Annotated in this window: 59 protein-coding genes and 1 tRNA gene (2 of these 60 only partly in view); 20 read left to right on the top strand and 40 right to left on the bottom strand. The window is 50.7% G+C overall.

Annotated elements, in window-relative coordinates:
- The 5 genes from ACSSVF_RS00820 to ACSSVF_RS00840 form a co-directional block, all read right to left on the bottom strand.
- Positions 1-403 carry the 5' portion of a sulfite exporter TauE/SafE family protein gene (locus ACSSVF_RS00820; RefSeq protein WP_492404728.1) on the bottom strand. Its footprint begins 359 nt before the window's first position, so the window shows 403 of its 762 coding nt (coding positions 1-403); it begins with the start codon at positions 401-403; the stop codon falls past the left edge of the window.
- A gap of 12 nt (positions 404-415) precedes the next feature.
- Positions 416-1,252, bottom strand: coding sequence for a symmetrical bis(5'-nucleosyl)-tetraphosphatase (locus tag ACSSVF_RS00825; RefSeq protein WP_492404729.1), 837 nt, complete (start codon positions 1,250-1,252; stop codon positions 416-418).
- Between the two features lie 130 nt (positions 1,253-1,382).
- Positions 1,383-1,886 carry a c-type cytochrome gene (locus ACSSVF_RS00830; protein WP_492404731.1) on the bottom strand — a complete coding sequence of 168 codons (504 nt, stop codon included), beginning with the start codon at positions 1,884-1,886 and terminating at the stop codon, positions 1,383-1,385.
- A gap of 165 nt (positions 1,887-2,051) precedes the next feature.
- Positions 2,052-3,536 (bottom strand): choice-of-anchor I family protein, encoded by a 1,485-nt coding sequence (locus ACSSVF_RS00835; protein WP_492404732.1) that lies wholly within the window; start codon positions 3,534-3,536, stop codon positions 2,052-2,054.
- Positions 3,537-3,695: 159 nt separating this feature from the next.
- Entirely contained in the window at positions 3,696-4,835 is a 1,140-nt protein-coding gene (locus ACSSVF_RS00840; protein ID WP_492406283.1) for a nucleotidyltransferase family protein, read from the bottom strand.
- Between the two features lie 155 nt (positions 4,836-4,990).
- Between ACSSVF_RS00840 and ACSSVF_RS00845 the strand changes: the two genes are divergently transcribed.
- From ACSSVF_RS00845 to ACSSVF_RS00855, 3 genes are all read left to right on the top strand, one after another.
- A tRNA-Arg gene (locus ACSSVF_RS00845) sits at positions 4,991-5,067 on the top strand.
- Positions 5,068-5,397: 330 nt separating this feature from the next.
- Complete coding sequence (locus tag ACSSVF_RS00850) at positions 5,398-5,793, top strand: YccF domain-containing protein (RefSeq protein WP_492404734.1); 396 nt, start codon at positions 5,398-5,400, stop codon at positions 5,791-5,793.
- A gap of 24 nt (positions 5,794-5,817) precedes the next feature.
- A complete protein-coding gene (locus ACSSVF_RS00855) occupies positions 5,818-6,393 on the top strand; it encodes an MOSC domain-containing protein (protein ID WP_492404735.1) in 576 nt (191 codons plus the stop codon).
- Between the two features lie 112 nt (positions 6,394-6,505).
- Here the strand turns inward: ACSSVF_RS00855 and ACSSVF_RS00860 are convergent, their stop codons facing one another.
- Genes ACSSVF_RS00860 through ACSSVF_RS00870 form a run of 3 tightly spaced genes read right to left on the bottom strand, consistent with a single transcriptional unit; the run spans position 6,506 to position 8,971 of the window.
- Complete coding sequence (locus ACSSVF_RS00860) at positions 6,506-7,156, bottom strand: phosphatase PAP2 family protein (RefSeq protein ID WP_492404737.1); 651 nt, start codon at positions 7,154-7,156, stop codon at positions 6,506-6,508.
- A gap of 4 nt (positions 7,157-7,160) precedes the next feature.
- A complete protein-coding gene (locus ACSSVF_RS00865; RefSeq protein WP_492404738.1) occupies positions 7,161-7,961 on the bottom strand; it encodes a metallophosphoesterase family protein in 801 nt (266 codons plus the stop codon).
- Complete coding sequence (locus tag ACSSVF_RS00870) at positions 7,958-8,971, bottom strand: diacylglycerol/lipid kinase family protein (protein ID WP_492404740.1); 1,014 nt, start codon at positions 8,969-8,971, stop codon at positions 7,958-7,960. Before ACSSVF_RS00870 ends, ACSSVF_RS00865 begins: the two co-directional genes overlap by 4 nt.
- A 357-nt stretch (positions 8,972-9,328) precedes the next feature.
- On the opposite strand from ACSSVF_RS00870, the gene ACSSVF_RS00875 reads away from it, so the two are divergent.
- The 10 genes from ACSSVF_RS00875 (at position 9,329) to ACSSVF_RS00920 (ending at position 19,538) form a co-directional block, all read left to right on the top strand.
- Complete coding sequence (locus tag ACSSVF_RS00875; RefSeq protein WP_492404742.1) at positions 9,329-9,568, top strand: hypothetical protein; 240 nt, start codon at positions 9,329-9,331, stop codon at positions 9,566-9,568.
- A gap of 46 nt (positions 9,569-9,614) precedes the next feature.
- A complete protein-coding gene (locus ACSSVF_RS00880; RefSeq protein ID WP_492404743.1) occupies positions 9,615-9,851 on the top strand; it encodes a hypothetical protein in 237 nt (78 codons plus the stop codon).
- 87 nt (positions 9,852-9,938) lie between these two features.
- Positions 9,939-10,373: a GlcG/HbpS family heme-binding protein gene (locus tag ACSSVF_RS00885; protein WP_442585668.1), complete on the top strand. Its 435-nt coding sequence runs from the start codon at positions 9,939-9,941 to the stop codon at positions 10,371-10,373.
- Positions 10,374-10,627: 254 nt separating this feature from the next.
- Positions 10,628-11,734, top strand: coding sequence for a ligase-associated DNA damage response exonuclease (locus ACSSVF_RS00890; RefSeq protein WP_492404745.1), 1,107 nt, complete (start codon positions 10,628-10,630; stop codon positions 11,732-11,734).
- The gene (locus ACSSVF_RS00895) at positions 11,731-13,485 is read left to right on the top strand and encodes an ATP-dependent DNA ligase (protein WP_492404747.1); all 1,755 of its coding nucleotides are present in this window, start codon (positions 11,731-11,733) and stop codon (positions 13,483-13,485) included. Before ACSSVF_RS00890 ends, ACSSVF_RS00895 begins: the two co-directional genes overlap by 4 nt.
- Before the next feature lie 2 nt (positions 13,486-13,487).
- A complete protein-coding gene (locus ACSSVF_RS00900; RefSeq protein ID WP_492404749.1) occupies positions 13,488-16,244 on the top strand; it encodes a ligase-associated DNA damage response DEXH box helicase in 2,757 nt (918 codons plus the stop codon).
- A 278-nt stretch (positions 16,245-16,522) separates the two neighbouring features.
- Entirely contained in the window at positions 16,523-17,215 is a 693-nt protein-coding gene (gene pdeM / locus ACSSVF_RS00905) for a ligase-associated DNA damage response endonuclease PdeM (RefSeq protein WP_492404751.1), read from the top strand.
- A 185-nt stretch (positions 17,216-17,400) separates the two neighbouring features.
- Positions 17,401-18,048: a pyridoxamine 5'-phosphate oxidase family protein gene (locus ACSSVF_RS00910; protein ID WP_492404753.1), complete on the top strand. Its 648-nt coding sequence runs from the start codon at positions 17,401-17,403 to the stop codon at positions 18,046-18,048.
- Between the two features lie 279 nt (positions 18,049-18,327).
- The gene (locus ACSSVF_RS00915) at positions 18,328-18,870 is read left to right on the top strand and encodes a hypothetical protein (protein WP_492404755.1); all 543 of its coding nucleotides are present in this window, start codon (positions 18,328-18,330) and stop codon (positions 18,868-18,870) included.
- Positions 18,871-18,902: 32 nt separating this feature from the next.
- On the top strand, positions 18,903-19,538 hold the full coding sequence (locus ACSSVF_RS00920) for a hypothetical protein (protein WP_492404756.1): 636 nt from the start codon (positions 18,903-18,905) through the stop codon (positions 19,536-19,538).
- A 57-nt stretch (positions 19,539-19,595) separates the two neighbouring features.
- On the opposite strand, the gene ACSSVF_RS00925 is transcribed toward ACSSVF_RS00920, so the two are convergent.
- The 5 genes from ACSSVF_RS00925 to ACSSVF_RS00945 form a co-directional block, all read right to left on the bottom strand.
- Entirely contained in the window at positions 19,596-21,602 is a 2,007-nt protein-coding gene (locus ACSSVF_RS00925) for a hybrid sensor histidine kinase/response regulator (protein WP_492404758.1), read from the bottom strand.
- Between the two features lie 220 nt (positions 21,603-21,822).
- A complete protein-coding gene (locus ACSSVF_RS00930) occupies positions 21,823-22,254 on the bottom strand; it encodes an RDD family protein (RefSeq protein WP_492404759.1) in 432 nt (143 codons plus the stop codon).
- A 208-nt stretch (positions 22,255-22,462) separates the two neighbouring features.
- Positions 22,463-23,608 carry a tetratricopeptide repeat protein gene (locus ACSSVF_RS00935; RefSeq protein ID WP_492404761.1) on the bottom strand — a complete coding sequence of 382 codons (1,146 nt, stop codon included), beginning with the start codon at positions 23,606-23,608 and terminating at the stop codon, positions 22,463-22,465.
- Positions 23,609-23,772: 164 nt separating this feature from the next.
- Positions 23,773-24,141: a DUF6232 family protein gene (locus ACSSVF_RS00940; protein WP_492404763.1), complete on the bottom strand. Its 369-nt coding sequence runs from the start codon at positions 24,139-24,141 to the stop codon at positions 23,773-23,775.
- A gap of 183 nt (positions 24,142-24,324) precedes the next feature.
- Positions 24,325-24,708, bottom strand: a complete 384-nt coding sequence (locus ACSSVF_RS00945; RefSeq protein ID WP_492404764.1) for a DUF6232 family protein — start codon at positions 24,706-24,708, stop codon at positions 24,325-24,327.
- A 269-nt stretch (positions 24,709-24,977) separates the two neighbouring features.
- On the opposite strand from ACSSVF_RS00945, the gene ACSSVF_RS00950 reads away from it, so the two are divergent.
- The 3 genes from ACSSVF_RS00950 to ACSSVF_RS00960 all read left to right on the top strand — a co-directional run bounded on the left by ACSSVF_RS00950 (position 24,978) and on the right by ACSSVF_RS00960 (position 26,318).
- A complete protein-coding gene (locus ACSSVF_RS00950) occupies positions 24,978-25,367 on the top strand; it encodes a hypothetical protein (RefSeq protein ID WP_492404765.1) in 390 nt (129 codons plus the stop codon).
- Between the two features lie 302 nt (positions 25,368-25,669).
- Entirely contained in the window at positions 25,670-25,843 is a 174-nt protein-coding gene (locus ACSSVF_RS00955) for a DUF1328 domain-containing protein (protein WP_442585654.1), read from the top strand.
- 103 nt (positions 25,844-25,946) lie between these two features.
- The gene (locus ACSSVF_RS00960; protein ID WP_492404767.1) at positions 25,947-26,318 is read left to right on the top strand and encodes a YidH family protein; all 372 of its coding nucleotides are present in this window, start codon (positions 25,947-25,949) and stop codon (positions 26,316-26,318) included.
- A 30-nt stretch (positions 26,319-26,348) separates the two neighbouring features.
- Here ACSSVF_RS00960 and ACSSVF_RS00965 read toward each other — a convergent pair whose 3' ends face one another.
- The 6 genes from ACSSVF_RS00965 to ACSSVF_RS00990 all read right to left on the bottom strand — a co-directional run bounded on the left by ACSSVF_RS00965 (position 26,349) and on the right by ACSSVF_RS00990 (position 35,294).
- The gene (locus ACSSVF_RS00965; protein ID WP_492404769.1) at positions 26,349-27,521 is read right to left on the bottom strand and encodes an efflux RND transporter periplasmic adaptor subunit; all 1,173 of its coding nucleotides are present in this window, start codon (positions 27,519-27,521) and stop codon (positions 26,349-26,351) included.
- A complete protein-coding gene (locus tag ACSSVF_RS00970; protein ID WP_492404770.1) occupies positions 27,511-30,687 on the bottom strand; it encodes an efflux RND transporter permease subunit in 3,177 nt (1,058 codons plus the stop codon). Before ACSSVF_RS00970 ends, ACSSVF_RS00965 begins: the two co-directional genes overlap by 11 nt.
- Complete coding sequence (locus tag ACSSVF_RS00975) at positions 30,680-31,648, bottom strand: VTT domain-containing protein (protein WP_492404771.1); 969 nt, start codon at positions 31,646-31,648, stop codon at positions 30,680-30,682. The genes ACSSVF_RS00970 and ACSSVF_RS00975 overlap by 8 nt, the downstream gene beginning before the upstream one ends.
- Before the next feature lie 101 nt (positions 31,649-31,749).
- Positions 31,750-32,844 (bottom strand): calcium:cation antiporter, encoded by a 1,095-nt coding sequence (locus tag ACSSVF_RS00980; protein WP_492404772.1) that lies wholly within the window; start codon positions 32,842-32,844, stop codon positions 31,750-31,752.
- Positions 32,845-33,075: 231 nt separating this feature from the next.
- Complete coding sequence (locus ACSSVF_RS00985) at positions 33,076-34,143, bottom strand: NAD(P)-dependent alcohol dehydrogenase (protein ID WP_492404774.1); 1,068 nt, start codon at positions 34,141-34,143, stop codon at positions 33,076-33,078.
- Positions 34,144-34,340: 197 nt separating this feature from the next.
- Entirely contained in the window at positions 34,341-35,294 is a 954-nt protein-coding gene (locus ACSSVF_RS00990; RefSeq protein WP_492404775.1) for an AraC family transcriptional regulator, read from the bottom strand.
- A 185-nt stretch (positions 35,295-35,479) separates the two neighbouring features.
- Here ACSSVF_RS00990 and ACSSVF_RS00995 point away from each other — a divergent pair, with 185 nt between their 5' ends.
- The 3 genes from ACSSVF_RS00995 (at position 35,480) to ACSSVF_RS01005 (ending at position 39,729) form a co-directional block, all read left to right on the top strand.
- Entirely contained in the window at positions 35,480-37,426 is a 1,947-nt protein-coding gene (locus ACSSVF_RS00995) for an SMP-30/gluconolactonase/LRE family protein (protein ID WP_492404776.1), read from the top strand.
- A gap of 175 nt (positions 37,427-37,601) precedes the next feature.
- Entirely contained in the window at positions 37,602-37,889 is a 288-nt protein-coding gene (locus tag ACSSVF_RS01000; protein ID WP_492404777.1) for a PsiF family protein, read from the top strand.
- Between the two features lie 226 nt (positions 37,890-38,115).
- A complete protein-coding gene (locus ACSSVF_RS01005; protein ID WP_492404778.1) occupies positions 38,116-39,729 on the top strand; it encodes a putative bifunctional diguanylate cyclase/phosphodiesterase in 1,614 nt (537 codons plus the stop codon).
- 13 nt (positions 39,730-39,742) lie between these two features.
- On the opposite strand, the gene cyoE is transcribed toward ACSSVF_RS01005, so the two are convergent.
- The 4 genes from cyoE to ACSSVF_RS01025 are packed head-to-tail and all read right to left on the bottom strand — an operon-like array spanning position 39,743 to position 42,916.
- On the bottom strand, positions 39,743-40,639 hold the full coding sequence (cyoE, locus tag ACSSVF_RS01010; RefSeq protein WP_492404780.1) for a heme o synthase: 897 nt from the start codon (positions 40,637-40,639) through the stop codon (positions 39,743-39,745).
- Between the two features lie 19 nt (positions 40,640-40,658).
- Positions 40,659-41,633: a COX15/CtaA family protein gene (locus ACSSVF_RS01015; RefSeq protein WP_492404781.1), complete on the bottom strand. Its 975-nt coding sequence runs from the start codon at positions 41,631-41,633 to the stop codon at positions 40,659-40,661.
- Between the two features lie 2 nt (positions 41,634-41,635).
- Positions 41,636-42,253, bottom strand: a complete 618-nt coding sequence (locus ACSSVF_RS01020) for an SCO family protein (RefSeq protein WP_492404783.1) — start codon at positions 42,251-42,253, stop codon at positions 41,636-41,638.
- A 12-nt stretch (positions 42,254-42,265) separates the two neighbouring features.
- Positions 42,266-42,916 (bottom strand): SURF1 family protein, encoded by a 651-nt coding sequence (locus ACSSVF_RS01025; RefSeq protein ID WP_492404784.1) that lies wholly within the window; start codon positions 42,914-42,916, stop codon positions 42,266-42,268.
- A gap of 156 nt (positions 42,917-43,072) precedes the next feature.
- On the opposite strand from ACSSVF_RS01025, the gene ACSSVF_RS01030 reads away from it, so the two are divergent.
- A complete protein-coding gene (locus tag ACSSVF_RS01030) occupies positions 43,073-43,273 on the top strand; it encodes a twin transmembrane helix small protein (RefSeq protein ID WP_379034886.1) in 201 nt (66 codons plus the stop codon).
- A gap of 138 nt (positions 43,274-43,411) precedes the next feature.
- Here ACSSVF_RS01030 and ACSSVF_RS01035 read toward each other — a convergent pair whose 3' ends face one another.
- The 17 genes from ACSSVF_RS01035 to ACSSVF_RS01115 all read right to left on the bottom strand — a co-directional run.
- Positions 43,412-44,344 carry a cytochrome c oxidase subunit 3 gene (locus tag ACSSVF_RS01035; RefSeq protein ID WP_492404786.1) on the bottom strand — a complete coding sequence of 311 codons (933 nt, stop codon included), beginning with the start codon at positions 44,342-44,344 and terminating at the stop codon, positions 43,412-43,414.
- Between the two features lie 183 nt (positions 44,345-44,527).
- On the bottom strand, positions 44,528-45,067 hold the full coding sequence (locus tag ACSSVF_RS01040; RefSeq protein WP_492404787.1) for a cytochrome c oxidase assembly protein: 540 nt from the start codon (positions 45,065-45,067) through the stop codon (positions 44,528-44,530).
- Positions 45,068-45,275: 208 nt separating this feature from the next.
- Entirely contained in the window at positions 45,276-46,868 is a 1,593-nt protein-coding gene (ctaD, locus tag ACSSVF_RS01045; protein WP_442585639.1) for a cytochrome c oxidase subunit I, read from the bottom strand.
- 29 nt (positions 46,869-46,897) lie between these two features.
- A complete protein-coding gene (gene coxB, locus ACSSVF_RS01050; protein WP_492404788.1) occupies positions 46,898-48,064 on the bottom strand; it encodes a cytochrome c oxidase subunit II in 1,167 nt (388 codons plus the stop codon).
- 21 nt (positions 48,065-48,085) lie between these two features.
- On the bottom strand, positions 48,086-48,547 hold the full coding sequence (locus ACSSVF_RS01055) for a DUF2244 domain-containing protein (RefSeq protein WP_492404789.1): 462 nt from the start codon (positions 48,545-48,547) through the stop codon (positions 48,086-48,088).
- A 459-nt stretch (positions 48,548-49,006) separates the two neighbouring features.
- Positions 49,007-49,816, bottom strand: a complete 810-nt coding sequence (locus ACSSVF_RS01060; RefSeq protein ID WP_492404790.1) for an energy transducer TonB — start codon at positions 49,814-49,816, stop codon at positions 49,007-49,009.
- Between the two features lie 28 nt (positions 49,817-49,844).
- Complete coding sequence (locus ACSSVF_RS01065) at positions 49,845-50,258, bottom strand: ExbD/TolR family protein (protein ID WP_492402505.1); 414 nt, start codon at positions 50,256-50,258, stop codon at positions 49,845-49,847.
- A 10-nt stretch (positions 50,259-50,268) separates the two neighbouring features.
- Positions 50,269-50,907 (bottom strand): MotA/TolQ/ExbB proton channel family protein, encoded by a 639-nt coding sequence (locus ACSSVF_RS01070; protein ID WP_492404792.1) that lies wholly within the window; start codon positions 50,905-50,907, stop codon positions 50,269-50,271.
- Between the two features lie 273 nt (positions 50,908-51,180).
- Positions 51,181-51,672: a type II secretion system protein gene (locus tag ACSSVF_RS01075; protein ID WP_492404794.1), complete on the bottom strand. Its 492-nt coding sequence runs from the start codon at positions 51,670-51,672 to the stop codon at positions 51,181-51,183.
- Positions 51,659-52,030, bottom strand: coding sequence for a type II secretion system protein (locus tag ACSSVF_RS01080; RefSeq protein ID WP_492404795.1), 372 nt, complete (start codon positions 52,028-52,030; stop codon positions 51,659-51,661). The genes ACSSVF_RS01075 and ACSSVF_RS01080 overlap by 14 nt, the downstream gene beginning before the upstream one ends.
- 4 nt (positions 52,031-52,034) lie before the next feature.
- On the bottom strand, positions 52,035-52,514 hold the full coding sequence (locus tag ACSSVF_RS01085) for a prepilin-type N-terminal cleavage/methylation domain-containing protein (RefSeq protein ID WP_492406284.1): 480 nt from the start codon (positions 52,512-52,514) through the stop codon (positions 52,035-52,037).
- A 16-nt stretch (positions 52,515-52,530) separates the two neighbouring features.
- Positions 52,531-54,444, bottom strand: coding sequence for a secretin GspD/PilQ domain-containing protein (locus ACSSVF_RS01090; protein ID WP_492404796.1), 1,914 nt, complete (start codon positions 54,442-54,444; stop codon positions 52,531-52,533).
- Positions 54,445-54,527: 83 nt separating this feature from the next.
- Positions 54,528-55,025 (bottom strand): hypothetical protein, encoded by a 498-nt coding sequence (locus tag ACSSVF_RS01095; RefSeq protein WP_492404797.1) that lies wholly within the window; start codon positions 55,023-55,025, stop codon positions 54,528-54,530.
- A complete protein-coding gene (locus tag ACSSVF_RS01100; protein ID WP_492404798.1) occupies positions 55,022-55,573 on the bottom strand; it encodes a hypothetical protein in 552 nt (183 codons plus the stop codon). The genes ACSSVF_RS01095 and ACSSVF_RS01100 overlap by 4 nt, the downstream gene beginning before the upstream one ends.
- Positions 55,561-56,082: a hypothetical protein gene (locus ACSSVF_RS01105; RefSeq protein WP_492404799.1), complete on the bottom strand. Its 522-nt coding sequence runs from the start codon at positions 56,080-56,082 to the stop codon at positions 55,561-55,563. The genes ACSSVF_RS01100 and ACSSVF_RS01105 overlap by 13 nt, the downstream gene beginning before the upstream one ends.
- Entirely contained in the window at positions 56,082-56,984 is a 903-nt protein-coding gene (locus ACSSVF_RS01110) for a hypothetical protein (RefSeq protein WP_492404801.1), read from the bottom strand. The genes ACSSVF_RS01105 and ACSSVF_RS01110 overlap by 1 nt, the downstream gene beginning before the upstream one ends.
- Positions 56,965-57,459, bottom strand: partial view of a GspE/PulE family protein gene (locus ACSSVF_RS01115; protein ID WP_492404802.1) — the 3' portion only. The gene runs 1,206 nt beyond the window's last position; the window shows 495 of its 1,701 coding nt (coding positions 1,207-1,701); its start codon lies off the right edge, out of view; its stop codon occupies positions 56,965-56,967. The genes ACSSVF_RS01110 and ACSSVF_RS01115 overlap by 20 nt, the downstream gene beginning before the upstream one ends.

Genomic DNA, 57,459 nt, shown 5'->3' on the forward strand with positions numbered 1-57,459 from the left:
GTCGGGTACGCTGCGTGCGTAACGGGCTATGCAGCATGCCAAATTGGCGATGCAGCAAGGTATACAGCAACACACCCAGCAAAATCAGCGGCAACAGTTTGCGCAGAAAATCAGGATCAGTTTTAGTGAGGGTCGATGCGCCCAGCCACGACCCGGCAAAAGCCACTAGCGCCGCCGGCAGCAACCAGGCCCAATCCAGTTTGACACGTTGGGCATAGCGCATCGCAGCCACTGTTGTGCCGAATACGCTGGAACACTTATTGGTGCCCAGAAGCAACGAAGGCGGCAATGAAGGATAAGTGGATAACAGCGCTGGCACCGTGACCAGGCCACCGCCACCGACCATGGCATCCATGATGCCGGCCAGAAACGAAGCGACAACGACCAGCCAGAGATCAATCATGCGAACAACCCGCTAGTCACCACCACCCGCCGCTGGCCTGTCGCGTTCATCGAGGCCCACTTGCACCACTTGCTGGCTATCAAGATTGTAAGCCGTGAGCTGGCGCCCCCATAAACAACCAGTATCCAGCGCTACAACGCCGTCGCCCTGGTGCAGACCCAGCGCCGACCAGTGGCCGAACAAAATCGTCTGTGCTCCGGCAAACTGTCGGTCGGGGATTTGAAACCACGGGTAATAGCCCGCAGGCATATCCGGCACTTCGCCTTTAAACGCGAATTCCATTTCGCCCTGCGCGCTGCACAAGCGTATGCGGGTGAAGGCGTTGACGATGGCGCGTAACCTATCCATGCCCACCAGCGCATCATGCCATTGCGCTGGGGTATTGCCATACATGGCGAATAAAAAAGTGGCGTAATCTGCATCGCTCAACACGGCCTCCACCTCTTCGGCCAACTGTTTGGCTTTGGTGAGCGTCCATTGCGGATACAAGCCCGCATGTATCATGGCGTAATCGTCTTCCAGCACCATCAATGGCTGCTGGCGCAACCAATGCAGGAGCTCACCACCATCGGGCGCAGAAAAAATCTCGGCCAGCGTGTCGAAGCGATGCGGTGGACGCACGCCATGCGCCACGGCGATCGCATGCAGTTCATGATTACCCAGCACCAGCTTGATTTGGTCTTTATGTGCATAAGCCCAGCGTAATACATCGAGCGAGCCAGTGCCACGATTGATAATATCGCCCACCAGCCATAGCTGGTCATGCGCTGGCTGAAAGTTTATTTCTGCCAGTAATTGCATCAGCGAGTGATAACAACCTTGTATATCACCAATTGCAAATCTTGCCATGCGTGTCACCTATGCCTGTCTCTTTGTCAGCCACGTTGAATACCTTAGCCTCTATTCTGCCCGATAAACACAGCGCCGCCGGGAAATAAAAAAGCCGCTTGTCACAAGCGGCTTTTACTTCTGGCTGCGTTTACTCTTTCAAGCTGGCAGCATCAAACTTTGCCCCGGCCTGGTTCGCCATATAAGCCACCGCATCGGCGACCTCGTGATCGGTCAGGTCAGCGCCGCCTCCACGTGGTGGCATGCTGCGTATGCCTTCAACCGCATGTTTAACCAGTGTTGCGTAGCCTTGTGAAATACGCGGGCCCCAATCACCGGCATTACCGATTTTTGGTGCGCCCAAAGCACCGGTACCATGACAAGCTGCACAGGTGACTTTTACAATCTCTTCACCACTTTTTTCTACGTGCTCACCCGCCTCTGCAGCGACCTCAACCGTGGCTACCGGCTGGATATTAGCGGCTATTTTTTGTTCAGCTGCTTCAGTCACCTCTTTGGCTGGCGCAGGCTTTTCACTGCCAATCACACCAAAAAGATAAGCTAACAGTGACACTAACAGAGTGAATCCAATAATTGTGCCTGGTATCACAATGATTAACTCTTTGATGCTTGAACCTTCCTTGTACCCCGACATATCTGTGCCCCATTGATTTTGAAATTACCTGCGCGATTATAACGCAGAACCCAATGTCATGAAACGTAACATGGCTTCAGGCAGGCCGCATCCATTCACGCCGCCGTAAAAACAAAACAGCCAGGCACTGCAATGCCTGGCTGTTTGTACTGCTGTTGTCAGTGATTACTTCTGACGGCGACGCATGACGCTCAATGCAAGTACGCCCAAGCCCAACATGGCTGCTGAGGTTGGCTCTGGCACTGCGCTGATGCTGTAAAGTGAAGTAGTGTTAGAACCTTCGTTGGCAAATGCCAGGTAAGATTTTCCGCCAAATGTAAACGCGGTCAATCCTTCCGGTGCCAAATCACTCGTAGACACGATCATGTCGATAAAGCTGACTTTGGTCGGGTCAGTGATATCAAACAAAGCAATGGCGCCAGCCAATGTTCTTTCCAGGCCTACTGCTGCAATGGTACGGCCAGCCAGTGTGAACAACTCCACACCTTCAGGCTCTACGCCTTTGTCACGGCTACGGACATCATCGTAGATGCCACGCGCGGCTGCTTCTTTATCCAGGATGTCACCACTGTCGTAGACCAGCGCACCATTCGCATCACGGATGCTGAATGAACGTGCGCCTGCCGCATATAAATCACCAGGTGAAGAATCGGTATTTGAAACGCGGATATTCGCCAGCACGCCTGTGCCACCCAAAGAACTGGCCGCAGAACGGTCAGCATCATCCTCACGGAAATCGCCTTCATTGGCTGTGACCAGGTAAGTCTGGCCGCCTGCAGAATAAGCAGCAATACCATCAGGCATATACAAGCCTTTGACGTTGGCACTGATAAAGTTAACATTGCCATCATTCAATGGATCGATTGTATTGCCTGGCTTGCTGAAATCTTTTGCGCCCAGGCCAACCACATTGGTAAATGTATTGGTGTGCAAATCCAGGATACCAATCGCATTCGCCTCTTGCAGCGTGACATAGGCCTTGCTGCCATCCGGGCTCACTGCGATGTATTCCGGCTCAAAATTCATGCCGGTATTGGTGCGGATATGGGTGCCGGATGTAGGCACGCCGTTGAATGTTGCTGTTGCTGCCACTGAGCGTGTCGCCACATCGATCACAGTCACACTACCGATAGGGTCATTCACTGCCGGGTTGTAATTGCGTGGGGTAGTTGTGCCATCACGTGTGCCATAGGTGCTTGGTGTACCTTCGTTGGCCACCAGGATTTTTGAACCATCAGGTGTAAACGTGATCATGTCTGGCAAAGCACCCACGGTAAAGCTGTTAGTGCCTGCGGCCAGGCTTCTGCTCGAAGTATCATACAGTTTGACAACACCCGCGTTAGTACGCGTGTTATTTTCAATGGCGAATGCGGCCAGGCCATTGCTGATACTCACACTGTTGATGCTGCCGAAAGCGCTGGTATCGATACGTTGCACCAGGCTACCGGTACTGGCGTTCAATACGTCAACGCCTTTAACACCGGCCACCCAGATGGTGTTGGTGATCGCATCATAAGCAGGAATTTCTGCCAGGTAGCCACTGCCACTATGGGCAAATGTCCACTCCTTGCTAATTTGGTAATTGCTTGCGGCTTGTGCAGCACTGATAGAACTCAGCGCTAATGCCAGCATTAATGTCATTTTTTTCATTTGGTATCCTCTCTCAAAGACCTTAGAGGATACGTATCGAATATGACAAAACCTTTAAACTGGCATGTCAAACAGAAGTCAGCGGACTATATGAAAACCGCTTTCAATCACACTTCACAAGCCTAAAAAACAACAGAATTGTGAGCGCACACTTTCACATCACAGCCGCGCATAAGCGTAATTCTGCGGATAAACCACTTTTTCACGCGCATCGGTCCAGATAATGTCGCAGTTCTCGTCATCGATATGTATCATGCGGCCATCGCGGTCCACGCAATACTCACCGCAGACGATGCGTTCTTCCACTTTGTAACCCTGGGCAATGCGAGTGTAATCAAACAGGATAGAACGAATCACCGTACTGTCACGCTGGATATGGCAACCGTTGCTGATCCAGGTCGGCCCGATAATCCGTGCGTTTTTATCAACGCGCGAGCCGGAGCCGATATACACCGGCCCTTCAATGTGCGTATGTTCCCAGTCGATATGCACATTCAACCCTACCCAAACACCCGGTTTGATCTGCTTGCCGGGTATCGGCATCGAAGGAAAAAAACCCTGCATCATCTGTTGCATCACCAGCCAGTAATCCGCTACCACGCCAATGTCTATCCAGTTAAACGGATGCTGGATCGCATAAAAAGGCAGCCCACGCTGCACCAGCAACGGGAACAAATCAGAACCAATATCAAACTCGCTACCGATAGGGATCAGGTCCAGCACTTCCGGCTCAAAAATATAAATGCCGGTACTCGCCCAGTTGGAACGCGCCTCCAGTTGGCTAGGTTTTTCCTGGAACGAAATAATGCGTCCCTCCTGGTTGGTCACCACCACACCATAGCCAGAAACCTTATCCATAGGTACCTGCATGGTCACCAGGCTCGCCATCGCACCTTTTTCTTTATGTTCCTTTACTGCCCGCGTGATATCCAGATCAATCACCGCATCACCACACAACACAATGGTCGTCTCATCAAAAAAGCCACTGAAATCCTGGATCTTGCGCATGCCGCCCGCAGAACCAACCGCATGCGGCACCACCTGCCCATCCACAATATCGCCCTCAAACGAATAACCGATATTCACGCCAAAGCGATGCCCATCCTCAAAATAATCCTGGATTTTTTTGTGCAGGTAACTGACGTTGATCATGATATCTGCCACCCCATGCAAGGCCAGATGCTCAATCAGGTAAGCCATCACCGGCTTTCCCAATACGGGGATCATAGGCTTGGGTAACTCATAAGTGAGCGGTCTAACACGTGTGCCTTTACCAGCAGCCAGAATCATGGCTTTCATCATGCAATATCCTTAAATAACTTTAACGTTCTTGAAGAACAAGCATAGTCAGGCACTATGACAAGATTATTTCAGGCGACTTATGCCGCCACAGGCATAGAAAAAGACACTGGCGCGCCAAGGCTGCGCGACTTATTTGCTATAATGGCCGGATTGCGCCCGTAGCTCAGCTGGATAGAGTATTGGTTTCCGAAGCCAAGGGTCGTGAGTTCGAATCTCGCCGGGCGCACCAGTCAGAAAAGCAAAGCCAAGATAGTGATTACTAACTTGGCTTTTTTTGTGCCCGCTATGTGCCTAAGTCGTGCCCACCATTTACCACTTCATTGGTGGGGTGTATCAATGGATGTGCAGTTATTTTTACTCTGACCCCGATGTTTTCCGAACATTTGCATAGCACACGAATTCCTTCACTACACATTTCAACTTAAGTCACAAGTTATCCTGAGACCTCATTAAAAATAGAAACTTTGTTCCTACATTCAGAATCGCACCGCGTATCATGGCAAGATACCGCGTAGTGATATTTAGCTGTCAAATCTAAAAACAAAAGGGGAAATAAAAAATGCGTTCAATCGGTAATTTTCTTTGGTTCATCTTTGGCGGCTTTTTCATGGGCCTGGCCTGGTGGTTTTTCGGTATTCTGGCCTTCATAACCATCATCGGCATCCCTTGGGGTAAGGCCTGTTTTGTCATAGGCCAATTCACGTTCTTACCATTTGGTCGGGAAGCAGTGAGTCGAAGAGATTTACATCAGAAGGATGATATTGGTACCGGTGTGCTTGGGTTTGTTGGCAACGTCATCTGGTTTATCTTTGCCGGCGCATGGTTGGCCATTGGTCATATTGTTTCTGCTCTTGCTTGCTTCGTCACTATCATCGGCATTCCTTTTGGCATCCAGCATCTAAAACTTGCTGGCATTTCACTCGCCCCAATTGGTAAAACAATAGTGAGTAAATAGCTTTAACGATCCGCACTAGCATTCATGCAATCCGCCACCCTGCGTCAATTGACCCAACAGTTTAGCCAGCACGGACGTCTGGATGCCATTTACCTGCGTCCGGCTCGTGGTCAGCCTTGTTTGCAACAAGATCAAGTGCATGCCATTGCCAACCTTGGATTACAGGGAGATCGCGCCAGTTTGCGCCAGTCGTCGGCTGCGGATGGAAATAAACGGCAAGTGACACTACTGCAAGCAGAGCATTTACCAGTCATAGCAGCGCTCACTGGTCATTCACAGATTGATCCGGCTTTGCTCAGGCGTAATCTGATTGTTTCCGGCATAAATCTGCTGGCGACAAAATCGCTATTTAAAGATCAGCCCTTGCATCTATTGATTGGTAATGTGCTGCTGGAGGTCACTGACCCCTGTGAGCCCTGCTCAAAAATGGAACAAGTGCTCGGGCCAGGTGGCTACAACGCTATGCGCGGCCATGGCGGTATAACAGCACGCATTGTGCGCGGTGGTCTGTTAAGCACCGGGGATACTGTGCAGGTGATTGCAGGGACTGACCATGCTAACCCAGCCACACCATCTCTCCCCCTTTTCGACAACGACTAGCAAACTGGGCGATCGCTGCAGAGAATCCGCCAGCAATGACTGATAGCTGTTGCACAGGTTTACGGAAAAATTTGGCTTTAACGCACAAATCAAAGCGGGATAATTAGACCCTCTATTTCTTTCCATGATGAACACGATAGCTTTGAATCGCAGTTAAACACAGCGCAAGCCATGCAGTGGCTTCTAAAAAGGCTGCCAGCACATCGCTCAAATAATGAGCGCCTAGATACATACGGCTAAACGCAACCAGCATTACCATCGCCAAAGCTGTCAGCATAATGCAGAAAGCGCGACTCCATGAACGGGCTTGTGAAACCAACAGAGCTGCCAATACGCCATAAAAAACTGTACTGGCGACGACATGCCCACTGGGAAAACTATAGGTAGTCAGTGTGACAAGCGGGTTCTCGAAAGATGGGCGCGTCCGTTGGAACGTTTGCTTGGCCAGCAAATTGAGCAGCATGCCACCTTGCACTACCAGAAAGACGGTCAATGCTGCGTACCACCGCTTTTTCCAGATCAGATACGCCGTTATCAGCATGGCTACAGGGCTAATCACTAAAGGGTCATGCAAGTGAGTGATAACCAGCAAGCATGGTGTGAGAAGTGGCGTGCTACGCTCATGCAACCATTGGGCAAGCTGGGTATCGATGATTGTCAATGCGCCACCGCTTACGACATTCCCTGCTATCAAGGCGAATAATAATCCCGCGACAGCCAGCACTAAAATGCCAACCGTTAAATGCAATCGCAACGATTGCATATACCTACGACAGCTCCAATATTTTGGTTTCTGCTACGATAAATCGTGAGGATGCGGCATCAAAATCCCACCGTTCAACCTGGCAGCTACGCGACTGTGCTGCGTCATAGCGGATAAGATTCACTGAGTTCGGTTTGCCTTCGCGTATGCGACTAGATACGGCAGTACCAGCGGAAATTGTCCATAGCGAACGCATCAAATCCAATTCAGTACCCAGATTACGCACGTAAGCCAGATGAATATGCCCGCTTAAAATCAGGTCTGCCCCTGCGGCAGCCCAGGCTTTGATGGCTTGCTGGTGCCCATGTAGCAAATTTTCTTTATCGCTTTCCCGTTCGACGAAAACTGGCTGGTGGACAGCCACGATGCGTAATTGACCTGGTGAGGCGCGCTGCACTTGCTGGGAAATACGTTCTATCTGTTTCACAGAAACTTCACCATCGGCGTGGCGCCAAGGCCGGGTAGCATTGACGCCTATCACCAGTACATCCTGACCAGAAAACTGCGGTTCAAGGTCGCGTCCGAAAACGCGGTGGTAGTTGCCATAAGGACTAAACACACGCGCAAAAAGATTAAACAGGGGAATATCATGATTACCGGGGATCACCAGCTTGACTGGCGCAGCCAGCGCATCGAGAAAACCTTTGGCGGCTGCAAACTGGTCGCGGCGTGCGCGTTGAGTGACATCGCCGGACAGGATGGCGATGTCAGGGCGCACTTCTTGCGCGAGCTGCAATAGCGCAGCTACCACCTCTGGTTTCTCAGTACCGAAGTGGGTGTCGGAAAGATGGAGGATCGCACTCAAGTTTCAACCCCTGATGCAACAGGCACGATCAGCCGCAAACAGCTTGGCCCGACGCAGAATGTCAAAGGCGGCTGCATATGAGAAACCTCCCCATCCATCGCGACTTTGACTGAACGTTTTTTGTGGCGAGAAAGCGGTTCAACTATCAGCTGGCGGCAGGCAAAGTGCGTGACTTCCGGTGCTTTGCTCAGCACCCCCAGCATGCCATGAAATGCCACGCCTACACGTTGGCTCGCGTGCATGGGCGGCAGCGCAATAATGGCAAGCTGCCCATTTCTAACGCTTTCAGATTCAGCAGCCAAACCTATATCCGCCAACTGGAGTGCATTGTTGCCCACAAAAATGGTGGAAGCAGGAATGACGTTCTCGCCATTCTCCTGCTGCCCGCCGCTATGTTCAATACGCAGCAGCATCTTGATATCGCGCTTTAACAGGGTGAGGAACGCCGCGAATTTTGCAACGATGCGGCTACGTCCATGTTGTTTTTTTAGTGCTTCGCGGTCGGAGAGCAATTGCGGGTAAAGACCCAGGCTGGCATTCACCAGAAAAACCTCGCCGTTCAACTCCCCCACCTGTATCTTCCGTTCACTGCCTGCGCGTATACCAGCAAGCAGTGCTTTTGCTGCTAAATCCACCTCCAGTGGCACATCATTATCACGCGCAAAATAATTGAAGGTGCCTAACGGCACGACGCCAAACGGCAAATCGGCAGCGACCACTTCCTGTGCGACAAAGCGGATGGTGCCATCGCCACCCGCTGCGGCGACTACCCCATGATGCTGGCTGGCTTGCTGGATGGCCTGCCTGGTCATTTCAGGCAAATCACCTGATTGACGGCAAAAAAACAGTTCGTAGGGTTGCGCTGCTTTGGCAAATGCCTGTTTCAGCTGATTTGCGACTGCCTCTGCATTCTGATCACCCGAACCTGCATTGAGGATGACGAACAATGGCGGCAGCTGACTGGCTGGATGCTCAGCAGAGTGAGCTTGTGGCGCGAGAGATTTGTTCATGATATTGAATATACAGAAATTCCTGCATGAAGTTGCATTTGGCCTGAAACTAATCTCACGACAGTTTTTCTCTCACGGCAGACCCTCAAAAAACTAATTCTGTGCGCCTCACTATCAATGATGGGTTTCACAGGCATGCACTATCATTTGTTAGCCTATCTAAGCACGTTTTTTTACTCATCCTCAAAGGCTCAAATCCTTACGGCTGCCAGTACGATTTTTCCTACAGTCATTTCAGCTTTATCGGTCTGTCGCAAAAAATACATTCAGGCGAAGATTCAATCCATGTCGTTTAAAAACTTTGCGGGCTAACGATGGCACGCACAGTATTGAATTTGAGATTATTTGGAGAGTGATATGGCTTTAAATAAAGACACCAATGTACATAGCGTACATCACATCGATGAAAGTCGCCTTGACCCCTTGAATCCGGATTCGATTGATCCGGCCAATACTGATCCGGCAGATGATTCGCGTGGCTATGAGAGAAGTAGATCAAAACTTGGTCATGTAGATAAGTCATTGAATAAGCAAAATATTGATGATAGAAACAAGCAGTTTCCCAACGATATCAGTAATCCCGATGCAGGCATTTAAGTGCTAACAGCCTTTGACTAACGTTGTGCTCACTGGGGAGCCATAGATGACGAATAAAAAATTCAATCGGATAGCAACTGTTGCTTTTTATGTGATTGGCATGGTGGTTGCCGGTTTGATACTGATCAGCTGGAATGGGTCAAACATACCTCTGGCTGCAGAGCCGATAAGTGAAACGGTAGAGTCATTATCAAAAGCAGAAGCGGCGAATCCACTGCCTATCAATGACAGGGAACCGCAAAACTTTGCTCAGCCGACGACACAATCTGCATCAGGAAAATAAACCGTGTTTTACCGACTCACTGCAAATGACAATGAATTTTAATTTGCTGCCAATGTCGTATGTGTTCCATTCAATTTAGGAAACACTATGCACGTAAGCTTTGAAGTCGCACAAGAAATCATAGAAAAAGCAGTTGAGAAGTCCAAGCAAATAGGTGTCAAGATGTGTATCGCCGTGCTGGACTCAGGCGGCAATCTGAAAAGCTTTACCAGAATGGATGATGCATGGGTGGGCAGTATCGATATTGCTATCAAAAAAGCAAAAACAGCCTGTTATTTCGCTATGCCATCTGGCGAAATCGGCAAGCTTTCTATCCCTGGCTCCCCGCTGTATGGCATTGAACACTCCAATGATGGGCTGATTACTTTTCCAGGTGGTTTGCCTATCGTTGATGAAGAAGGCATTCTGATCGGCGCGATTGGGGTTAGTGGTGACACTGTGGAGAATGATCATTTGGTGGCACAAGCCGGTGTCAATGTTGCCGGTGTCTGTGATGTGCCTAAGCACCCATGGCGTACATAATTTACAAGCCGTAAACATCACTTGGTAAGTGTGTATTCAGCGTCACTTACCAGGTGCCACAAAAACAATCCTCCCTCAATCTCCCCGTCATTCTTAGTAATCCGTCAGGCCTTGTCTGACCTGCTTGTAGGCAGGTATTTACCTTTCCCTTTTTTATTCAAACACGCGGAATCGAATCGCATTCCTGCTGTCACACATTGCATGTTTAATCATCAGCATCACGCAGGTATTTAGCGCATGGAACTCTTTAATAGATGGACTTAGTGATTGCACGTCCGGAAGGTTTGTATTGCCCGCCGGGCGATTTTTATATCGACCCCTGGCGGCAGGTGGAGCGCGCGGTGATTACGCACGGGCATGGCGACCACGCTCGCACTGGTCACCAGCACTACCTGGCAGCGGCGGCTGGTGAAGGCATTTTGCGCAAACGTTTGGGGGCGGATATCAATCTGCTGACGCTGGAATATGGCGAAACCATCAACCATCATGGCGTCAAGCTGAGCCTGCATCCTGCAGGTCATGTGTTGGGCTCGGCCCAGGTGCGTCTGGAATATAAAGGCGAAGTGTGGGTGGCTTCCGGTGATTACAAAGTGGAAGCTGACGGCACCTGCGCGCCGTTTGAGAGCGTGCGTTGCCATACCTTTATTACCGAATCTACCTTTGGCCTGCCGATTTACAAGTGGCAGCCACAGAGTGAAATCTTTGCTGACATCAACCAGTGGTGGCAGGGCAATGCCGATAACAATCGCGCCAGTGTGCTGTTTTGCTACGCCTTTGGCAAAGCGCAGCGCTTGCTGTCAGGGCTTGATCCGCAGATTGGCCCGATACTGGTGCACGGGGCGGTAGAACCATTAAACAAGGTCTATCGTGAAGCGGGCGTGCATCTGCCTGCTACCCAGTATGTCGGCGACATGCAGGATAAGTCACAGATAGGTAAAAGCATCGTACTGGCGCCGCCTTCGGCACAGGGCACGCCGTGGGTCAAACGCTTTGACGATTACTCAGATGCATTTGCCAGTGGCTGGATGCAGTTACGCGGTACGCGCAGGCGGCGTGGCGTAGATCGCGGCTTTATCATGTCCGACCATGCCGATTGGCCAGGCTTGCAGACTGCCATACAGGCCAGCGGTGCCCAACGCGTATTTGTCACGCACGGGCAGGTGCACCCTATGGTGCGCTGGCTGTGCGAGCAAGGCCTGGATGCGCAGGCATTTGTCACCGAATATGGTGAAGAGGCTGCCGAAGCAGAAACGGATTTATCACCTGACGCCGATGCGGCAACAAGTTTACCTCCAGAAGCCGAATTGCCCGCAGAGACTGAAGGCAGCCCGCATATGAACATGTCAAAGGCGACCGTTTGAAAGCGTTTGCCGATCTCTATAGCCGGCTGGATGCCACCACCAGCAGCAATGCCAAACTGGCGGCATTGCGCGATTACTTTTTTGCCGCCTCGCCTGAAGACGCCGCCTGGGCAGTGTATTTTCTGGCCGGTGGCCGGCCGCGCCAGTTAGTCCCCACCAAACTGTTACGCGAACTGACACTGACAGTAGCCAGCCTGCCGGAATGGTTGTTTGAAGAGAGCTACCATGCCGTGGGCGACTTGGCGGAAACCATGGCTTTACTGTTGCCTGAATCCCCGCACACGTCAGAAGAAGGGCTGGCGGCCTGGGTAGAAGATAAACTATTACCCTTGCGCGGCCTGGCGCCTGAAGTGTTAACGCTGCAATTAGCGCCGCTATTACAGCAGCTGGATCAACGCAGCAAGCTAGTGTGCATCAAACTGATTACCGGCAGTTTCCGCGTCGGCGTTTCCAAGCTACTGGTCACGCGCGCCTTGTCTGCCGTGGCCGGCATAGACGCCAAACGCATTGCCCAGCGCCTGGTCGGCTCTACCGATTTATCTGCCCGTCCGAGTGCTGCGCATTACCTGAAACTGATTGCCCCGGTGAATGAACAAGGTGACGAGCGTAGCGAAGGCCAGCCCTACCCGTTCTTTCTGGCACACCCGTTACAGTTAGCTACTGACGAATTTACAGCTGCGATCGGCAACCCCGAGCAATGGCAGGTGGAATGGAAATGGGATGGCATCCGTGCACAACTGGTCAAACGCGACGGCCAGTTATGGGTGTGGTCACGCGGTGAGGAACTGGTGACTGACCGCTTCCCTGAATTACAGGTGCTGGCAGACAAATTGCCGGATGGTACGGTGATTGATGGCGAACTGGTGGTGTGGAAACATGCGCCTGCGCCTGACATGGCCGTCGATCCTGAGCAAATAAAAGATCAAATCAATGGCCCAGAAAATCTCCCGATCAATCAGGGCCAGGTGCAACCGTTTGCCCTGCTGCAACAACGCATAGGCCGCAAAACCTTAACGACCAAAATCCTGGAAAACCTGCCCGTGGTGATACTGGCTTATGACCTGCTCGAATGGCAGGGGCAAGACTTGCGCGAACAACCGCAATCTGCCAGGCGCGAGCAGCTGGAAAAAGTCGTTGTTGGGTGCAATCAGCCGCAACTGCAACTATCGCCGTTGATCACCGGGGACAGCTGGCAAGACCTGGAGCGCCAGCGCGAAGCCTCTCGTAGCCTGGGCGTGGAAGGTTTTATGCTCAAGCGCAAGGACGCACAGTATGGCGTGGGCCGCACGAAAGATGTCGGGGTATGGTGGAAGTGGAAGATAGAGCCTTATACCGCGGATGCGGTACTGATTTACGCACAAACCGGCCACGGCCGCCGCGCCAGCCTGTATACCGATTACACGTTTGCGGTGTGGGATAAGCCTGAAAATGATCTCGAGCGCAAACTGGTGCCATTTGCCAAGGCTTACTCGGGGCTGACCGATGCTGAAATGCGTGAAGTGGATGCGATTATCCGTAAAACCACCGTCGAGAAATTCGGCCCGGTGCGCAGCGTGACGCCAACCATGGTCTTTGAATTGGGGTTTGAAGGCATCGCTTTGAGTAGTCGCCACAAAAGCGGGATCGCCGTACGCTTCCCGCGTATGCTGCGCTGGCGCCAGGATAAACCGGTGGCCGAAGCCGATACGCTACAGACTTTGCAGGCGTTGTTACCGCAGGCCTCGCGCCCTGATAGTCAGGATGTGGCTTAACTATGACATTGCACACTGTTCCAGGGTTAATCTTGCCACCTGCCGATGCAGCTGAAACACCTAAGCGCAATGCTTTCAAGTTAAGCCACCAATGGTTTGCGAAACATCACTGGCACCCGTTTCCGTTTCAAAAGGAAGTATGGCAGGCGGTGGCAAGCGGCCAATCCGGCATGCTGCACGCAACCACAGGCGCCGGTAAAACCTATGCGGTGTGGATGGCAGCCATTGAGCGTTTTGCCTTAAACAAACCGACAGCGGCATCTAATAAAAAATCAGTGGATGCCATGGCTGAAAAACCAGCAAAGCGAAAAGTCGTGACGCAGCCGCTGACAGTATTATGGATCACCCCCATGCGCGCACTGGCTGCGGATACCGAACGCGCATTGATGGCCCCGGTCGAGCAATTAAACCTGGACTGGAGCATAGGTTTACGTACTGGCGATACCAATAGTGCCGAGCGTTCGCGGCAATCGAAACGGCTGCCGACTACACTCATCACCACGCCGGAAAGCCTGACGTTGTTACTGACGCGGCCGGATGCCGCCGACACCTTTGCCAGCCTGAAAATGGTCGTCGTCGATGAATGGCATGAGCTGATCGGCAACAAGCGTGGCGTGCAACTGCAACTGGCCCTGGCACGACTGCGCCGCTGGCAGCCGCAACTGATTACCTGGGGCTTATCGGCAACGCTGGGTAATTTGCAGCATGCGATGGAGGTGCTAATCCCAGCACCTGCTCACTCGACACTGGTGCAAGGCCAGCTGGCAAAAGATTTATTGATAGACACCCTGCTGCCGCCAGGTATCGAGCGTTTCCCCTGGGCCGGTCATCTCGGGTTACGTATGCTGCCGCAGGTGGTGCAAGAGATAGCGTCCAGCCCCAATAGCCTGATTTTCACTAACACCCGCTCGCAATGCGAGATCTGGTACCAGGCTTTGCTCGAAGCGAGGCCTGACTGGGCAGGCTTGATTGCGCTGCATCACGGTTCATTAGACAGGCATGTGCGCGAATGGGTAGAAGCCGGCCTCAAACAAGGCACTCTCAAAGCGGTAGTGTGTACATCCAGCCTGGATCTGGGCGTGGATTTCCTGCCGGTGGAACGTGTATTGCAGATCGGTTCGCCTAAGGGCGTAGCGCGGCTAATGCAAAGAGCAGGTCGTTCTGGCCATGCACCCGGGCGCGCTTCGCGCCTGACTGTGGTGCCTACGCATAGCCTGGAGTTGATCGAATCGGTTGCCGCACAGGATGCGATTGCCGCCCGCAATGTCGAACCGCGCGAATCGCCGCAAAAGCAATTGGACGTATTGGTGCAGCATTTGGTGACGATCGCTTTGGGTGGCGGCTTTATTGCGGATGATTTACTCGCAGAAGTGCATAGCTGTTATGCCTATCGGCACTTAAGCGATGAAGAATGGCGCTGGGCGCTGGCGTTTGTGCAGCACGGCGGCGAATCGCTGACCGCCTACCCGGATTACCGCCGCGCCATTCCCGATAAAAACGGCGTCTGGCATGTGCCGGATGCACAGCTGGCACGGCGACACCGCATGAGCATAGGTACCATCGTCAGCGATTCCAGCATGGTGGTCAAATTCTGGAGTAAAGGTGCATCAGGTAAAAGCCTGGGTTCGGTAGAAGAAAACTTTATCGCCCGGCTGAAACCCGGCGACCATTTCCTGTTTGGCGGCCGCCTGCTGGAGCTGGTGCGTGTGCATGAAATGACGGCTTTTGTACGTAAAGCCAGCGGTAAAAAAGCCGCTGTGCCGCGCTGGAACGGCGGGCGCCTGCCACTTTCTACCGAACTTGCCAATGCGATGGTGGCACGCATGGATGCAGCAGCGCACGGCCATTTTGAAGGCCCGGAAATGCAGATGATCAAACCGTTATTGCAGGTGCAAAGCGACTGGTCTGCGCTACCGACGACTACCAATCTATTGGCCGAATCACTGCACTCGCGCGAAGGCTGGCACCTGTTCATCTACCCTTACGCCGGACGCAGCGTACACCTGGGCTTGGCCAGCCTGTTGGCCTGGCGCGCTGGCAAGCACCAGCCGAATACCTTCTCTATCGCGGTGAATGATTACGGCCTGGAATTACTTTCTGCCACGCCAGTGGATTGGGACACGGTGTTGACGCAAGAGATATTCACTACTGACAATCTGCTGCAGGACGTCATCGGCAGCCTGAACGCGGGCGAGCTGGCGCAGAGACGTTTTCGCGAGATCGCACGTATTTCAGGCCTGGTGTTTGCCGGCTTTCCCGGTGCACATAAAAGCGCCAGGCAAGTGCAGGCGTCATCCAGCCTGTTTTTTGATGTATTCCGCAAATACGACCCCGCTAATTTACTACTGACGCAAGCCCAGGAAGAAGTGCTGCAACAAGAGCTCGAAATCGCGCGCCTTTCCGCCACCTTGCAACATCTGCAAAGCAAGCAAATCCAATTAATGCAGATTAAACGGCCGACACCGTTTGCGTTTCCCCTGCTGGTAGAGCGTTTTCGCGAAAGCAGCAGTTCGGAAAAACTGGCTGACCGTATCGCCCGCATGGTGGCAGATCTGGAAAAAGCCGCCGGCGCGGGGGCTTATACACCTGAAGAAACCGTCAATGCACAGGCGAAATTCAATGTGCAGGAAAAAGTATATAAAAAACGGGAACGCGTACGCAAAACCGGCTTGCCCAGGCTGGAAGATAACGGAAATAAATCAACGGCTAAACGGCCGCGTAGCAGGATTATTCCGCATAAAGAAAGGCATGGTCTTTGAATAACTTTGTATTTTTTCCTGGATATTGGTGAAGACCAGTATCCAGGCAAAGTAAAATTTCAACAATAAAAGTAGCATGGCTGAGATGGCGGCTCGCCTGGATTCTGGCCTACGCCAGAATGACGGTGTCATTTAAGTGATTTAAAAGATTCCCATGCATTTAGCTGTTATCTATCGGCGAGCGCTGGATTGAAAACATTCATTTGATTTCTACTTTTGAAAGCTGCTGGACAACACACGCCGCATGCCCTGAAAGTTAAGTATCACGTAATCACTAAATGAAAAATGCATTCCCTTTAAACATCGGTGACAGCACCTTACTGTTACTCGCCGACAAAGCCATCTATTGGCCGCAGCAAAAAATCATGCTGATCGCAGATGCGCACTTCGGCAAGGCAGCGGCCTATCGGGCGCTGGGGCAGCCAGTGCCGCAGGGCACCACCAGCCACAACCTGCAACGGCTGAATGTGTTGTTATCCGCATACCCGACCGAGCAACTGATTTTTCTCGGCGATTTCCTGCATGCGCCCAAGTCCCATGCCCCAGCCACATTGGCTGCTTTACGCCTATGGCGTGCACAACATAGCAATATGCGCTGTATCCTGGTGCGCGGCAATCATGACAAAAATGCGGGTGACCCGCCGGCAGATTTAAATATTGAAACGGTAGATGAGCCTTACCTGGTCGGGGGTTTCGCCTTGCAGCATATACCCGCACCGCATGCCACGCATCATGTAATTGCCGGGCATATCCACCCTACTTTCCGCTTACTGGGCAAGGGTCGGCAACGCCTGGTTTTACCGTGCTTTCACCACAGTGCAGGCATTACACTGCTACCTTCTTTCGGTGATTTTACGGGTGGTTTTATGATGGAAAATACGCCAGGCACCCTGATTTTCGTCACTGATGGCCTATGTATCTGGCCGGTCGCCGCTTCCTCCTCTGCCCCTGATTCGCCTTCAGCAAGATAGCTAATACGCGCAAACAAGCCACTGGCTTTTAATGGCTTGATCTATGGGTTGATGCTTATGCTGCTGACTATGTCTGGGCGAGAGTATTTCTCCCCGTGAAATAATGTATTGCGGCTAGCCAGGTTTTTCTCACGCGTGTGATTGATTAACATGCAATTGTGGTTTCACACATCGAGGAGAAGATCATGAATGCACGCCCAACCTGGATTTCACCTTTAGTTTCACCTAGCGATATCGCGTTTACGCCGGCCGTCAAATCCCGGCAGGAAGAAATGGGGTCACGCGCTGGTTATGCGAAATTTGAAAGCACACGCGGCTGGGAATCCCGTGTGACGCCAGTACTGGCCGAGTTCATTTCCGCGCAAACCAGCATGTATATCGCGACGGCCAATGCGCAAGGACAACCTTATATGCAGCATAGGGGCGGCCCGCGTGGCTTCTTGCATGTGCTCGACGAGCAAACGGTGGCTTTTGCCGATTATGCGGGTAACAAGCAATACATCACGGCGGGTAATCTGGATGAAAATCCGAAAGCGCAGCTATTTTTGATGGATTATGCCAATGCGCAACGCGTCAAAGTCTGGGGCGAAGCCAAAATAGTCACGGGTGACGATGCACTTATCGCACGGCTCTCTTCACCGGACTATCCCGCCAGGATTGAGCGTGTGATTGTGTTTACCATCACAGCCTGGGATGCCAATTGCCCTAAACATATCCCCAGGTTACTCAACGCAGAGGACGTGATGCCAGCGATCGAGGCACGTGATCAGCAGATTGCAGTGCTGGAAGCGCGTTTGAAAGCACTGGAGGAAAAACTATCAGCGCAGGCCTAGACAATAGCAGCGCCTGCTTTGATTGTTTGCCATGACCTGTTTGCTTTTTTTATTCATTGCAGCACAGTTGAACTAATCAACTGTGCTGTTTTTTCTACTTGCGCATACTGATACAACATCGCCCTGTCTGCGGCCTGATAGATTCCCTCTTTACTGCAATACACCTGTCAATAGTGTGTACGTTGCCTCTGATCAATATATAGCGGTCAAATGGCTGATACTCAAAATTGTTAACTTAAGTAAAACAGAGTTATGATGTCGATAAAGCCCGGGGGATTTATGACTGACTATCTGAGCATGTTGAATGAACTTGCACGATCCAATAGCGATTCAATTATAAGTAGCGTAGATGAAAATCATGCCACCGTATTAATTGCCAAGCTGTTTGAAATCGCAGACCACACGGTGACTATCTTTTCAGGACCACAAGACGAGAAATTATATGCATCGCCTGAGGTTGTTGATGCAGCTACACGGTTTTTACAGCCAGCCTCTGCAAAACTGAATTTCATTGTTGAAGATTTGGAAAAATCACCAGTCACTCAAAAAATCAGCAATCCCTTTTTAGAACAGTTACATCACTCAATTGGCGCATCATTAATCAGTAAAGTGGGCATTTATCCAGCAGATATAAAAGCAAAAAACCTACCCTATCATTTTATTCTGGTCGATGACAAAGCATTCCGTTTTGAGCCCGACAAATTAACGCGCGAAGCGTTTGCAACGCTTAATAACAAGACTGCAGCGGCATGCATCAAGACTGTTGTTGACAGGATGTTACAAAGAATAGCGCCAATTGCGCATGCTGAACTTAAGCAATAACAAGGCTATCGAGACTTTTACGGGGAAAAATTATGGCTTCAGGGTTAGTCAGCCTCACCTATTTGGGCGAATTAGCGGTAGCATCCAATTTGGCATATATCGCACTCAATAAATCGCTTTATTTTGATTACATACGGAAAAACATCCGGCTGACGCTCCTCAAATTTCAAGCGTTTCCCAGGCAGGACTCTAAAGCGCTGCTGCAACAAGCACGTATCCTGCAACATCTCATAGACATGCTTTCCTCGCAAAGTGCCCAAAGAAAAAGGGCGTGGGTCAGGTATACATTCGAAAAAAATAAAACCGACTCACATTTGACGTACTTCACATTCACCGCTGGAAAGTTATATGACTTTTTTGAAACAGAATCAGATACATTCATCTCTCAATATATGTTGATCACAGCGGGCATATTCATATTACTGACCATCATGATGGGATTCAAACTGGTTCCGCATGGTTTCGCTCAAAATACAGCCATCTGGTATTGGTTTTTTGCAGTACTCTTGATCACAAATTTATATCCGCTGATTTGCATCCTGTTATGGAGATGGATGCGATCTTCTGCGGAAAGATGTACAAACTCATTTGAAGTTGTATTGACGGCTCAGTTTCTAAATCAGATAAAGGCTTTAACGATGGACATGCATAAACGGGTGCAAAAATAACAGGGCCATTTCACGCATCAGCTATACAAAGCATATTTATTTTGTTTTTGACATCATTCAAGCAGCGGCTTTATCCGCCGCGTCATTAATTAATTTCATTAACTGTTCAAAATCCACCGGCTTGACCAGATGGTGATCAAAGCCTGACTGCAATGCCATTTTCTTGTCATCTTCGCGTCCATAGCCGGTGACAGCAATCAGGGTGGCACTCGCCATGGAGGCATTGGCTTTGATACGTTTTGCAAGTTCGTAACCATCCATTTTTGGCAACCCGATATCCAGCACACACACCGCTGGCAGCACAGACTCGATCAATGCCAGCGCTTGCAGTGAGTCATGTTCAACCAATACTTCATGACCATATAATTCTATAAAGCTCGCTAGTGTGGTCGCAGCATCGACATTATCGTCCACAACCAGCACAGATATTTTTTCTTGTTGCTCTTCAACGGTATCAGCATTATTTTCTGCTGATGCATGCTCAGTCCATAACGGTAGCGTAATCGTAAATACGCTGCCTTTATCCAGGCCCTCACTGAAGCAACTGATGGTCCCATCATGCAGTTTCAACATGCTTTTCACCAATGCCAGGCCTATGCCTAGACCACCTTGAGAGCGGTCTGAGCTTCGCTTCGCCTGCGCAAACAATTCAAAGATGGATTCCTGATCTTCACGCAATATGCCTATGCCATTGTCAGCAACCGTAATGACGACAGTGCCATGTTCAACCTTCATAGCGAGCGTGATCTGGCCGCTGTTTTCTATGTATTTGGCTGAGTTATTGAGTATGTTGGAGACAACTTGTACCAGCCGCTTGTGATCACCCAGCACTTTTGCAGGTAGTGGAGTGAGGTCAACAATGAGCTCATGCTGCCGGGATTCGATTAAAGGACGCACCTGCTCCAGCGAGCTGGCAATGACTGCCGCCATATCCTGCGGCAATTTCTCGATATTGACTAACCCGCGGGTGACGCGAGAAACATCCAGCAAATCATCCACCAGTCCAACCATGTGTTTGACTTGCCGCTCTATGATCTGGCTGGATTTTTTAACCCGCGACTCTTCATAATTGCTCAGCACCATGATCTGGGTCGCAGCGCTGATCGGCGCTAAAGGGTTCCTCAATTCGTGCGCCAGCATGGCCAGGAATTCATCTTTTTTCAAGTCAGCCTCTTGCAAGGCTTCCTTATTTTTTTTGAGCATTTCCTGCGCATCATGGCTTTCTGTCACGTCGCGCGTGGTCCCTGCCACGGCCACCACTTCGCCATTGCTGCCAAAGACCGGGGCAAAAATATAGTCGTAAACCCTGCGGCCAAAAGTGCCGGTAAAAGCAACTTCGCCGCGTATCGGCTTTTTGGTGGTGCGTACTATGTTTATTTCTTTATGATGCATTTCGGCATGCCAGTCTTCATAGCCCAACTCACGCAGCGTCTTGCCAACGATTTCGTCAAACGGCCTGCCAAGCATTTGTACCAAGCCGGCATTGGCATACGAAAAGCGCGGTTCAGGCTCGGAAAAATCAAAGTTGTAAATCAGATCCGGGGTTGCAGAAAGAATCGTTTCGTATAACTGGGTGAGGGTTTCAGATTTGCTTGAAATGGCATTGTTTTGCTGTTGCAGTTGCTGCAGCGTTGCGGATTGTTGCGCAAACCTGGCTTCAAGGTCTTTGCGCTCCTGAATCACTACGCAACTGCCAACAAACCCGTTGAACACTCCTTGCTCGGTATAGGTAGGCACGCCGTCTTCGGCAACCCAGTGAAATGTGCCATCATGGCGTTTTAACCGGTATTCCCTGGTGAATGATTGTTGTGCATCCAGCGCCTGCGCATAAATATTCCGGCAGCGTTCAAGATCCTCGTCATGCACGCTTTCTGCCCAATAATTATCCGCGGCATGCGCCAATCCACAACCAGTAAAATCACGCCATTGTTTGTTAAACCAGCCAAAAAGAGTGCCCGTTCCTGACATCCACATCATCACTGGCGCATACTCGGCAATGGCGCGGAAGTTAACTTCAGGATGATCTGGTTTAAAGGGATTCGCTTCGGATGTTGTCGTTGGCATGGCAACTCTTGTTAACAATGATGGCTGAGTTGATCGGGTAACTTACATAGCCGCTGACCGTGTGAGTTAATTTCAAGTGATTACTATAGCACTGAAGCGGCAGGATAATTGTTCAGCCATGGCTAAAAACATCGTGCCTTGACACTCGCGCCATGACACGTATTTTGCTGGCATCCCGCAAGCCATAAGCAGCCGCCAACGGCCCCGCTGACCATAAGCATCAGTTCTTTTTATGCCGTATCACCACGGTGCCTGCCAGCTTGTCATGCCAGCCCTGCTTGCGTTTATCGAAGGCAGCCCAGATAAAGCCCAGCCCGAATGGAATCACTGCAAGGTAATAAGCCAGATATCGGCCTATGGCTTGGCCTTTGGTCAACGTATGACCAGTTTCAGCATCTACCACTTTTGCTGAGATCAGCATCTTGCCGGGAGTGGCTTCTTTGGTGACCCAAAAGACAATCACAGCCACGGGGAAAAGCAGCCAGGAAATGACATCCCCGATGGGCCCAAGTACAAATCCATTGGTCCAGAACGCGCTGCCATAAAACACCTGGATAAAAGGGGATACGACGATTATCGCTAAAATCGTGTCGACCACTGAAGCCACGAAGCGTGCCCAAAATCCTACATACTCTATTTCGTCTGTTTGCATTTATCGCCCCTTATATGTTGTTTACTTATGTGTTTAAAAACTCAAAGCATGCGCATATTAATTATCAACTTGGTCTGAAACATGTGCCAAACCTGTGACTGACACACTTATCAGCCTTTAATAGATTTTCATTAGAACAGGTGCAAATACCATCATAACCGGGCCTGACCGCTTAAGGGTTTTCCCGTGTTAACAGGATCATAGTGGCTTATTCACATTGCGCATAGTTGCTTGATTTACATAGTGCAATCAATGTTTCAACCTGCGTTTTTTGTTTCGCAGTCATCTCGTGTAAAAAGCTATCTCTCAGCCCGGCTTCAACGCCGTTTTCAAAGCTGAGGTTTTCCCAGACCTGTGCTTTCACCAGATCCATTTTCCTGCCTTGCCCTTTGCTGTAGATTGCCTTTAAATAATATTGGGCAGTGGGCTCTTTTTGTTTCGCTGCTTTTAAAAACCAAAGATAAGCCTGCTGATAATCGACAGCCACTCCTATCCCTTTGTAATACACCACGCCCACATTCAATTGTGCATGTGCATGGTCGAGTTCGGCAGCGCGTTGCAGATACCAAAGTGATTTCTCAGTATCTTTAAACGCATTGTCATCCATGCCATATATCACGCCTATATTTTCCAGAGCGAGGGGGTTGCCTTCCATTTCAGGCTTGGATAACCAGACGATGGCTTCCTGATAGTCTTTAGGAGCGGTTGTAAAATAAAACTGCGCCAATGCCATCATCAATGCCGGATCGCCCTTGTCTGCCCCTTTCCGATACATGCGGATGACTTCATACCTGTTTTTTGCCACGCCCTGCCCTAATCTGTACATATCCGCCACATGGCGGAAAGCAGGCGAATAATCCTGGTTTACGGCCAGTTCAAACCACTTTAATGCTTCCTCATAATTCCGGTTCACGCCCAGCGCATCGCGGTACATGATACCCAGATTATTCTGCGCCGCAGCATCTCCCTGGTTAGCGGCTTTGAGCATCCAGTCAACGGCTTTCCATGCATTCTGCTCAGTACCTTCGCCGTACAAATACATGATGGCCAGATTGGTTTGCGCCATGGGAAGTCCTTGTTCGGCCGCTTTCGAGAACCAGAATACTGCTTTGGGTAAATCCCTGAGTACGCTGTCATCGGTGTTGTAAATCTGGGCCAGATTCACTTGGGCCTCGCTATTTCCCGCCTCGGCCAACGGCAGATACAAGTCTTTGGCCAAGGTGTGATTGCCACTGGCAAATGCCCTGTTAGCGTCGTCTAACGGGGCTGCCAACGATAAATGTGCCGAGAAAACAAAGAGTGCAAGAAAGGTGACTACGTGGAGGGTGAATGTATTGAGCTGATACTGACGCATTGCTTATTGCCTTATTTTTATTTGTGTTCGCTTTACTGGAGACTACCACTCACTATCTTGACACAAGCTTGCTGCGTTCGCCGTTGTCAACAATAGAAAGCCCCTTGATTAAAGGGGCTGATTGCCATCGTCACTCATGCCTGCGCCTACAGGATAACCGCGGCTTATCCCCTGTGGATAATCGCCGTATTCAGCGCCCGGATCACCCTATCAATATCGTGGCTGTTTTCGCTGGTTAATGCCTGGTGTTCTCCGCTGGGCGTATGGATCACAACGGAATACTGCGTTTTTGCGGTAAACCAGGCCACCATGCCAAGCGCGATGGCAAAGCCACCGACAAACATGAAAACATCTTCAAAAATAAACAGGAATGCACCTATCAATATACAAATAGTGGCGAATACCCGGCTGGGTTCACTCATACCATGCTCTACGGCAATCACGTCCTGCAAGGCGTAGGTGAGACCATCGGCAATGAACTGGATATTGCTGACTTTAATGCCTTCCAGACTGAAGAATATAAATTCCTCCATGCGGTGTCCTTTTAAAATTTGCGATCTGTATAGCGCAATCAGGGCAAGCGCATATGCGACGTTACCTGGTGAAAAACGCACCTTGCTATTTGATACGCCAGGGTTCTATCGCAATGCATCCTGGGAAATCAAGATTTACTCCACAAATGAGGCTGCTGTTCGTGGCGGATGCCATGAGTACTGTTAAGCGCGGCAGTCAGCTTCCCTGCTGATCAAGGCGGCATTCAGGGCACGGATGACCCTGTTGATATCGTTGCTGTCTGCACTAGTCAGTGCCTGCTTTTCGCCTTCTGCGGTGTGAATGACAACAGAATAAAGCGTTTGTGCGGTAAACCACGCCATCATGCCAAGCGCGATTGAAAAGCCACCGACGAACATGAACACATCCTCAAATATCATCAGGAACGAGCCTGATAACATGCAGAATGTGGAAAAGCCACGCTTAGGCTCAATCAGGCCATGCTTGACTGAGGTGACTTCATCAAGAGGGTATGTTTGCCCTTCAGCAATAAACTGCTTGTCGCTGACCTTGATTCCCTCAAGGCTGAAAAATACTTGTTCTTGCATTATTTCTTCCTTAAAAATGCGTGCATTGCAGTCGCAACATCAGAAGGATTCACATAAACATACTTTACTACAAATTAATATTTATTGACATCAAGAAAACCATGACTTTACGCTTTAGTTCCGGCAATCATTAATCAAGCCCCGCTGTGTGCATGCTATACATAAAAACAAGCAAACACCTGACATTTGATTTCTTATGTGTATGATTGGAAAAAATGCGGCTGCGTTGTTGTCGCATGGATAAAACGGCTTACAAGGGACTTGTGTATATGCATCAAAAAGAATTTGTCGCGAAAGATGGTTTGACTTACACCATCAGCATCAATGAAACCGGTGAGGAAATCACATTATCGCAAGGCGCTGGACAATTGGGGGTGATAGACCTGAAACGCGTGCTTAACCCACGCGGCGCCAACTATTACCTGATCACAGTGCTGGACCTGGAAAAATGTAAAAGAATCGGGTTGGGCGAAGCGAGCCTCAGATACCATCAGCAAGTATTTCAACTGCCACTCACCGCCAATGGCGATGTACGTGAAGGCAGGCGCTCAAACGAAAGCCAGCTGACACGAGAGGGGATTATCTTCATCCAGAAGATGCGTGCCAAAGCGGTGGTCGAGGCGGAAGATTTTCATGATGCTTTTAGTGAAGATGAATAATCTTGCATCCCACTCATGATCAGGCAAGCCAGGCTATGAATAGCTCTGCCAGCAGTGACCGTGTCAGATAATCAATATAGGCGAGCGCAGCTGCCGCCCTTTTAAAAATAGCCTGAGAATCACCAGCCTGAATAGATCGCAGGTCAGCACACCTCTTTGGGTTCACCCAATTCCCCCTATGCGTCGCACCGGCTCAATGTAGGCTGATTCTTACCTGCAATCCAGTCAATCCCCTATACGCAAACCGGGGGCTGCCTTTTATGATTTCATCACATTCACTTTCCAACTAAGGGGTCAGAAAGATGCTTTACTACGCATTGGTATTTTTTGTGATATCCGTCATCGCGGGTTTCTTGGGTTTTCGTAGCGTGGAATCTGGCGCTGCCACCATTTCAAAAGTCTTTTTCTTTATCTTTTTGATTTTAGCCATCGGCGTTGTACTACTGGCCGTGCTTGGCATCAGCCTGTTTGCCTGACCGTAGAACAGTCTCAAAGGGTTAACGCGACTGCGACTTACCTTAGGCAAAACGCCTGGGTAAGTCGTAAAATGGTCACCTACATCAATGAAGAGTGACTTACATGTCTTATCTTGACGATCCGCGCGTTTATTTTGCTGCCGAACGCACTTTGCTCGCCTGGCAACGTTCATCGATTGCGTTGATGGGGCTGGGATTTGTGATTGAGCGCTTTGGCTTGTTTATCAAGTTGATGGCACACGAGAGCCCGTTGTCTGACTCGCAAAGCACCTTGTCTTTATATATAGGCGTCGGCTTTATCCTGATAGGTGCGGCGACTTCTTTACTGTCTGCACTTCAGTTCGTAGTGTTCTGTAAAACATTGGGCGCGCAAGAGAAACCACGCGGCCATATCTTCTGGCTGCCACCGGCAGTCAATGTGTTTCTGAGTGTGTCAGCGGCGGCATTGAGTGCCTGGCTGATCCTGTCACGTTAACCTCATCCCAGAAGCAGAGCTGATCTTTACTTATTTAGCAGCTTTCGGCGCCTCAGGCGCTGTGGCTATTTTGACTACATCGCCCTCCTCCACGCCATCCGGCGGGTTTTCAATCACACGGTCATTGGCTGCCAGTCCGGACTGGATCTCCAGGGTTTTACCAAGGTCGCGCGCAATGACGATGGTTTTCAGGCTGACTTGATTTTCGGCATTCACCGTCGCGACCTTTAACCCATTCTGGTCAAAGATCAGCGCACTGGCGGGAATACTTAAAATGCCGGCTGCTTCTTTTAGCTGTAGATTCACATTCGCAAACCCACCCGGCAAAAACTTTCCGGCGCCATTGTCCACCAGCAATTGCACCAGCGTGGTCCCCGAAGAGGCATTGATCGCACCAGAGGTTGACTGTATGGTGGCTTCAAAACGGCCCTCAGGATATTCGGGCACGTTAAACGTCGCCTTGGTCCCTGGGCGGATATGGCTGACGTAGTTCTGCGGCACATTAATATATAACCGCAGCTTGCGCGTGTTGGAGACTTCGAATAAAGGCTGTGCCGTACTGCCGCTGCTACCGGCATTGATCAGCGCGCCGGTATCGGTATTGCGCGCGGTGACGGATCCATCAAATGGCGCCACAATGCTGGCAAAACCTTTCAGCGCCTGTAAACGTTGCACATTCGCTTCAGACGCTTTCACCAGCGCCTGTTTGCTTTTATAGTCGCCCAGCTTTTCGTCTACTTCCTGGCGGGCGATGGATTGCGTTTTTAACATATCCTGCCAGCGTTTGGCGGTAGTTTCTGCCAGGCTGACATTGGCTTGTGCACTGGCTAAATCGGCTTTGGCCTGTAACAGTTCCTGGTCGAGATCAGGTGTTTCGAGTTCAGCCAGCAACTGCCCGGCTTTCACCGCACCCCCGATGTCTACTTTCCAGCTTTTAAGATAGCCACTGACACGGGCATAAATAGGTGCGCGTGAAAATGCCTCAAATCGTCCCGGCAATATCAGCTGATTACCTTCCACTGCGCCACCGGGTTGGCTGACACTGACGGTGGGTACAGCCTGTTCTTTGGTCCAGTCTTTCAGTTTTGCATCATGGCTGGCGCGTGATGTGATACCGACGATCACGATGCCGATAGCAACCAGTGCCAGGATCAGGCCACTGAGTTTTAATCCACGGGAAGCACAGGGTGTATTACTGGTCATTTGAATCTCCTGTAGAAACGCTGACAGGCGGAGTATGTGTGTTTCTATGAATCACGCTGAATATCACCGGCACAAATAAAAGTGTAGCCACTGTCGCAAAAATCAATCCGCCAATGACGGCACGTCCCAATGGGGCATTCTGTTCACCGCCCTCACCCAGGCCCAAGGCCATGGGTGTCATCCCGATCACCATCGCCAGCGCGGTCATCAGCACCGGGCGGAAACGCACAAAACCGGCGTCAATTGCCGCGGCGGTAGCGTCTTTGAGTTCTGCCAGCCGCTCACGTGCAAAGCTGATCACCAGCACGCTGTTGGCAGTTGCAACCCCCATACACATGATGGCACCAGTCAATGCGGGCACAGATAGCGGCGTATACGTGACAAACAGCATCCAGACGATGCCCGCCAAAGCGGCAGGCAAGGCAGAAATAATCACAAAAGGATCACTCCAGGATTGCAGGTTGACGACTATCAGCAAATACACCAGCACAATGGCCCCGAGCAGGCCAAAGAATAAACCGGTGAAGGCACGATCCATGGTATGTGCCTGCCCCAGCATCACAACACTGGCGGCCTTGGGCACCTGGTCTTTGGTGGCATCGAGAATCTTGCGGATATCGGTAGCCACCGCGCCCAGATCCCTGTCCTGCGTACTGGCATGAATTTGCACCATGGGCTGGATATCATACTGGCTGACGACTGCATTGCCGACACCGCGTTTAAAGGTGGCTAAACCACCCAGGGTTTGTAATGGGCCTGCACTGCCGCTAATCGGCAGATTCGCCAGCGCATTCAGGCTATCCACCTGGTATTGCGGTGTTTGCAGCACAATCGAATAAGTCACGCCGTTGGCCGGGTTCAACCAATAAGTGGGTGATACCTGCGAGCTGCCAGCCATATTAATCACCATGCTGTTAGTGACATCGCGCGTGCTGATACCCATCTCTTGCGCGCGGGTCTTATCCAGGGTGATATCAAAAGTTGGCCGGCTGCGTGACTGCTGGATGCGGGCATCTACCACACCCGGCACTGCACGCACTTTTGCCAGTAATTGATTGGCATAATCAAAGTCTTCTGCCAGCTTGCCACCGCGGATCTGGATATCGATAGGCGCAGGCGAACCGAAATTCAGGATCTGGCTGACAATGTCTGCTGGCGGAAATGAGAAGGTGGTATCCGGGAATTTCTTAGGCAGCACTTCACGCAAGGTACGGATATATTCTGCGGTCGGCGCGTGGTGCTCTTTAAGCGCAATCTGGATATCGCCGTCATGGGCGCCAGTCAGGCCGGTATTGTTATAAGTCATGTTGATACTACTGATAGGCATGCCGATGTTATCAACGATGGTCACAATCTCATCCGGCGGAATGACCTGTTTGATCGCCGCCTGGATATTTGCAAAACGATTGGCGGTTTCTTCAAGGCGCGTCCCCACGGGTACACGTGCATGCATGAGGATCTGGCCGCTGTCCACGCTGGGGAAGAAGTTGCTGCCTAACATAGGCACCAGTAAGAAAGACAGCAGGACCACCGTCATGAAACCGGTCATGAATAAGCGGCTATGCGCCACTGCGAGCACTAGCAGTGATTGATAGGAGCGCCGGAATTTTTCAAAGCCACGTTCAAACCCCTGCTGAAATCGCACCAATGGATTACGGCTGACGTGCCCGTGCTCAGCTTCAGTATGCGGCTGCAGGAAATAATTCGCCATGGTCGGCACCAGCGTACGCGACAAAATAAACGAGCTGACCATGGCAAACATCACCGATTCAGCCATAGGCACGAACAGGAAGCGAGAAACGCCTTCCAGGAAAAACATGGGCACAAACACAATACAGATGCACAGCAGCGATACGAATGCGGGCGTCACGATTTGTGCCGCGCCATCCAGGATGGCCTGCTCAACCTGTTTGCCCTGCTCCAAATGCCAGTTGATATTCTCAATCGTCACCGTGGCCTCATCCACCAGCAAGCCGACTGCCAGTGCCAGCCCGCCCAGGGTCATAATATTCAGGGTTTCGCCTATGGCCGACAGGCCTATCACTGCACCCAATATAGAGAGCGGAATCGAAGTGGCGATAATCAGTGACGAGCGCCAGCTACCGAGAAACAGCAAAATCATCAGGCTGGTCAGGATCGCCGCCAATACGCCTTCAAACACCACGCCATGAATCGCCGCGCGCACAAACAGCGACTGGTCATTAATAGGCGTTGCCACCAGCGTCTCTGGCAAGCCAGGCTTGATTTCTTCCAGTTTATTCTTGATGCCATCGACAATGGCCAGAGTCGAAATCGCGCCGTTTTTCAAAATGGTCATCAAGACCGAACGGTTACCATCCACATGCACAATATTGGTTTGTGGCGGGCTACCATCGCGGACCTGCCCGATATCGCGCATGTAGATGGTCGCGCCATTGACGACTTTGACCGGAATATTGGCAAGGTCTTCAATGTCAGACGCCGCATTATTGAGGTTCAGGGTATATTCAATACTGCCAATTTTCTGGGTACCGACCGGCACAACCAGGTTGTGCGCGGCCAGCGCATTAGAGATATCCTGCGCCGATAATCCGCGCGCCTGTAAGGCTGCCGGGTTCAGGTCAATCTGGATTTGCCGGCTCTTGCCGCCATATGGGAATGGAACCCCGGCGCCGGGCACGGTGACCAGCCGGATACGCACCGCATTCAAACCCAGGTCAGCCAGGTTTTGCTCGGTTAAACCTTTGCCTGAAAGCGCGACCTGCAAGATAGGCACTGTGGATGCGTTGTAATTTAAAATCAGTGGCGGCGTAGTGCCAGTTGGCATTTGGCGCGTCACTGTTTGCGAAATCGCTGACACCTGCGCATTGGCTGTGGCAATGTTCACACCCGGGTGGAAAAAGATTTTGACGATGGCAAAACCACTGTAAGAATTCGCTTCAATATGCTCAATATCATTGACCGTGGTCGTCAAGGTACGTTGATACAAGGTGCTGATCCGGCCAGCCATATCATCCGGTGGCAGGCCGGCATATTGCCAGGCGACGGCCACGACCGGAATGCGGATTTCAGGGAAGATATCCACCGGGCTACGCATGGCTGACAAGGTGCCGAAAATCAAAATCAGCAGCGCCATCACCACAAAGGTATAGGGGCGTTTGAGAGCAATCCCCACTACGTTAAACATGTGTTTCCTTTACGGCTACTTCGGCATCTTCCACCTGTACGGTGACGACCTTAAACCCGGCATCGCGCCAGGCATCTATGCCGCCCGTGAGTGGCCGGATATTGCGATAACCGCGGTTGATCAGTTTTTTGGCGACTTTAGCGGCGGTGACTTCATTCGGGCAGGAGCAATACAGCACCACTGGTGCATCTTCATCAATATCCAGCACCAAGGAGTCAGCGCTTTCCAGCGTGATGAATTGCGCACCCGGAATCCAGCCGTCATCGACCAGGTGTGGGGCACGTGTATCGAGAATCACCGGTGCGGCACCGTTAGTCAGCATCTCATTTAACTCTTCAATACTGATACGCGCCATGCGCAGGCTTTTGATGAATCGCTGTCTATCCCACCACTTATATGCAATAAACGCAGCGAGTAATACCAGCACCAGCAACGTCCCCCATTTGCCCATTTGTACCAGAGTGAGCATCAGTTCATCGATCGCAGAGCTGAACAAGTTGCCAAGCCACAAGGCAGTGCCGGCCCATAGTGCCGCGCCCAGGCCATCCATCAACACAAACACCAGGTAACGCGTGCCGGAAGAACCAGCCAGGGCGCTGGAGATGGAAGCAAAGCCAGGAATGAATTTACAGACCAATAATGCCGGCGGCCCGAATTTCAGGTACAGCGATTCGGTTTGCCTGACACAGGTATCCGGCGACAGGGAAATCTTGCATAACTTGCCCATCACCCTTTTACCGTATTTGCGCCCGGCCATGTACCAGATGGAATCAGCGATCAAGGCGGCAATCACCGCCACCGCCAGCAAGGTGCCCAAACTGTATTGCCCGTTACCGATAAGCACACCCGCCAGCAATAACGTGGGATAGGCCGGTAGCGGCAACCCCAGCTGTTCGAGAAGCACATTGGCGAACACGATCACCAGGCCGAATTGTTGCAGTAATTCCAGAAGAGTACTCATGATTCACTTATACAAAAGCCAGTTGCATGGCTGTCGATCTTAATAAACACTGCGATTTTTTCACACAACCACATACCGAATTCGGCATGTCCAACTGATCATTACATGCCTAATGTCGCCAGCATGGCAAACGCCATAAACAATACAAAATGCGTCATGCCTTCAATGGCATTGGTTTCACCATCATGCAAGTTGATGGTTGCGACTGCCAGGGTTAAAAACGTCATCACCATTTGCGTCGGGGATAAGCCGACAATCAGCGGTTTATTCTGGATCAAGGCAATCGCCTCGATCACCGGCACTGTCAAAATAACGGTTGAGAGCGTCGCGCCCAGTGAAATATTCACTACCGTTTGCATGCGGTCATTCACCGCGGCCTTCAGGGAAGTCAGCACTTCAGGGCTGGCCGCAATAATCGCCACCACAATCGCCGCCACAATCGGTGGCACGCCGCTACCGGTCAGCCCGGCATCCATATGCATGCTCATTTCTTCTGACAGCAGGCCTATGGTGACAATACCCACCAGGATATATACGATCGCCAGCCTGACATCGACGATGGTCTTACGAGTGGCCAATTCGCCTAGCATTTCCTTGCTGTGCTGGTCACTGTAACTGAAATAATTACGGTGACGGCCAGTTTGCATCTTGAGGAACAATGCATAAAACACACTCATGGTAATGATGGTAAACATCGAATACAGGCGCCAATGTTCTGGTGGCAAAAACGCGGGCAACACCATCGAGATGCCCAGCGCCGTCATGATCATGACAATGTAAGTATTGCCGGAGTTGACGTTGTATTCCACTTCACCATATTTGATACCGCCCACAATCGCACACAAGCCGAGAATGCCATTAATATCCAGCATCACCGCCGAGTAAATCGCATCCCGCGCCAATGTGGTTGAAGCCGTATGGCTTAACATCATGACGATAATCACCACTTCAATGATGACGGCGCTGATAGTCAGTATCATGGTGCCGTAAGGCTCTTTCAGCCGTTCTGCCACATATTCCACCTGAAACGACAGCTGGAAGGCCAGGTTAATGATCAGCAGCACAAACACAATGGATACCACCAGCGACTCCTGCTGGCCAATGTGCATCACCTTGTCAATTTGGGTGAGGGAGAGATACGCAAGTAGCGATATCACCAGTGATATCAGGCCTTGGGGAGGTTTTTCTGCAAGCATGCGCTAAGTGGGAAATGAACAGATAACCATCTTAACACTGACCTATCGCCTTATGCGTTCAAAGCCGCCAATTTGTATGACTTTCCGCGCAAACCTTTTGCTTCTCACCAAGCCCAGATATTTCTTACCACACTCAAACAACTTTTTTACACACCGACAACAGCGTCAGCCAGGTTTGCCAGACAAATCAACATCCAGAGCCTGGCTAGCCACTGTCGCCAATATTTCCGGCTATGCGTTCAGTGTGGATTTCAATGAAGCGATATCAATTACAAAACGGTATTTCACATCGCTCTTGAGCATGCGCTCGTAAGCGTCATTGATATAAGTCGCATCAATCATCTCAACATCGCTGACGATATTATGCTTGCCACAGAAATCCAGCATTTCCTGCGTTTCTGCGATACCGCCTATCAGCGAACCAGCTACCTGGCGACGCTTAAGGATCAGGTTGCCGCCATGCACATCCACCGGGTCCAGCGGACCGACCAGCACAATGGTTTTATCACGCTTGAGTAAACCGATATATGGGTTTAAATCATGCGCAACCGGCACCGTATCAATAATCAGGTCAAAACTGGCCGCATGTTTAGCCATGTCATCCGCATCTTTGGAGATCAGCACTTCATGCGCACCCAGCTTGGTCGCATCGGCCGCTTTGCTGACTGAGGTGGTGATCATCACCACATGGGCACCCATCGCTGCGGCCAGTTTCACACCCATATGCCCCAAGCCACCCAGGCCAATGATGCCGACTTTCTGGCCAGGTTGTACATTCCAGTGTTTGAGCGGCGAATATAAAGTAATCCCGGCACACAGCAATGGCGCAACGGCTTTGGTATCCAGATTTTCAGGCACGCTAACGACAAAGTTCTCATCCACCGTGATACGCTCGGCATAGCCACCAAAGGTCAGGCCGCCGTGTCTTGGGTCTTTTGCGTTATAGGTAAACACTGAACCATCACAGTATTGCTCTTCACCGGCATCACAATCTGCGCAGTGGCGGCAGGAGTCGACCATACAGCCGACCCCGACCAATTGCCCCAGCTTGAACTTGCTCACATGCTTGCCGACCTTGCTGACGCGGCCCACGATTTCGTGCCCCGGCACCATAGGATATAAAGAACCACCGCCCCATTCGTTCCTGGCCTGGTGGATATCGGAATGGCAGATACCGCAATATTCAATATCAATCAGCACATCGTGCGGACCAGGCTCACGCCGGTCTATGCTCATAGGGGCAACCGGGGTAGTCGCGTTTTGTACACCGTAAGCCGCTGTTTTGAAAGTTATTGCCATATCGCGTTCTCCATATTTGTTATTGAAGCTTTAAAATCAAATGCCGGAAGATTGAGACTGAAAACCTGCCAGCATTAACCGCACAAGTCTAAAAGAATAACCATCAATGTAATTGCCAGCTTTTCTTGAATGATTGCCTAAAGCTATGAGTTTGCCTGCCAAGCTATCGTTCTTGTTGACGGCTTCGTGCTGGCGGCTTATTGCTGCACCGTGACATATTTCGCCGCGACCTCACTCGGAGTTGTGATGAGGGCACTGCGCACCGCACTGACCTCCTCCATCGGGCTTTTACCAAACATACGTTTGAACTCGCGGCTGAATTGCGAAGCACTTTCATAGCCCACCTTATTCGCTGCCAGCGTAGCACTTAAGCCGTCTTGCACCATCAACAACCGTGCCTTGTGCAAGCGGGTCATTTTCAGGTACTGGATAGGCGAAGTAGCCGTCACATCCCGGAACGCGGCATGAAACGAAGGCACACTCATGGTCGATTCCGACGCCAGCTTGTCTACATTCAGTTCTTTGTCATACTCGGCATGAATCAGGCGCAATGCCTTGCTGATCTTGCCCATATTATTGTGCGTGCTATGCGCAGCCAGGATGGCGGATGCCTGCGAGGTTTGCAAAATGCGGTAATGTATCTCGCGGATAATGGCCTGGCCCAATACCGTCGCATCGCTTTTGGATGGCAGACACTCCAACAGCCTCACCACGGCATTAGATAAGCGTGCATCCAGCGGCGTGGAGGTGATCCCACTTTTGCCATTGATCTTCATCGGCGTGTCATGTTCCACGCTTAGTAATAGTTCAGAGATCATGGAAAGATTGATGCGGATAGAGATCGCCAGCAAAGGCTCTTCGAGGCTCGCAATGGTTTCACTCTCAAACGGCAGCGGCACCGATAAAATCAGGAACTGCTGCGGATTGTATTGATACACCTCACCACCCAGATAGCCAATCTTCTTGCCCTGGCAGACAAATACTATGCTGGGTTCATAAAACACTGGGCTGCGTGGAATTGCCCGATTCCAGCGCATCAGCTTGACGCCCTCGAGTGCCGTCAGGGTAAATCCTTCGTTCGGCGTCTGGCTCGATAACAGCGCAATTGTTCTATCCCTGTCGTGGGCAGACCAGCAATCAAGGTTGCTCATATAATTTAAATACCAAAGTGATTAGGCATAAATAATACACCTAATTAGCTATATCCACCTTACAACCGATAGAAATAGGCAATCATTTCATATTTTTTAAACTTACGGCAGAACCTCACACTGCGTAGACTACTCATACCAAACTTGCATGGGTAATCATTATTTTGGAGAAGAGGATAAGCTTGATGAAAAATCAATTGATAAAAGGTCTGATCGGTTCCATATTCGCAACGCTGTCATTCAGCGCTTTGGCAGATATTCAGGATGTCCGTGACAACCTGAGCAAACTGCGCGTGCCGGACGGTTTTAAAGTCGATGTTTACGCTGAAGTGCCTGGGGCACGCCAGATGACGCTGGGCACCAATGGCAACGTCTATGTCGGCACCCGTGGCAGCAAAGTCTATGCCGTAGTTGATAAGAACAAAGACCATAAAGCAGACCAGGTAGTCGCGATCCTGGATGACCTGACGGTAGGCAATGGCGTCGCCATGGTAGACGGGCATTTGTATGTGGCCGAACAGCACCGCATCACGCGCTATGCTGCCCCTGACTTTGACCTGACTTTGCCTTTTAAAGCGATGCGCGAAGTGGTTTACGATAAATTACCGAATAAAGCACATCACGGCTGGCGATATATTGCCGCCGGGCCTGATAACAAGTTATACGTCACCATAGGCGCACCATGCAACATCTGCGACCCTACCGGCATCGAAGCTTCCATCATCCGCCTAAATCCGGATGGCAGCCAGGTTGAAACCTTTGCCAAAGGCGTGCGTAACTCAGTCGGGCTGGATTTCCAGCCAGGCACCAACACCCTGTTCTTTACCGACAACGGTGTGGACTTGCTGGGCGCGGATATCCCGCATGACGAGTTGAATGCAGCACCTAAAGCAGGTTTGCACTTTGGTTTCCCTTACTTTGCCGGGGGCGATGCACGTGACCCGAACTGGAAGAACAAGACGCCTCCAGCGGCTGTGACCAAACCGGTAATCGAGTTTCAGGCGCACAGTGCCAACCTGGGCTTCAAGTTTTACACCGGCAAGCAGTTTCCGGCCGAATACCAGGGCAATGCGGTGATTGCGCAACATGGTTCATGGAACCGAAAGGAACCGGTCGGCTATCAACTGGTACGCGTCACTTTTGACGAGCAGAAACAAGTGAAAGAAACCAAGGTATTTATTGACGGCTGGCTCAGTGCCGAAGGTGAAGTCTGGGGACGCCCGAACGATGTGCTGCAATTGCCCGATGGCTCATTGCTGGTATCTGACGACTACAATGGTGTAATTTACCGTGTCAGCTATGATGGTAAAGCGCCAGGTAAATCTGCTGCTGCCGCTCCGGCTACCAGCGCAGGTGAAACAACCTTGAGTGGATTCGCCATGCCGGAATCTGTATTTGCCGCCCCGAATGGCGTGGTGTATGTGTCAGAAATCGGCGAGTTCGGTAAAGCTGGCGATGGCAAAATCACCCAGATCGCCGCAGACGGCACACGCAAAACCTTGGCGGATGGCTTGAATGACCCTAAAGGCCTGGATTTATTCAATGGCCAGCTGTATGTCGCCGATGTGGACAGGGTCGTGCGTATTGATGCACAAAGCGGTCAGCAAACCGTGGTTGCAGATACCTCGGCGTTTCCACGCAAACCGGTTTTCCTGAACGACGTTGAAATCGATGGCCTGGGCAATGTGTATGTCTCTGACAGTGGTGATGACAATGGCAAAGGTGCTGGCATCTTCAAGATCGCAGCCGGCAAAGTGACTGAAGTGCTGAAGGGCAATGGCATCAAACGACCAAACGGCTTGCTGCTGGATGGCCCGGACAGCCTGTTAGTCGCAGACTTTGGCACAGGCAAATTGTTCAGGGTGCAACTGGGTGCTAAAAAAGCCGCTGTCACCTTGCTCAACCAGGGCTTTGGCGGTGCAGATGGCCTGGTCAGGGATGCGCATGGTCATCTGTATGTGAGTGACTGGGCAGGTGGTAATGTTTGGCAATTGGCTGAGCCGAAAGCAACCCCGCAGCTGATTATCAAGGGTTACCAGTCAGCGGCAGATATTAGCCTGTCTGCAGATGGTCAATCTTTACTGGTGCCGGATATGAAAGCGGGTACATTGCATAGCGTGCCAATTCAATAAGCGTTCATTATTCCCTCTCAAGCCCGGCTATTCGCCGGGCTTTTTTGTTCAGCCTGATTGCTCAGCTTTTTTGTTTACCCAGGCATTCTGCTCTGTGTCAGAATGGCATGACAGGCTGGTATCTGGCAGCCTGAATCACTCAACCATCTATACATTTTTTTGTTTGGAGACTTTCATGAAAAATCTGGTTCTTGCACTGCTACTGTCCTCTGTCTGTCTGTCAGTATCTGCAGGCCCGCAACAGGAAAAAATGAAAACCTGTAATGCCGATGCTAAAACCAAGGCACTGCAAGGTGACGAACGTAAAGCCTTTATGAAAGACTGTTTATCGGCCAGTAGTGCAGACTCTGGCCTGACTGCGCAACAGAATAAAATGAAAACCTGCAACGCCGATGCTAAAACCAAGGCATTGAAAGGCGACGAACGCAAAGCCTTTATGAAAACCTGTTTATCCGCTAAATAGGGTCAAAAATCAGTCGCTGATGTTAGCCCCAGACACCTGCAGCGACGCTGCAGGTGTCTATTCAAGAGTCATCCACAGCAAATAATCCACATAACACCTCAAGTTTTTTTCCAGCCTGCCGTTAACCCAGTTAGCCCTTGGTGTGGGATCTAACAGACGAACAGCTTTTAAATACTGTTACCCAGATACCAAGCCATCATTGCAAGCAACGCAAAGATCGAATGGTATGGATAACCCACTCAGAAGACTACCTGTAAAACTGTTATTGATTGTGTTGGCACTGGCGCAGCAGGCATCGGCCGCGACGCTGACGCAACTTTCACCCGTCAGTGATCCCAAGCTGGTCAGCCATCTGGCCATTGAAGCAGGCATGACTGTACTGGCACTGGCATGCATGTTACTCGTGTACCAGTTGTGGCGTTTTTATCAGCGTGCACAACGGCGTGAAACCGAAGTACGCCAACAGATCTGGCGCCAGGCCAATTATGATTACCTGACACAATTACCCAATCGCTACCTGTTACAGCAATGTCTGGAGAGCGCTATCCTGGATTGCCAGCAGTCACAACTACAATTGGGCTTGCTGCTGATAGATCTGGATGGTTTCAAGGACGTGAATGATATTGCCGGGCATGCTGTGGGTGACCGGCTATTGCAGAATGCGGCGCTACGTATTCAATCCTGCGTGCGGGATGGTGATACCACTGCAAAGCTGGGCGGTGATGAGTTTGTGGTGGTGATCCCCAGGCTAAAAGATATCAAAGTATTGCAAGAAATAGGTGCCAAGATTGTTGAAACGGTGCGTTCGCCTTTTCATATCGATGACAATCAGTACTTTGTGACCGCCAGCATAGGCATCGCTGTCTTCCCTGATCACAGTGACTCTGCCGAAACGCTGATGATGTATGCCGACCAGGCCTTGTATGCCGCCAAACGTGCAGGCAAAAACCAGTACCAGTTTTTTACGCAAACCATGCAGCAGGAAATCAAAGAGCGTATTTCGCTCACGCATGATTTACGCTCGGCCATTGAAAATGGCGAGTTACATCTGGTCTATCAGCCCATCTACCGCCTGCATGATATTTCGCTGATCAAAGCAGAAGCGCTGATCCGTTGGCAGCATCCGACGCGTGGCAATATTCCACCCAGCCTGTTTATTCCGCTGGCAGAAGAGTCGGGGATTATTATAGAGATAGGCAAATGGATTTTTAACGAAGTGCTGCATGATTTATCCACCATAGACCCCATGCGCCTGCAAGGCATACAGCTCAGCCTCAATATCTCGCCGGTGCAGTTTGCCCATCCGCAACACCTGATGGCGTTTATCAAGCGCCTCGAGCGGTCTAACATCCCTTGTGAATTATTCTGTTTTGAAATCACTGAAGGCCTGCTGCTGGAGCCTTCACGCGTAGTCCAGGATACTTTGAAATCCCTTAAGCAGGCAGGCATCAAACTTTCGATCGATGACTTTGGCACCGGCTATTCTGCGCTGGGTTATTTGAAGAAATACCATGTTGATTACGTCAAAATTGATAAGTCATTTATCAATAACCTGGGTGTGGATAACTATGACTTTATCCTGTGCCGTTCTATCATCCAGATGGCGCATGAGCTGAATATGCAACTGATTGCCGAGGGCGTGGAAAATGCCCAGCAGGAGAATATCCTCAAAGTGATCAACTGTGACTTTATCCAGGGCTTTCTACATGGAAAACCTGCGATGTTCAGCTCGCTATTGCAGCAGCTAGACCAACAAACACTAGAGCAGTTATCCCAGCCATTACTGGGGGTTGAAAAGAAAGCGGCAGCATTGAAACATGCTGCCACTAAACTGTCTTGATTATTGCAGCGCTTTAGATCAAGTAATGATCCAGCAATAAAGCCGCGAAGATCAGGCTCAGGTAAAGAATCGAGTATTTGAAAGTGGTCTTGGCCAGCTCATCCGAGTAACGACGGTAAAGGCTGACCACATAGTAAAGAAACACGGCATTCAGAGCCACTGCGGATGCCAGATACAACCAGCCACTCATGCCCAGGCCATAAGGCATCAAAGACACCACGATCAGGATCACGGTATACAGCAAGATATGCAGCAAGGTAAATTGCTCACCGTGCGTCACCGGCAACATCGGCATGCCGACCTTGGCGTATTCTTCACGGCGGTATAAGGCCAGCGCCCAGAAATGCGGTGGCGTCCAGGCAAAAATAATCAGGAACATGACCAACGCTTCTGGCGAGACGGTGTTATTGACTGCGGCCCAACCCAGGATAGGCGGCATGGCACCGGACGCACCACCAATGACAATATTCATCGGTGTCGCCGGTTTCAGGAAAACCGTATAAATCACGGCATACCCTACGAATGTCCCCAGTGTCAGCCACATGGTGAGCGGGTTTACCCAGTAATACAAAATACTCAGGCCCAAGCCACCAAGCACACTGGCAAACAGCAAGGTTTCCATTTGCGACAGTTGCCCGGTAGGGATAGGACGCGCGCGCGTCCGCGCCATCATGGCATCGATCTTGTGTTCGATTAAGCAGTTAAACGCAGCGGCAGCGCCCGAGGCAAAGGCAATGCCCACTGTTGCTGCCAGTAATATCTGTAGCGACACCATGCCAGGTGTAGCCATGAACATGCCTATGATCGCCGTAAAAACAATGAGCGCCGTGACTCGCGGCTTGCACAGCGCATAAAAATTGCGCAAGCTCATTTTGGCCGATGTCAGTTGTGTAACCCAAATACTTTGCATGACTAATCCCCCAACTTTTCTAATAAGACGTATTCATTAATCTTGCATTCACAGTCACCAGGCAAATGCCCAGCAACGCAGCGCCCGCGTTATGCAACACTGCCAGCACCACCGGCAGTTGCAAAAGCAAGTTGCCTATGCCGACGCTGATTTGTAACAACAACAGAACCAGCAGTGTCCATGCCAAGGTCCTGGCAGTTTTGCGTTGTAACAAAATCTTAATGCTGACCAGGCCCCAGGCAAGCACAAGCAAAGCGCCCAGCCGGTGCACCCACTGAATCGCCGTCAAAGCGTCCAGGTGCAATTGACCGCCAGCACGGCTTTCACCCAGTTTGCGTGTCAGGTGAAATGCATCATGCATATCCATGCCCGGCCACCACAGGCCATGACAGGTTGGAAAATCAGTACAGGCCAGTGCCGCATAATTACTACTGGTCCAGCCACCCAGCATGACTTGCAGTATCCAGACCAGCAACGCCAGGCGTAACCACCATTGCTGGGCTGATGGTAACGCGATGGATGGCGGTGCGGTATTGCGCACAGCGATCCAGCACAATACTGCCAGCGTGGTCATGCCGCCCAGCAGATGCAGCGTCACTATGACTGGCTTAAGTAACAGGGTCACTGTCCACATGCCCAGCAATGCCTGCATCACGATCAACACCACCAGGGCAACAGACAACTGCCAGCTGGTACGGATTGTCCGCCGGTGCTTATACGCCAGCCAGGCCAGGCCAACTACCAGCAAGCCCAGACTGCCTGCCAGGTAACGATGTGCCATTTCTTTCCAGGCCTTGGCATGTTCCAGTGGCCGATCAGGGTATGCCTGCTGTGCAGACTGGATCGCGGATTCACTTTGCGGAACAGACAAGGCGCCATAGCAGCCTGGCCAGTCAGGGCAGCCTAATCCGGCATCGGATAAGCGCACATATGAGCCTAATACCACTACACAAAATGCCAGGACAACGGCTAACACACTTAATCTTTTAAACATGATCAACCAGCCCAGGAAGCCTTCAGCAATTTCATCAGGTCTTTACGTATCCACTTCGCTTCCTGCCCAAGGTCATACTGCATCATGATATTGCCCAGCGGATCAATAAAATACACCCGTTGTGCTGCCAGTGTATTCTGCCCACCGCCACTCAACATACGCCCCAGGGCAGCCACCTGCTCAGATTCACCGTTGATAATCAACAGGTCAGGATAACGTGCACGAATCTCCTGCGTGTCTGCCTGCTGCGTGATCAGCACGCGCTGCACGCGTATCATGTCTTTATACAATGAGACATACACTTGCCTTAAATCGTATAAACGCTGCATGCAACGTGCATCGCATTCGCCAGCGATCAGCACCATGCTCCACTTATCCTGCCAGAATGCCGGCGCAGCTTGTTGGTTGTCAGTGACCCAATGGGTAGTTGAAGCAATGGAAACCGGGGGTTGAATCAGCTGGCCGTAGCTTTTACCACTGGGGCGCCAATCAAACTTGATCATTGCCACCACGACCACCAAAGGCACGGTGAAGAAAATCGCCAGCAGTAAAAAGATCATGCGCCCTTTGCGCTGCTGTGCGGTACTCAATGAAACCTGCGTAGTTGAATTTTCTTGCATGAACCTGCCTGACTAATCTTTTTCCTGCCGTTTTTCCAGCATTTGATACACACCAATCAGGATGCTTGCCAAAGCAAAACCAAACCATTGATAGGCATAACTTAAATGTTTCTCAACCTGTCCGGCAGGGACATCCCAATGCCGGACAAACCCATCTTGCGCAACCGCAGCATCCAGCTTCAATATGGCATGCGGCAGTAAGGGGTAAGGTAACTGCTTCTGCAAATACTCAAAATCGATCACCTGCTGTACTTTACTCCAGGTTTCACGTGGTTTACCCAATTGAAAGCCGGTTTTTTTTTGATGCCACAACATCCCTGCCACAGTCTGCTCGGCGGGGTTAGTGGCTATGACTGGCAACTGCTGGTGATCATTAAAGCCTGCCACCCATCCACGATTGACCAGAATCACCGTGTGCTGATCATTTAACAAAAATGGTGTCAGCACATGAAAGCCTGCCTGCCCCTGCTCCACCTGGTTGTCGATGAAAAAGCTCTGTTCAACCAGATAATGCCCCGTCAGTTTGACCGTCCGCGTATGTAGTGCCTCTATATTATCTTCATCCAGCTTACCCTGCGCGAGCAGTTCGACCACATTGAGTTTGCCATCGGCCAGGGCAAGCGTAATCACCTGCTTTTGTTCGGCTTTGTGCCACTGCCACATGCCCAATTTTAAACAGCCAAAAACCATGAGCGCCACGACCAATATCACCACCGGCCGCACCCTCAAAACATACGATCCTAAAGGTATTTGCATTTTCTTACTTACAGCCCATAATGTGTCTTCACTATTTGCTTTCACTTAGCGCAGGATCACACCATGCTTATTAAAATTGCAACTGTTCTTATACTACTTGTCATCATAGGCAGTTTGTTTTCAGCCCTGGTATTTCTACTCAAGGATAAACAGGGTTCTGACCGCACAGTAAAAGCATTGACTATGCGTATTGGCCTGTCCATCACTTTATTTCTACTGCTGATTATCGCCGCTCACTTTGGCTATATTGGCCATACGCTTTAGCGTACTGCCATTGATCACGTGCCACCTTATTCACTAACTTTTGCCGCACAGTCTCAAGTGAGTCATATTTGTTGATTAACAACTAACTCAGACAAGCAATTGAAGAAAAGGGCGCTTTCGGCGCCCTTTTTTGTACTACTAGAGCATGTAGACAAAGATATACAAGCCTAACCACACCACATCCACAAAGTGCCAGTACCAGGCTACACCTTCAAAACCAAAATGATGTTCTGGCGTGAAGTGGCCTTTAATACTGCGCAGCAAAATAACAATCAGCATCAATGTACCAATAGTCACATGGAAACCGTGAAAACCAGTCAGCATGAAGAAAGTGGCGCCATAAGCACCGGACTTCAATGTTAATCCCATTTCGGTGTAAGCATGATGATATTCAGCAGCCTGGCAAATCAGGAAAGTAATCCCCAAAGCCACTGTCAAAGCCAAACCTACAATCAGTTGCTTGCGATTATTTTTAATCAGCCCCCAATGCGCCCAGGTAATGGTAGCGCCCGAGCTTAATAGCAACAGCGTATTGATCAGGGGCAGGCCACTCCAAGACATCGGGTGGAATTCAGGGTTAGGCTTGAACGTCTCCCCCAGCACCACACCGCCCGGGCCCTGTGATGGCCAGCTGTTAAGAAAGTCTTTATAGGGTGTAATATCCGGCGCATAGGAAGCCAGATCAGGTACCGACAATACCCGCATGTAAAACAAAGCGCCAAAGAAAGCCGCAAAAAACGCGACCTCCGAACAGATAAATACAATCATGCCGATACGGAATGACTTGTCTTCCCATTTTTTATACTGCCCGGTCAGGCTCTCGGTAACGACATCACTCAGCCATTTGAACATCATGAACAGAATGATCGCCAGGCCCAGGTACATCATGTACTTGCCAGGGGTAGCCAGATAGTCGAGAGATGGATTCTTAAGCGAGCCATCACCGCGTAAATCAGAGCCCGTGACGTTAAATACAAAACCGCTGGCCATGGAGAGTAGACCAACAGAAATGAAGGCCGGATAAATACTGCCGTGTGGTACGAAATAATGGTTATCTGAATGACTTGCCATGCCTAACTCCCAATCATTTGATTTTTATAATGACGCAAGCTGTGTTTAAGCTCACTTTCATCGCCATACGTTGTTGCGCATAAAAAATTTCTTTGGATCAATAGATACCACGTCGAAATTTCTTACTCAGCCTGGCTTAAAAGTTGCACTTAATACGAGCTTCCTTAATTCACACATCAATTGTTAATTTGAATCATTACTCGCCGGAAAAAATGAGTACGATAACGTTAACTCACTCACATCTGGCGGCAGATCCGCGCTGATAAAAAACCTGAGTGGCAGCTGTTTCACCTGACCGGGATTGAGGGATTGCCGCACAAAGCAAAAACACTCTATCTTTTTCAGGTGGGCCGACGCTTTACCCGGTGTGACACTCGGAATCGCCTGCCCCGCCACCACTTCACTCGTAATATTTTTCGCTTCAAACATCACCACGGTCACTTGCCCAGGGTGCACTTTGACGCTACTTTGTTTGGGATAAAAATTCCAACCCAAGCCTGGCATCACCGAAGAAACAAACTGCACTGTCACCTCACGCGAGGTATCTACCTTTTGTGCAGTTGCTGTCTGTGCGATATTGCTGGTTTTGCCATTCAAACCGGTAACAGAGCAAATCACGTCATACAGCGGCACCAAAGCAAATGCAAACAGCAAAGCACCTGCAACAATCCACACTAACTTAAGTGCTAGTTTTTTATTATCCTGCGACTGTTGCTCGTTCACGACTGCATGCTCAACAATATCATTTCCACATGGTAAACATTGAAACCACATACCATGCGATTGCCACACCAGCCAAAATCCAGGCAATCATTTTATTGTTACTTTGCTTCGGTTTGTTGCTCAAAATCTTTTCCTGTATATCTCTGTGCCAGTATGCTTTTAACACCAGTGCCATTTAGCTATTAAATGACACTGGCTTCAAGCACCACTACTTAACGATAGGTTGCTCAGTGAAGCTGTGATAAGGCGGAGGTGAAGGCAATGTCCACTCCAGGCCAATCGCGCCTTCCCACACTTTGTCTGTCGCTTTTTGTCCGCCTCTGGCACAACTGATGATGTTGTAAACCAGTAACAGCTGTGACAAGCCCAGTACAAAGGCACCTACCGTCGAAATCATATTGAATTCGGCAAACTGCAATGCATAGTCAGGAATCCGACGTGGCATGCCTGCCAACCCGACAAAGAACTGCGGAATGAAAGTGACATTGAATGAAATGGCGGTTAACCAGAAGTGCAACTTGCCCAGCTTCTCGTTGTACATATGGCCTGTCATTTTTGGCAGCCAGTAATAAACGCCAGCCATGATGCCCATGATGCCACCGGCAAATAAGGTGTAATGGAAATGTGCGACCACGAAATAACTATTGTGGTATTGCGCATCGGCGGCCACATCAGCCAGTACCAGGCCGGTCAGGCCACCAACACCAAACAGGATAATCCAGCCCACGGAGAACAGCATCGGGGTCTCAAAACTCATCGCCCCTTTCCACATGGTACGGATCCAGCAATAGAATAAAACAGCGAGTGGCAGCGAAATAGCCATAGTGCTATACATAAAGTACAGCAGCGCCGGCACTGGCATACCTGCAGTAAAGAAGTGATGCGCCCACACTACCACTGACAGGGCACCGATGGACCACAGCGAATACACTTGCGCCTTGTAACCATACATTGGTTTACGGCTGAATGTCTGCAGGATTTGTGGAATGAAACCCCATACCGGCAACAGCAGAATATAGACTTCAGGGTGACCGAAGAACCAGAATAAATGCTGGAACATGATAGGGTCGCCACCACCGGCCGCATCAAAGAAGTGCGTGCCAAAATGGCGGTCTGTCAGCAACATGGTCACTGCCCCTGCCAACACCGGAATGGTTGCAATCAACAGGAAGGCAGTGATCAGCCAGCCCCATGCAAACAATGGCATCTTCATCAACGTCATGCCTGGCGCACGCATGTTGAAAATGGTCACAATCACGTTAATAGAACCTAATACTGAAGAGATCCCCAGCAAGTGCACGGCAAAAATGGCGAAGTCCACGCCTATGCCACCTTGCACAGAGAGTGGCGGATAGAAGGTCCAGCCAGTTGCCAGTGCGCCATCACCGATGCCGAACAGTGCCAGGGTAAAAGGCAGTGTCAGCAAAATGGCAGAAGGTGGCAAAATCCAGAAGCCCCAGTTATTCAACCGCGGCAATGCCATATCCGGCGCGCCCAGTTGCAACGGTAACATCCAGTTGGCAAAACCAGTCGCGGCAGGCATTAACGCCGCAAAAATCATGATCAGCGCATGCACGCCGATTAACTGGTTGAAGAACTCAGGGTTCATCAATTGCAGGCCTGGCTTGAACAGTTCGGCACGTATGCCGAGAATCATACAGCCACCAACCAAAAACATCACCAGTGAAAATGTCAGGTACATGGTCCCGATATCCTTGTGGTTGGTCGTCGTCAACCAACGCATTATCCCGGTAGGATGCTCCTGGTGCTCGTCGTGATGTGCTACGGAAGTAGTACTCATCGTTGCTCTCCTAAAAATCTCTTAAAGTATTATTCACGTGCTGCTTTGACTTGTGGCGGTTGCACCAAGGCATCTACCGAAGCGGTATTCCCCAGGGCATTACGCTCATAAGTAATCACTGCAGCTATTTCAGTGTCATTCAAGGTCCCTTTCCAGGGCGGCATCACGCCTTTGCCGTTCAGTACTCGGTCAAGATGACTGTCTTTTTGATATTTGCCATCCGCCCCGAAAATCGGCCCTACGGCAATCTTGCTGCCTGTTAGCGCCGGGAATGCAGGAGGTAAGCCTGCACCTGTCACCTGGTGACAAACCGCACAGTTCTTCTCGTAAACGATTTTGCCTTGCGCCAGCAATTCTTCTTTGGTTAACTCTTTGACATCGCCAGCAGCTTTTTGCTCATCTTGTTTCTTACCGGCCCAGGCAGCGAACTCTTCTTTAGAGACGGCGTTCACCACCACTGGCATATAACCATGGCCTTTACCGCATAACTCTTTACATTGGCCACGATACACACCGGTTTTTTCAACCTGCACCCAGGTCTCACGGATAAAGCCCGGGACAGCCACGCGTGAAGAACCAAACTGCGGCACCCACCAGTTATGCAATACATCGGATGCGGTCATCAGGATGCGGACTTTTTCGCCCACAGGCAACACCAGCGGATTATCGACCTCCAGCAGGTAGTTTTCGCCTTTTTCTTCTTTGTTGTTCAGCTGGTCATTAGAAGTAGCCAGGTTGCTGACGAACTTGATGCCTTTGGCATCGCCGTCGAGATACTCATATTGCCACCGCCATTGCGAACCAGTGATTTTGATCACCATGGTTGACTGGTCACGCGTATCTTCCATCATCACCACACTGTGGTAAGCCGGAATGCCCATGATGACAAAGTCGATCAGCAACAAAATGACAAAAGGGATCAGCGTCCAGAAGATCTCCATGGTGGTGGAGGGTGCCTTATCAACAACAGCTTTATAGCCCTTGGTGTGGCGGTGCTTCACAATGGAATAAATCATGATTGCCAACACCACCACAAAAATCACGGCGGTAATCAGCATAAATTTATTATGAACATGCAGCGTGTCCAGTGCCATAGGTGTCACTGGCTCTGGGAAGTTGAACGTATAGTCAGCGCGTGCGCTTAATGAATAAAACAGTGCAAAAGCACTAACCCCGAGTTTCTTCATTCCTTGCATCTAATCTGCTCCAAAATCTAGTTATTTAGTTTTGAGAAGTGTCCGCCTGAGATGAGACACCAGTTCATCGCGTTGCGCGTTGTTCATGGTGTCACGACCAAACTCGACTTCTTGATTATGGGACCCAATCCACAGTGACGTTTTACCGTTCTCATCTTCCCTGAGCGTTATACGGGTCCAATATCGTTGAAAGCGAACGTGTTTTATTTTTCCCAACACACTTTGTTCAATCTCAACATGATCCTCAGCGAATGTGATTTTTTCGTAATCACTACTGTGTCGCAAGACCAACACAAACGCCAGAACCACTAACACTAATTCCAAACCAGCAAATGGCAACACCATCCAGGCACCGATATGCAAAAAAGCAATGGCTATCAGCCCCGTTAATACGCCTAAACTCAGCAGCAACCTCCACACACTTTCAGCAGAAGCGGAAGCGTTTGGCTTTGCAATGCATTGTGTTTCGCAGATGGATAACATGTTTGCCAACCCAGAACTGAATCTGTAGCAACTAAATTACGTTTAGTTACAAATTTGTTACACATTGAAAGGTAGCATAAGACAACCTGAGTGACAAGAAAAAAGAGCATGGGCAGCCAGGAAAAAGTTGCCGATTCACCAACCAAGCAAATCAGAATGTCGGCCACCGCATGATTTTAGAATAGTGCATTTCGATAAAAAAAATTAAAAAAATCAGTAAGATGGCGGACGATTTCTTTACAACTGCAAACGGTTAGCAGCTGATTTTTTCACGTGAGAATTCGTGTTTATTTCATTAAAAATCCAGCCAATCGAGTGGGATCATTCCTGCGTTTTCAAAAAAATCCCCTGCACTTACCGGAGGAAGTTGGTAAGTGCAGGGGTGAAATGCAGGCATCATCGTTTAGAAAGTGCGGGATTGGCTTTCCGAGTATGCCTGCTGCAGAGCGGTTATATTTCTTATTCCAATCTGAAGGAAACCGGAATGGTGATCTTGAATGTTTTGCTTCTTAAGCTATCTTTTGTGCCAAGTTGCGCGATGGCTTTTTTCACCATGCGTACGGCCTCTTCATCGAGTGGCGCATGTTTACTGCTCTCGACCAGCGACACCTGCATCAACTCTCCACGCACAAACTGCGCCAGAATAGTCACATCACCTTCCAGATGCCGCCTGACGGCAATGGTCGGATACTGTTTACTTTTATTGACCAGAGATCGTAACTGATCGCCATAATCGCCCCACGCATCATTGTCGCTCGCGGTGAGCTCATCCGACTCACTACTCGCAGGTGCATTGACTGCAGGCGCTGAACGGGTGTCTTTAGCGACTGACTCGGTCGCCGTGTGGTTTGCCGCATCGCTATGACTTGGTGAAGCTGTTGTATTCACGGCTGGCGCCGGTTCCACCCGTGCAGGCAAGGCCTGCTCCGGTACCTGATAATTTGCCTCATTGTTTGAGGGGGCCGTAATGACTGACTTCTGATTCTCCACCGGCGGCGCTGTGCGTGGCTTGACGGTTGTAGTCGTCCTCTGTGGCTCTGGTGGGGCCGAGGTCACCACCGGCGGAGAAACCTGTTGTTCGCTGGGCTTTGAAGCAGGCATTTTCATGGTGAAAAATTCGATTTCCAGCTTATCTGGTAATTCCGGCAGTTGGATATGACTGAGTGTCGGGTAGATGGTAACCACCAACAAATGCAGCCCAATCGAGATGCCTACTGCACGCCATACCTTGGCATGACTCTCTTCGTCAATCAACACCAGGCTGGTCATGGCAATGGCCTCATTTGCTGCATAGCCCTCACTTAGCCGATTCCGGCGACATCACAAAGCTGAACTTGCTGATGCCTGCCCGCTGTATCGCCGCCAGTACCTTGGCCACGATGCCGTACTCGGCATGCTCATCGGCGTAGATCTCCACCGCAGGGTCTTGTTGCTGCTTCAAGGTGCCAAGGTTAGTGGTCAGGGCGTCCAGGGCGAGCTTTTTCTGATCAAGAAAGACATCGCCACCATCGGTGATGCTGATATGCGCAGTCTTGGGCACGGTGATGGCGACTTCAGCACTGGCTTTGGGTAGTTTGACCTTCACCGCATTCATGAGTAAGGGGGCGGTGACGATAAACACTGTCAGTAATACCAGCATGACATCCACCAGTGGCGTGACGTTGATCTCGCTCACCAGGTCTTCTTGTTCTGCATCGCCTAAGATAGCCATTTGCCTGTGCCTAGCTTTCTACGCCGGATTGAGTGAGTAATGACTGGAAGCGGCTGGCGACTTGCTCCATATCGGCCCGGTGTACTTTCTGCCTGCGCATGAAGTAGTTATAGGCGAGTACGGCAGGCACGGCAGTGGCAATGCCAATGGCGGTGGCGATCAGGGCTTCGCCGATGGGGCCGGCGACGACGTCTAAGCCGGCAGAGCCGGTGGCGGTGATGGTCTTCAGCGCATTCATGATGCCCCAGACGGTGCCGAACAAGCCTATGAAAGGCGCGGTAGAGCCTATGCTGGCTAAGACGGCGACACCACCATCCATACGTTTATGTTCAAGATATGCCTGTTGCTTGAGCGAAAGCAAAATGACTTCCTGGCGTTCGTTGCGGCGTAGTACTGAATTGGCCATGACTTCGTTCATGGCATTCATGCCGGCATTACACAACCGGGCGAAGCTGCTTTCGCTTTTGGAGATGAGTAAAGGTAACTCATAGATACTGCGCGTCTGTTGCCACTCAGACAGGAAGTCAGTGGATTCACTTTGCGCCTTGTACCAGGCCCAGCTTTTGACAATGATGATGGCCCACACCACCACTGAGAGCACGCTCAGCAAATACAGCACTAAATCTACGATGTCAGGTACCAGGTCCACGAATTACCCCTCAAGCTAAAAAATCAATCCTTTTTTGAACACAAATGCAACATCGGGAAAAACACCCATTGACATGGGGAATATTTCCTTTTAATGCGCCTACATATATTCATCGCTGGGGAAGCAAAAAACCTCACGTTTTTAACTTAAATTTACATTTAAGCTTAGAAAACGTTATTTTGTGGATCAATGTCGTTATCGATGGCTTGCCGAGGTGTGGGTGGGGTGCTGAATCAGAGATACGTCATTAAGGTGCAGTAGTTGCTACACTCGCTAAAGCGGATTCTGGCCGGAAATAGCGGGTGGCACATAGACGAAATACCATTCGCCGTAATAGCGTTTGTTATTCAAATGCTGCAAATCACCGCGATAGCCTTTGATCTTGAAAGGTGGTTTGTCAGACAAACTATAAATGCCCATGATGCCGCCGCTGGGGGCTTCCACGATACCCCAGCCTTCCCGCTGTGTGATCGGGTCAAGGTAAGGTTTGCGTAAATGGCGCCGCGGGCTGGGAAACCGCTCATCATTGAGCAACGCTTCAAAAGTATGCGGAAACATTTTTACCACGCCTGGCGTCTGGTTGTAATAGCGTCCGATGGCATCTCTATAGGCCAGGCCGACGCGGATCAACTCCTGCTCCCTTTCACGCAAGACCTGGGTCTGCCAGCGCATGGCGGCCTGCGCCATGACCAACCCACTCAGCATCACCAGCATAAACATGCCGATCAGCACAAAACCAGAAGGTGCGCGCTTACCAGATGGCATAGGGCGTGCCATCGCCTGAGAGCTGGTTAGAACCACTATGCACATCGAATACGCTGCCCTGCTCGTCAATATTAGGCGGTAAGGTAATCACCCAGGTATCACTACGTTCTGTCATCGGGTCAGGAGGAATCGCTTTCAGGTACTGCCGCTCAACCAACTCTTCGAGAACTTCAGGATACCGGTTTTTATCGCTATAAAATTTGTCGATGGCGTCGCGCATGGTCAGCAGATCATGCCGCAAAGTTGTTTCCTTTGAACGCTGCAACATATGCATGAATTTAGGGCTGACGATGGTCAGCAGCATGGCCAGGATCGCCAGCACCACCAGCATTTCAATCAGTGTGAATCCGCGTTTCATCTGCTTACCACTCGCTATATGGCTGCTGATTGATGCCAATGGCACCCGAGCGAGAGGCGACGTCATACACATCCTTAGCCATCTCATCAATGGCACCATCATAGCCGCGTATGCGCCAGGTCTGGAGATTAGTCAGCGTGACATCCGGCGCAAAGGGATCGCGTGGAATACGCCTTAAAAAAAACATTTTTTTCTTTTTCGGGTCTTGTGCATTTTCAATACCGGTCACCAGTATCCTCAGGTTGGGCGGGTAGCCACTGCCATCGGCAGTTTTCTTGATCAAGCCCTGATCCACGGCATCTTTGTAGGCATCCAGGGCATCGCGGATCTGCCATAACGCACGTTTCAATTCGCGCTCCTTTTCACGCTTGCTATTCAGTTGCACCACCGGGCTGGCCGAAGTCACCAGCAAAGCCAATAGCGCCAGCGTCACCAGCAACTCCACCAGCGTAAATCCGTTTCTGCGACGTGACACAAAGATCATCATGCTTTTCACAGGCCTATGGCTGCGCAGTACCAGTATCAGTGCTGTTCATGATTTGTGCACCAAAGCCGCCATCGGTACGGGCATTACTGTTTTGTGTGGATTGCGGCGTCACCGGCTGTGCTGTCACAGGTTCTGCCGCTTGCACCGTACGCGCGCCGCCTGCACCGACCGGATTGGCAGTCGCCGCCACCCCTGAAGGAATCAGGCTATATACAGAATTGGCCGGCGTGATGTTGTGCATGATGCGCGGTGTGATCAGCAGCACGATTTCATTCTTGCGCTTGTCCTGGTTATCGTTACTAAAGAACTTGCCTATGATAGGCAAGCTACCCAGGCCCGGCACCTTGCGGCGAACTTTCTGCTCGTCATCACGGAACAGGCCCGCCAGGATTTGTGTTTCGTTATTGCGTAATTGCAAGGTGGTATTGGCGTTACGGCTACCGATGGTATACGCCAGCACGCCGGTACTGGTGGTGACTTGGTCGGTAATATTGCTGACCTCCATGGCGACCTTGATGCTGACCTGATCCTGCATCTGGATCACAGGTTCTACGTCCAGCTTGATGCCTACCTCGATATAGTTCACATTCTGGCTGACAAAGCCTTGTGCGCTGGCGACGCTGGTCAGTACCGGAATCTTGTCGCCAACGTGAATCTTGGCCCGGTCACGGTTCTTGACACGGATTTTCGGGCTGGCGAGCAGATTGGTATCCGTGTCCTGATGCAGCAGGTTCAATACGATGGCCGGATCATTAATGGTGAATACGCCCAGGTTGCCATTGAAATTGCGTAACTCTGTCAGCGTTAACTCGCCTGCCTGTGGCTGGGTCCCGTTTGTGTTGCCCAGGGCATTACCTTGCACGCCGACCCCAATCTGGCTCGGATACTGTATGCCGAGGTTTTCGAGGTTGCGTCGGTTAATCTCCATCACCTCCACTTCCAGCATGACCTCAGGCTCATTCAGGTCTTGCGAGGCGATGAGTTTCTCGGCGACTTTGATCCTGTCCATGGTGTCGCGTATCACCAGCGTATTCAGCTTTTCATCTATATAGATATCACTGGCACGCAAGACGGTTTTCATTAGGTTCAAAGCCCGTTTGGCATCCATGTGCGTCAGATAAAAACTGCGTACAAACAGTTCTTCATATTGCGCCGCGCGTGAAAGCGGGTAGATCAGCAAAGTATTATTATTGAGGACTTTCTTGCCTAACTGGTGGCTGGTGAGGATCACATCCAGCGCCTGTTCAATCGGCGTATCTCGTAACAGCACGCTCACACGTATGCCTTCATTCAGCTCCTGGTCGAAAGAAAAATTCAAACCACCGGCTTTACCCAGGTATTCAAATGCATTCTTGACCGGCGTGTTTTTCAGTTCCAGCGTGACTTTTTTCTTGAGTGAAGATTGCACGGGCCGCACGATGCCGACGCGCTCGCTTTTTTTCTGCTCGAGTTGCTCGAACAGTTTGCGTGCTTCAATATGCGCAGGTTGTTCAGCCAGTACATTGCGTAACAGAAACTCGCCTCCCGCGAAATCTTCTGCCACAATTGAGGCTTTAACCTGCTCTATTTGCGCCGCATGTTTACGCATCAGTTGCACTTTTTGCAGACCATCACTGGCGGCACGATTGGTAGAGGATGTTTGCAGCACCTGCTGATAGATCAGCGCAGCCGCGTCATATTGCTGGGCCTCCAGCAAACTGTCAGCCTGTTGCACCTGCTTTTGCAGCTTTTTCTCTTGCAGCAACGTCAACCAGTTTTTATATTGCGGTTGCCGCGGGTTGGCATCCACCAACGGTTGCAACAGCTTGATGGCTTCATCATCCTGCCCGCGCGCGGCGTAGATCCTGGCTTGTTCGAGCGTGGCATCTCCGGGCGTAGCGGTAGGAAACAGGTTGCCACAACTGGCCAATAGCAACGGGCTCAACATCAACAATGACCTGCCTGATAACAAAGGTTTAGTGCATGCAAACACTCGTTGCCAACTATTTCTTTTATTGATTATTTGCTTATTCAAAACACCACCCCGTTATCCACTTTATTATCCAGCCTGATCTCAAAACGATCAGTTGCATGTTGCAAAATGACTTTTTGCTGATCGAGCACGGCGACCTTCCACCCTTCGGCAAAGTGGTCGCCTTCATGTAATACATATTGCTGCTGCCCATCCGTCAAAAATACCGTCCAGCGCCCGTCTTCCTGCAAACGGCCTGCATAGGTATAAGGGCTCACCGGCACAGACACTGCAGTTGCTGTGTCGGCGACAGGCATGACCATCGCACTGAATAAATTCACACCAGGCGCCTCCTCTGCAACCAGCGATACAGTTTGAGTAGCTGCCGGGCCCTCAGTCTTAAGCGCCGGCATGACTTGCGCTAACGGCACGCGCCGTTGTACGCGCGGAGTGGTCGTGGCCACCACAGCATCAGATGGCTGCTCCGCCTGCTCAACCCACCAGCAAGCCAGTAACGTCAGCCCCAGCGCGCCCAGCATGACCCAGCGCCGTATCATGCTGGCTCCCGTTTACGCGTATATAGACTGAATTCGATATAGGCTTCAACTGCAGTTTGCATGACATCGCTACGTTGTAATTTGAATTGGCTCACTGCCAGGCTGGGGTAGGCCTGTAACACCCGATTTAGAAATTGCCGCACTTGCAGATAATCGCCTTTCAAGGGCAACTTGATACGTTGTATCTGCAAAGTGGCATGCTCAATGGGGATAGATTGGAATTCGGCACGCTCGAAAATCATGCCCAGCGCATCGGCTTGTGCCAGGATTTCGCCGCTGATGCGGTCCGCTTCCTCTTCTGACGGCCATTGTTGTAAGGACTGCGCCGCAGTAGAAATAGGAGCCTTTGCAGGCGCGACAGTGAATGTTGTGCGCACAGGCAGTTGCTGCATAGCCTGTTGCAATTGATGGCGTGTAAAAAAAGCATGGCTCAGCAGCACAGCCAGAATCAATACGACCACTAGCAAAGCGGTCAGCCAGCGGTGGCCGAATGGCCCTTGTTGCCAGCGAAACAGCAACCGCTGCAAAGGATGATTTAATACAGCCATCCCGCCTCCAGTTGCAAGGTCGTCATCATTAATCCGTTCACATCTGTGGATTCACTGGCATTTAATTTGACGTCTGCCAGCCCGGATTGCCGCTTTAAACGCGCAACCAATGCCCAGCCCTGTTGGCGATGCGGTGCCAGCACCGTCATACGGATGTGTTTTCGTTTGGCATCCGGGGCCAATTGCATCCAGTACAGTTGCGGCTGCTGCACTTTTTCCAGTGTATTCAGCAAAGGTATCCACGGCGTTTGGATATGCGCTTGTGCTTCGGCTATCTCTGCGCTGATGGCCTGGTTGCTGGCTAGTGATCGTTTTGTTTGCGTATTCACAACCGGGGAAACAGCAGCTTGATGCGCCTCTAATTGTTTTTGCAAGGCAGCGTTCTCCGCTGCCAGCTGGCTATAAACCCCAACCAGCACGCCCGAAATCAGCAGCAACACCAGCCCTGACAGCAGCGTCCATGGCTCCGGCACCTGCCCGCGTGCATGGTTTAATGACAACCGCCGCATCAGGCCAGCCTCCTGCGCAATTGCTGATGAAAGGCTTCACCCAGCCAGTGACCGGGTTGCACATCTATCAGTGAAAACGGCGCCAAAGATTTCGCCGTCACACCACTCCATTGCGCCTGTGGTAAATACACCGGTAATGCCGCCCAGTCAGGATGCATCACCTGCTCGCGCAACAAATACTGACTCAAGCGCTCCCGCCATTGCGTATCGACCGGGATATAGCGGATTTGCTGCCACTCACCCTGTACCAGGCAGCCTATGGTCAGGCTGGCAGACTCACGGCTGATAATCCAGCCCTCGTGAGCCAGCTTTTGCTGGCGCATGGTGTGCAGTGCCTGGTTCACAGATAGCAGCCAGGCCGGTGCAATCACGCCCGGCGTTAAACGCGCTTCTGCAAACAGCGTATGCAACTGCGCTGCGAGCCCGGGCGGCATGGCATTGACCAGGGTATTCTGGCCATAGCCACTGGCTTGCGCCGCAATTTCCCAACTCTGCATCTCCAGGCCAAATGACTGTTGCAGGCCATGGCTGTAATACGCCTGCTTTTCGGTGGCGCTGCGAATCTCGGTTTGCCATGGCAATACCAGCCAGCGCGTATATTGATCGGAAAGCACAATCACCACATGCCAACGCTGATTCTTGAACGCAGTAAGTGCATCAGCTAATGTTTGCCATAATGCTTCGGGTGGCAGCGCATCCTGCGGTTGCCCTGGCAGGGGATATTGCTGATGGCTCAATAATGCACGCGGCCCGCCCGGCCACCACTGGCGCTCAAAGGTGAATATCTCCAAGGCGTCGCAAGTGATGACGACTCTTAACTCAGGCGCACTGAGTGCCTGCCACCAGCGGCGGCTCTCAGCAAAATGGCTGTCAATGCCGGGATCAGGATAATGCTGTAACACGATTGATCTCCTGCAAAGTGGTTTCACCGGCCTGCACCAGGGCCATACCCGCTTCACGCATGGAGCGGGTACCGGATTTTGCTGCCAGCGCCTTGATTTGGCTGATAGGGGCTTTGGCCACAATCAGCTCGCGCATACCATCATCAAACAACAGTAATTCTGCAATGCCTTTGCGTCCCTTATAGCCAGTACCATGGCATTGGCCACAACCCTGGCCTTTTTTAAACTGAAAGTGAGCGCTAGCCTTGGCATCCAGGCCGGATTTCAACAGCAACTCCTGATCCGGCTGATCATCCACTTTGCAAAACGGGCAAATCACACGGATCAGGCGTTGCGCCAGAATGACGTTCACCGCTGACACAAAACTATAGGCATCTACCCCCATATTGGTAAAACGGCCTATCACATCAAATACATTATTGGCATGCACGGTAGTTAACACCAAATGGCCTGTCAGCGCCGATTGCACGGCAAT

It is taken from the genome of Methylophilus sp. E2MeOHC9 (genome assembly GCF_058744375.1).

Excerpts from the sequence above, each read along its gene's own strand:
- ACSSVF_RS00825 (WP_492404729.1), bottom strand. The coding sequence starts at position 1,252 with ATGGCAAGATTTGCAATTGGTGATATACAAGGTTGTTATCACTCGCTG.
- ACSSVF_RS00830 (WP_492404731.1), bottom strand. The coding sequence starts at position 1,886 with ATGTCGGGGTACAAGGAAGGTTCAAGCATCAAAGAGTTAATCATTGTG.
- ACSSVF_RS00835 (WP_492404732.1), bottom strand. The coding sequence starts at position 3,536 with ATGAAAAAAATGACATTAATGCTGGCATTAGCGCTGAGTTCTATCAGT.
- ACSSVF_RS00840 (WP_492406283.1), bottom strand. The coding sequence starts at position 4,835 with ATGAAAGCCATGATTCTGGCTGCTGGTAAAGGCACACGTGTTAGACCG.
- ACSSVF_RS00850 (WP_492404734.1), top strand. The coding sequence starts at position 5,398 with ATGCGTTCAATCGGTAATTTTCTTTGGTTCATCTTTGGCGGCTTTTTC.
- ACSSVF_RS00855 (WP_492404735.1), top strand. The coding sequence starts at position 5,818 with ATGCAATCCGCCACCCTGCGTCAATTGACCCAACAGTTTAGCCAGCAC.
- ACSSVF_RS00860 (WP_492404737.1), bottom strand. The coding sequence starts at position 7,156 with ATGCAATCGTTGCGATTGCATTTAACGGTTGGCATTTTAGTGCTGGCT.
- ACSSVF_RS00870 (WP_492404740.1), bottom strand. The coding sequence starts at position 8,971 with ATGAACAAATCTCTCGCGCCACAAGCTCACTCTGCTGAGCATCCAGCC.
- ACSSVF_RS00875 (WP_492404742.1), top strand. The coding sequence starts at position 9,329 with ATGGCTTTAAATAAAGACACCAATGTACATAGCGTACATCACATCGAT.
- ACSSVF_RS00880 (WP_492404743.1), top strand. The coding sequence starts at position 9,615 with ATGACGAATAAAAAATTCAATCGGATAGCAACTGTTGCTTTTTATGTG.
- ACSSVF_RS00885 (WP_442585668.1), top strand. The coding sequence starts at position 9,939 with ATGCACGTAAGCTTTGAAGTCGCACAAGAAATCATAGAAAAAGCAGTT.
- ACSSVF_RS00890 (WP_492404745.1), top strand. The coding sequence starts at position 10,628 with ATGGACTTAGTGATTGCACGTCCGGAAGGTTTGTATTGCCCGCCGGGC.
- ACSSVF_RS00900 (WP_492404749.1), top strand. The coding sequence starts at position 13,488 with ATGACATTGCACACTGTTCCAGGGTTAATCTTGCCACCTGCCGATGCA.
- pdeM (WP_492404751.1), top strand. The coding sequence starts at position 16,523 with ATGAAAAATGCATTCCCTTTAAACATCGGTGACAGCACCTTACTGTTA.
- ACSSVF_RS00910 (WP_492404753.1), top strand. The coding sequence starts at position 17,401 with ATGAATGCACGCCCAACCTGGATTTCACCTTTAGTTTCACCTAGCGAT.
- ACSSVF_RS00915 (WP_492404755.1), top strand. The coding sequence starts at position 18,328 with ATGACTGACTATCTGAGCATGTTGAATGAACTTGCACGATCCAATAGC.
- ACSSVF_RS00920 (WP_492404756.1), top strand. The coding sequence starts at position 18,903 with ATGGCTTCAGGGTTAGTCAGCCTCACCTATTTGGGCGAATTAGCGGTA.
- ACSSVF_RS00925 (WP_492404758.1), bottom strand. The coding sequence starts at position 21,602 with ATGCCAACGACAACATCCGAAGCGAATCCCTTTAAACCAGATCATCCT.
- ACSSVF_RS00930 (WP_492404759.1), bottom strand. The coding sequence starts at position 22,254 with ATGCAAACAGACGAAATAGAGTATGTAGGATTTTGGGCACGCTTCGTG.
- ACSSVF_RS00935 (WP_492404761.1), bottom strand. The coding sequence starts at position 23,608 with ATGCGTCAGTATCAGCTCAATACATTCACCCTCCACGTAGTCACCTTT.
- ACSSVF_RS00940 (WP_492404763.1), bottom strand. The coding sequence starts at position 24,141 with ATGGAGGAATTTATATTCTTCAGTCTGGAAGGCATTAAAGTCAGCAAT.
- ACSSVF_RS00945 (WP_492404764.1), bottom strand. The coding sequence starts at position 24,708 with ATGCAAGAACAAGTATTTTTCAGCCTTGAGGGAATCAAGGTCAGCGAC.
- ACSSVF_RS00950 (WP_492404765.1), top strand. The coding sequence starts at position 24,978 with ATGCATCAAAAAGAATTTGTCGCGAAAGATGGTTTGACTTACACCATC.
- ACSSVF_RS00955 (WP_442585654.1), top strand. The coding sequence starts at position 25,670 with ATGCTTTACTACGCATTGGTATTTTTTGTGATATCCGTCATCGCGGGT.
- ACSSVF_RS00960 (WP_492404767.1), top strand. The coding sequence starts at position 25,947 with ATGTCTTATCTTGACGATCCGCGCGTTTATTTTGCTGCCGAACGCACT.
- ACSSVF_RS00965 (WP_492404769.1), bottom strand. The coding sequence starts at position 27,521 with ATGACCAGTAATACACCCTGTGCTTCCCGTGGATTAAAACTCAGTGGC.
- ACSSVF_RS00970 (WP_492404770.1), bottom strand. The coding sequence starts at position 30,687 with ATGTTTAACGTAGTGGGGATTGCTCTCAAACGCCCCTATACCTTTGTG.
- ACSSVF_RS00975 (WP_492404771.1), bottom strand. The coding sequence starts at position 31,648 with ATGAGTACTCTTCTGGAATTACTGCAACAATTCGGCCTGGTGATCGTG.
- ACSSVF_RS00980 (WP_492404772.1), bottom strand. The coding sequence starts at position 32,844 with ATGCTTGCAGAAAAACCTCCCCAAGGCCTGATATCACTGGTGATATCG.
- ACSSVF_RS00985 (WP_492404774.1), bottom strand. The coding sequence starts at position 34,143 with ATGGCAATAACTTTCAAAACAGCGGCTTACGGTGTACAAAACGCGACT.
- ACSSVF_RS00990 (WP_492404775.1), bottom strand. The coding sequence starts at position 35,294 with ATGAGCAACCTTGATTGCTGGTCTGCCCACGACAGGGATAGAACAATT.
- ACSSVF_RS00995 (WP_492404776.1), top strand. The coding sequence starts at position 35,480 with ATGAAAAATCAATTGATAAAAGGTCTGATCGGTTCCATATTCGCAACG.
- ACSSVF_RS01000 (WP_492404777.1), top strand. The coding sequence starts at position 37,602 with ATGAAAAATCTGGTTCTTGCACTGCTACTGTCCTCTGTCTGTCTGTCA.
- ACSSVF_RS01005 (WP_492404778.1), top strand. The coding sequence starts at position 38,116 with ATGGATAACCCACTCAGAAGACTACCTGTAAAACTGTTATTGATTGTG.
- cyoE (WP_492404780.1), bottom strand. The coding sequence starts at position 40,639 with ATGCAAAGTATTTGGGTTACACAACTGACATCGGCCAAAATGAGCTTG.
- ACSSVF_RS01015 (WP_492404781.1), bottom strand. The coding sequence starts at position 41,633 with ATGTTTAAAAGATTAAGTGTGTTAGCCGTTGTCCTGGCATTTTGTGTA.
- ACSSVF_RS01020 (WP_492404783.1), bottom strand. The coding sequence starts at position 42,253 with ATGCAAGAAAATTCAACTACGCAGGTTTCATTGAGTACCGCACAGCAG.
- ACSSVF_RS01025 (WP_492404784.1), bottom strand. The coding sequence starts at position 42,916 with ATGTGGCAGTGGCACAAAGCCGAACAAAAGCAGGTGATTACGCTTGCC.
- ACSSVF_RS01030 (WP_379034886.1), top strand. The coding sequence starts at position 43,073 with ATGCTTATTAAAATTGCAACTGTTCTTATACTACTTGTCATCATAGGC.
- ACSSVF_RS01035 (WP_492404786.1), bottom strand. The coding sequence starts at position 44,344 with ATGGCAAGTCATTCAGATAACCATTATTTCGTACCACACGGCAGTATT.
- ctaD (WP_442585639.1), bottom strand. The coding sequence starts at position 46,868 with ATGAGTACTACTTCCGTAGCACATCACGACGAGCACCAGGAGCATCCT.
- coxB (WP_492404788.1), bottom strand. The coding sequence starts at position 48,064 with ATGCAAGGAATGAAGAAACTCGGGGTTAGTGCTTTTGCACTGTTTTAT.
- ACSSVF_RS01055 (WP_492404789.1), bottom strand. The coding sequence starts at position 48,547 with ATGTTATCCATCTGCGAAACACAATGCATTGCAAAGCCAAACGCTTCC.
- ACSSVF_RS01060 (WP_492404790.1), bottom strand. The coding sequence starts at position 49,816 with ATGACCAGCCTGGTGTTGATTGACGAAGAGAGTCATGCCAAGGTATGG.
- ACSSVF_RS01065 (WP_492402505.1), bottom strand. The coding sequence starts at position 50,258 with ATGGCTATCTTAGGCGATGCAGAACAAGAAGACCTGGTGAGCGAGATC.
- ACSSVF_RS01075 (WP_492404794.1), bottom strand. The coding sequence starts at position 51,672 with ATGCCATCTGGTAAGCGCGCACCTTCTGGTTTTGTGCTGATCGGCATG.
- ACSSVF_RS01080 (WP_492404795.1), bottom strand. The coding sequence starts at position 52,030 with ATGAAACGCGGATTCACACTGATTGAAATGCTGGTGGTGCTGGCGATC.
- ACSSVF_RS01085 (WP_492406284.1), bottom strand. The coding sequence starts at position 52,514 with ATGATCTTTGTGTCACGTCGCAGAAACGGATTTACGCTGGTGGAGTTG.
- ACSSVF_RS01090 (WP_492404796.1), bottom strand. The coding sequence starts at position 54,444 with ATGTTGAGCCCGTTGCTATTGGCCAGTTGTGGCAACCTGTTTCCTACC.
- ACSSVF_RS01095 (WP_492404797.1), bottom strand. The coding sequence starts at position 55,025 with ATGATACGGCGCTGGGTCATGCTGGGCGCGCTGGGGCTGACGTTACTG.
- ACSSVF_RS01100 (WP_492404798.1), bottom strand. The coding sequence starts at position 55,573 with ATGGCTGTATTAAATCATCCTTTGCAGCGGTTGCTGTTTCGCTGGCAA.
- ACSSVF_RS01105 (WP_492404799.1), bottom strand. The coding sequence starts at position 56,082 with ATGCGGCGGTTGTCATTAAACCATGCACGCGGGCAGGTGCCGGAGCCA.